The following is a 56,099-nucleotide window of genomic DNA, read 5'->3' as shown; positions in this document are numbered from 1 at the left end:
AACGTTCGATTATGGCGCAAGACCAGCCGCCCCATTATGGGTAGCCATTGCTGTCACATAATCCGTCTCGAAAAGTTTCTCACGGAAACGGTAGGCGTCAATACATCTGGGACAAGATTATCTCACCGACGTGCATGTTCATCATGCCATTAGGTGATCCAGCCTTCGGCCTGTCTCCACACGGGGAAATGTAAAATGGAAACGGCATGACATCAGGCGGCAAACCCGATCTGGCAACATGATCATAGCAAAAGACATTTAGAACGGGGTGATGCCCTTGGGCGCGGCCCGTCCAAGATGTAGGCACGACCTCTCTTCCCGTTGAAAAAACAAGAGTTGGAAAATGGCGCGACAAGGCAACGGCAAAATCGCCTCTATGGCGGTGCGCCCGTTGCTGCACGTCGCTGGCCGCCAAGTGAGGCCCGTTCTTGGGGCCGAGGTTGGCCCATGGGCGCGCCCGTATCGGAACCATCACTGGCGTCAGCGCCCGCGCAGTCCGCCGCCCCTGCCCAGCAGATTCCGCACGTCGCCGCCAGCATCGGACACCCTTCGCCAAGGCTTCGGGTGGCAAGCCACCCAGAAGCCTTCCCTCGGCGACTTGTCCTTCGTAGCTTTAGCGTAGGAGGAAGGCGTGTCGTCCGATGCTTTAGCGTAGGGAGACGTTACAATGCACTATCTCTATTTGATCCGTAGCTTGTCGTCGCCGGGGCAAACCTATGTCGGCCTCACCGACGATTTGAAACAACGCCTTATCAAACACAATGCCGGCGGGTCAGCGCATACGTCGAAATATGTTCCTTGGGAAATTGTGAGCTATCACGCCTTCGCGGAAAAACAACGCGCTGTTGATTTCGAGCCATATTTGAATCCGGTTCCGGCCAGGCATTTTCCAAAAAAAAGATTCTGGTGATTGTCTACTGCCCCGGTAAAGGCCTCAGTCCTACCCCCTCATTGGTCATCACCACGGGCCTGATATGGCCGTCCGGCTCGAAATACATCCGGTCGATCGCCAGTTCACGGTGATTGCCGTCGGCTGTATCGAGCGGACGGCGGTGATAGACGATGTACCAGTCATCCGTGCCGGGGATATTGATCACCGAATGATGCCCGGCACCGCGCGCAATGGTCGTGTCCTGCTGGAGAATTTTACCCGCGCGTTTGAATGGCCCGAAAGGGGATTTGCTCATGGCGTAGGCCACGCTGTAATCCGGCCCGGTCCATTCGCCTTCCGACCACATCAGGTAATAGATACCCTTGCGCTTGATCATGAAGGAACCCTCGACATATTCGGGATCTGGCGTGATCTCTTTATAGATATCGCCATCGGGAAACGACACGGCGCTCATCAGGTCGGGCGCCAGTTTCACCACATTGCAATGCTTCCAGCCGCCGTAATACATGTAATACTGGCCGTCATCGTCGCGGAAAACCATCTGGTCGATCGGTTGCGCGCCATTATGGATATCGCCGATCAGCGGCTTGCCGAGCGCGTCCCTGAACGGCCCTTCGGGGTGAGCGGAAACTGCCACGCCGATGCCGCCCAGTTCACCTTCATGGACATCATTAGCGCCGAAGAAAAGATAATATTTGCCGTCCTTTTCGATGACGGACGGCGCCCACAGCGCATAGGCCGCCCAGCTTACCTCTTTGACATCAAGCACATGCGGATGCTTTTCCCAGTGGACCAGATCATCTGAGGAGAAGGCATCCATAAAGGTCTGCTTCAGGAAGGGTGACCAGATATTCGGATTGGCGCGCAGTTTCTTCTGTGCCTCGCTCAATTCAGCCGGCGCGGCGGGCACCCCGTCGTCAGAGGAAAGGGTCGGATAGATCCAGTACTGATGATCAAATATGCGGATTTCCGGGTCGGCGTACCAGCCCGGCACGATCGGATTGCCGGCGCGGGCTGAAAACACCATTAGCCAGAACATCGCCACGGCCACCACACCCGACTTGCGCATTTCATTCTCCCTGTTTCAGCAACCATAGGCACGCGGCCATCCGTTGACAAGCCAACGATTTTACACCGCTTCATCCTCATTGATCCCTTATCCGCCAAGGCCCACCCTGTCGCCAATGACTTGCGCAAGGCTCCTGCTGATGTCCGAAAGACCACTTCAACACGATACCAATGCCGCCATCGCTCATGATCTCCGCTCGCCGATGAACGCCGTCATGGGTCTGGCCGACCTGCTGGCGATGAGTCGTCCGCTGACGGACAAACAGGCCGAGTTTATACGGACTCTCAAGCGCGCCACCGTGGCGCTCAACGAACAGGTCAACCGCCTGCTCGGCAGTCATGAACAGTCCGTCTCTGTGCAAGGCCCCGACAGGCCTCATCCGGCACCGTCCAAAACGACCGCCAAACCCCGCGTTCTGCTGGTCGATGATTACGCGCCCAATGTGCTGGTCGTCGCCACCTACCTCGAAAAATTCGGCTATGATTACGATATAGCCGATAACGGCATCGAAGCGGTCAGCCTGACCAAGGCCAATCGCTATGTCGCCTGCCTGATGGACGTCCAGATGCAGGACATGGATGGCATCGAAGCGACTATGGCCATCCGCGACTTCGAGACCCAGGAACGCCAGCCGCATCTGCCGATCATCGGCGTCACCGCCCATGCGCTTTCCGGAGACCGCGAACGCTGCCTCGACGCCGGCATGGACGCGTATGTCGCCAAACCATTTAATCCTTCGGACCTCGAAACCCGGCTGGCGGCCCTCATCACAGCTTAAGCGTCCTGCTGATCCTCGCGCAGGATGCCTTCCAGTTCCTCACGCGACAGCTTGGTGAAGTTGATCATTTCGGGTTCACTCTCGAAGAACTCGAATGACCGCTTCAATGTCTCGATGTCATGGTTGCGGAACTTCTTCGCCTTGCGCTCGATATCGGCCTTCGGGTAGCCGAGCGCAATCATGGCGTCGCGCGCCAGGGTCAGGGAGGAATCGAGCGTTTCGCGGTGATAGTAGTCCGCCCCCGCCCGGTCGAGATCGAAAGCATGACGCCGGTTGCGCGCCCTGGCGAAAACCTTGAGTTGCGGGAAATTCTGCTTGCTGAGCCTGACGATCTCGACGGCGCTGTCGGCGTCATCGACCGCCACCACCAGCATTCGCGCCTCTTCGGCACCGGCGCTGCGCAACAGGTCGAGCCGCGTGGCGTCACCGAAATAGGCCTTTGAGCCGAACTTGCGCAGCAGTTCGACCTGCTCCGGGCTTTTTTCCAGAACCGTCACCTGCACGCCCTGGCTGACCATGAAACGGCCGACAATCTGACCGAAACGGCCGAAGCCGGCGATGATCACCGGATTGTTTTCGTCGATCTCATCGTAATTGCGTTCCGGCAGCCGGCTCATGAACATCGGCTGGATGAACTTGCCATAGACAGCGATCAGGATGGGCGTCAGGGCGATGGACAGCGCCACCAGCAGCACCAGGAACTTCTGGATTTCCGGATCGATGATGCGCATCCCGCCGATCAGTTGCAGCAGCACGAAGGCGAATTCCCCGCCCTGGCAAAGACCGAAAGCCAGCCCCAAAGCGGGCGCCGTATCCAGCCTGAAAACACGCCCTAGTCCGAACAGAAGCAGCCCCTTCACCGCCATGACGCAGACCACCGCCGCAATCAACCCCACCGGATGCGCCCCTAAAACGGTGAAATCCATCCCCATGCCGACCGAGATGAAAAACAGGCCGAGGAGCAGCCCCTTGAAGGGCTCGATATCGGTCTCGATGGTGCGGCGGTATTCCGAATTGGCCAGAACCACCCCGGCGATAAAGGCGCCCAGCGCCGGCGATACGCCGACCAGTTCCATCAGGATGGTGACGCCGATGACCAGGGCCAGCGAGGCGGCGGTAAAGACTTCACGCAGGTTGGCGCGGGCGATGGCGCCGAAGACATAGCGCGACAGGTATTTGCCGCTGAAGATAACGCCGGCGATCACCGCCACCACCGCGACCGGTTGCAGCCAGGCCGGCCAATGGGCGATCAAGCTGGTGGTATGCTCGCCATCCACCGGCAGGACGCCGAGGTGCAGGCTCGACGCCAGCAAGGGAATGATGATCAGGATCGGGATGACGGCGATATCCTGAAACAGCAGGATGGCGAACGAGGTTTCCCCGACCACGGTATGGGTGAGGTTCTTTTCCCGCAGCATCTGCATGACCAGGGCGGTCGATGACAGGGCCAGCGCCATACCGACGGCCAGCGACGCCTGCCAGGAATGGCCGAGCAGCAGGCCCGTCACCATCAGGGCCAGGGCGGTCAGGGTCACCTGCAGGCCGCCAAGTCCGACGATCTGTCGGCGCAAACGCCACAGGATGGCCGGCTCCAGTTCCATGCCGATCAGGAACATCATCATGATGACGCCGAACTCGGCGAAGTGCATGACCTTTTCCGCCTCGCCGATCAGGCCCAGCACGAACGGCCCGATAATGACCCCGGCGATGAGATACCCAAGCACCGAACCGAGCTTGAAGCGCTGCGCCAGCGGCACGACCACGCACCCGGCCAAAAGAAAGACAAACACATTGAGTAGAAGATGTATGTCCATGCCATGCCCTCAGAATCTGCAAGAGTTACTATCTAGGCAGGCTGGCCTGTATGGCAAGGCTTAAGTCTCGCTTGACAGAGGACAGGCGCATAGGTTCAACTGAAACCATGCCTTCTGACCTTCAGCTCACGGATCATCCGCTTTTCGATTTCACCGAAGGCGCGTCGCCGCTCGTTATCGCCGCACCGCATGTCGGGACTTATATTCCGCCGGATATCGCCGCGAAACTGAACGGGACCGGCCGGGCCGTGCGCGAGACTGATTTCCACGTTCATCGCCTGTTCGATTTCGCCCGTGAGCTTGGCGCGACGACCTTGTGGGCTACCCATTCGCGCTATGTCGTCGATCTCAACCGCGATCCCGAAGGCGCCAATCTCTATCCCGGCAAGTTCGAGACCGGCCTGTGCCCGGTCAGCGATTTCGACCGGAACCCGATCTATCCGGAAGGCCATACCCCTTGCGCCGCCGAAATAGAGTTCCGTCGTGACACCTATTGGCGGCCCTATCATACGCAATTGAAAACCGCGCTTGAGGCCACGGTCGCCCGCCACGGCAAGGCTCTGTTGATCGACGCCCATTCGATTCGCGGCGTGATCCCCAGCCTGTTCGAGGGCCGCCTGCCCGATCTCAATTTCGGCGCCAATTCCGGCGTCACCCTGCATGAAAATACGCTTAGGGCCTTGCAGGATTGGCGAGCAAAAACAAGCACCTATAGCCATGTGCTCGATGGCCGCTTCAAGGGTGGCTACACCACGCGCCATTACGGCGCCCTATCTCAACAGATTCAGGCCCTTCAGATAGAGATTGTTCAGGACACTTATCTGGACTCCGCCTCCCCGCACCTGTATGACGCGCGCATAGCCGCCCCCCTGAGTCAGACCCTGCGCCCGCTTGTCGAGGCGCTTGTCGAGTCTCTGTAAAGCCAGCAGGTACAGCATGACCATTTTCCATCAGAAAACAGCCGAGCGCGGCAACATTATCGACGGCGCCGGCTATGCCAAATCCCTGCGTGACCGCCTGGCGGTGCATGTCACCAACCTGAAAGCGGCGCACGATCTGACGCCTTGCCTCGTGGTGGTCATCGTCGGTGACGATCCGGCCAGCCAGGTCTATGTCAAATCGAAGGGCGAGATGACCCAGGCGATCGGCATGGAATCGCGCACCATCCGCCTGCCCGACACCACCTCCGAAGACGAACTGCTTAAGATCATCGACGACCTGAACCGCGATTCCGTGGTCAATGGCATTCTGGTGCAACTGCCCCTGCCGAAGCAGATGTCATCGCTGAAGGTGATCGACGCCATCAGCCCGGACAAGGATGTTGACGGCTTCCATGTCATCAACGCTGGCAAGCTGGCCGTGGGCCTCGATGGCATTGTACCCTGCACGCCGCTCGGTTCGCTAATGCTGCTGAAGGACGCGGCTGCCGCCTATGGCGATACATTGGCGGGCAAGAACGCCGTCATCATCGGGCGCTCAAACATCGTCGGCAAGCCGATGGCGCAATTGCTGCTCAACCAGGACTGCACGGTCACCATCGCGCACTCGAAAACGAAGAACCTGGCCGAGGTCTGCCGCGCCGCCGATATTCTGGTCGCCGCCGTCGGCCGCCCGAAGTTCATCGCCGGCGACTGGGTGAAGGATGGGGCTTATGTAATCGACGTCGGCATCAACCGTATTGAGGTAGACGGCAAAGGCAAGCTCGTCGGTGACGTCGATTTTGACGGCGCGAAGGACCGCGCATTGGCCATCACGCCGGTGCCGAAAGGCGTCGGACCGATGACCATCGCCTGCCTGCTCAACAATACGATCAAGGCCTTCTGCCTGCAAAACCACCTGTCTGTGCCGGAAGGCGTTTAATTTAAGCAAGATACCCCACCACCACGCCCACAAGAATGGGCGCGGTCCCCCTCCCCGACAAGCGGGGAGGAGCAAGAAATAGAGCCTCCCCGCTTGTCGGGGAGGGGGACCGCACGACGCGCAAAGCGCTAGATGCGGTGGTGGGGTATCTTGCTTTCGATTGGGAGAGCAAAATGTCGTCCAAAGTCATCATCATAGGCGCCGGTCATGCCGGTGGCGCGGCGGCAGGTTTCCTGCGCCAGTATGGTTTTGAAGGCCATATCACCCTTATCGGCGCCGAGCCTTATCTGCCCTATCAGCGCCCGCCGCTGTCCAAGGCGTGGCTCAAGGGCGAGGCCTCGCTCGATGATCTCTATCTGCGCGGCGACACCTTTTATACCGATCAAAATATCGATGCCCGCGTCAACACGCAGGCCGTGTCGATTGATCGCGTCAACAAGACGGTCAATCTGCTGGGCGGCATCACCCTGCCCTACGACCACCTGATCATCGCCACCGGTTCGAAAGCTCGCCCCTTTCCAGTCCCTGGCGCCGACCGGGTGCCGCACCACCTGCTGCGCACCCTCGATGACGCCGAAGCCTTGAAAAACGCCCTGCAACCGGGGCACAGGATCGGCCTGATCGGCGCCGGCTATGTCGGGCTGGAAGTCGCGGCCTCCGCCCGCCATCTTGACTGCGAAGTCACGGTCTTCGAGCGCGAAAACCGCATCCTGGCGCGCGTCGCCTCGCAGGCCCTGTCTAACTTCTTCACCGACATGCACAAGGGGCGCGGCGTCAGCATCATCACCGAAGCCGCCATCACCGAACTGTCGCTCGGCGACGGCGACAAGAAGGTCGTTCACCTCGCCGATGGCCGTACCCACGAATTCGATCTGCTGCTGGTCGGCATCGGCGCACTCGCTAATGACGACCTGGCACAATCCGCTGGCCTGGAATGTGCAAACGGCATTATCGTCGATGAACAGGCCCGCACCAGTGATGCCAACATCTTCGCCATCGGAGACGTCACCTCGCGCACCCTGCCCATTTATGACGGCCGTTTCCGCCTCGAAAGCGTACCCAATGCACTGGAGCAGGCCAAGCAAGCCGCCGCCGCCATCACCGGCTTCAAACCGCCGGTCACGGAAACACCGTGGTTCTGGTCGGATCAGTATGAGTTCAAGCTGCAAATCGCCGGGCTGCTGCGCCCGGATTGCCGCGCCATTGTCCGTGGCGATCCGGCCTCGGGCGCATTCAGCGTCTTCCACCTCGACAGTGGCAATCGCCTGCAAACCGCCGAATGTATCAGCAAGCCGGCCGATTTCATGGCTGCCAAGCTGCTGATCGCCAAGGGCGTTGCGCTGGACGACACGTTTGCAGATCCCGAAGTTTCCCTGAAACCCTATCTCGGCAGATAATCATTTCGCATATGCGGTAAATTGCCAGATGACTTTCCGCCCCGTTTGCGCTTAGGTCGGAGGCAGAAACAACCCTCAACAAGAGGACGCTATGCCCAGTTCCCCCAAATTCTTCCCCGACGCCAAAACCGCACTTGAAGGCCTGGCCTTCGACGGCATGACCGTCATGTCCGGCGGTTTCGGCCTGTGCGGCATTCCGGAAAACCTGATCGCCGCCTTGCGCGATTCCCGCGTCACCGGCCTGACCGTCATTTCCAATAATGCCGGCGTCGATGGTTTCGGCCTCGGCCAGTTGCTGACCTCGCGGCAGATCAAGAAGATGATCTCCTCGTATGTCGGCGAAAACAAGGAGTTCGAGCGGCAATATCTCGCCGGCGAACTGGAGCTGGAATTCAATCCGCAGGGGACGCTCGCCGAACGCATCCGCGCGGGTGGGGCTGGTATTCCCGGTTTCTATACCGCCACCGGCGTCGGCACCATCGTGGCCGAAGGCAAGGAAATCAAGCGCTTTGGCGATCGTGACTATGTGCTGGAAACCGGTCTGGTTGCCGATCTCAGCATCATCAAGGCGTGGAAGGGCGACGCCCGTGGCAATCTGATCTTCCGCAAGACGGCGCGCAATTTCAACCCGATGATGGCGACGGCCGGCAAGGTCTGCATCGCCGAGGTCGAGGAAATCGTCCCGGTCGGATCGCTCGATCCGGACAAGATTCACACGCCGGGCATCTTCGTTGATCGTATTGTGCAGGCCACATTTGAAAAGCGCATCGAGCAGCGCACCTTGCGTCAGAAGGAAACCGTTTAATGCCCTGGACCAGAGACGACCTCGCCGCCCGTGCCGCTAAGGAACTGAAAGACGGTTTTTACGTCAATCTCGGCATCGGAATCCCGACCCTGGTGGCCAACCATATCCCCGCTGGCATGACCGTCACCCTGCAATCGGAAAACGGGATGCTCGGCATGGGCCCCTTCCCGACCGAGGACGAAATCGACGCCGACCTGATCAATGCCGGCAAGCAGACCATCACCGAACTGCCGGAAACGTCGTTTTTCTCGTCGGCCGACAGCTTCGCCATGATCCGCGGCGGCCATATCAACCTGACTATTCTCGGCGCGATGGAAGTGGCCGAAAACGGCGACATCGCCAACTGGATGATCCCCGGCAAGCTGGTCAAGGGCATGGGCGGCGCGATGGACCTCGTGGCCGGCGTCAAGCGCGTCGTCGTGGTCATGGATCATGCCAATAAGCACGGGGAATCCAAGGTTTTGAAGGCCTGCACCCTGCCTCTGACCGGCACGCGCGTGGTCAATCTGATCATCACCAATCTCGGCGTCTTCGAGGTCAAGCCGGATGGTTCGGGCCTCAAACTGATCGAACTGGCGCCGGACGTAACGCTGGAAGAGATCGCCGAAAAGACCGAAGCCGCTTACGAAGTGGCGCTGGCTTAAGCAAGAAGCCCCACCACCATCTGCGCTACGCTTGATGGTCCCCCTCCCCGGCATAGCCGGGGAGGTATAAGGAAATGCCTTTCTTGTACCTCCCCAACTTGTTGGGGAGGGGGGCCGACGCGCTTTAGCGCGTTGGTGGTGGGGGTTCTTACTGCCTTACAGCCCTTCAACCTTCTGGGTCGCTGACGGTTTCGCCATCTCCTGCGGTGTCGCCGTCTGGGCATAATTGGCCAGGGCCTCTTCACTGAAAGCGATCAAGCCGCTCACCACCTGGGTCGTCGCCTGATTATAGCCATCCGCCATCAGCGACATATCGCTCTTGCGCACGGCCACGTCGGCGCTGATGAACTTCTGCCCGACCACCATGCGGTCCGACAGGCGGATCAGGCGGGCATCGAGCGCAACCGAAACGGTCGGGCGGTTGCGCGTATAGTCGGTTTCGAACTTGCGCACACTGATATCGAGGCGGAAATTGGCCGCCGTCGGGCCACGCGGTTCCAGTGTCACGGTCTGGCCGCCACGGGCAAAGCCGGTCGAGATCGCGTCCTTGAACAAGCCTGCCGCGCCGGAGGTCCAGCGCGCTTCGGCGACATAGGCCACCTCGCTGCCTTCGACCGTCACAATCCGGTCGCCGGCGCTGTCCTGCGGGAAAGTCACCGTACCAAAAACAATGCCAACAGGGGTCTTACCGACCGCACCGGCGGTGCCAGCCGCCTGCGCCTTTTGCTCAACCAGTTCCGGCGTATAACCAAAGCGATAGAGTTGGGCCGGTTTGGTTTTCGGCAGCAGGGTGACGCAACCCGTCAGCGCCAATGCGGCGCCCAATACAGTCACCGTCGTCAGGGTTTTCATCAGCGCTCTCATTGGCTCACCTTTCTTTCCTTGGCGACGGGCTTGTTGATCAGGCCTTGCGGACTGGCCTGCACGGAATCAACAAGGTCTTTCACCGATTCCGAAGCGTCATTGAGGTTACGCAGGCTCTCCTGCAATTCCGGCAGGGTGGTTGAATTCAGTTGATCCGCCGGGGCCTTCATGGCGTCGGCCAGGGTGGCGACATGATCGGCGGCATCGGCCAGCTTTTTCGTGGCGGCGTTAATCTGGTCGAGTGTTTGCGGCAGGCGTTCCGACGCCACGCCATTGGTCGAATTGGCCAGCTTCGTCACCGCGTCCGCCGCTTCACCGGCGCTGACGATCGCCGCATGGGCGTCATCGATCATCTGCTCGCGGCCCTTGAGTTGGGCGGTAATGGCTTCCAGATTATTGAGGCTGTCCGAGAAGGTCTTGATGTTCTGATCCGACAGCAGCCGGTTGACGCGGTTCAGGCTTTCATAGGTGTTCTCGATCACCGATCCCGAACCGGAAAGCAGCTTCGACAGCGCGCTTTCCTCGGAATGGATCAGTGGCGGCGGCCCGTCCGGATTGTGTTTCAGCAACGGCGCATTGGCCGAACCAGGCGAAATCTGCATATAAAACAGACCGGTAATGCCCTGCGGCTCCAGTGAAGCGATGGAATCGACCCGCACCGGCGTGCCTTCGTCGAGTTGCACCGTGGCGATGACCTGGTGTGTATTGGCGTTGCCGAGGCGCAGGCCCGTTACTTCACCGACCTTGATGCCGTTGAAGTGCACTTCCGCGCCCTTGGTCAGGCCATCGACCGGCGTGTTGAACTCGACCTCATAGGTGCCGAAATTCTTGTTGAAATCGAACTGGATGAACCAGAAGGCGAAGACGAGCAGCACAAGTGCGAGCGCAAATGTGGCGAGGCCGACCAGAGCATAATGGGCTTGACGTTCCATAAGTTGTTCCTAATCCTTCACCCGTCCGCGCGGACCGTGGAAATATTCGTGTATCCACGGATGCTTGGATTTTTCCAGCACCTCGACTGGCCCCTTTTCCACCACATGACGATCCGCCAGCACGGCGATTTCATCACAGATGGCGTAGAGACTATCAAGATCGTGCGTAATCATAAAGACCGTAAGATCAAGGCTGCCCGCCAGTTCACGGATCAGCGTATCGAAGGCCGCCGCGCCGATGGGGTCGAGGCCCGCGGTTGGCTCATCGAGAAACAGCAGTTGCGCATCGAGCGCCAGCGCCCGCGCCAGGGCCGTGCGCTTGATCATGCCGCCGGAAAGCTCGGAAGGCGCCAGATCGGCGGCGGTCAAAGGCAGGCCGGCCATCGACATCTTGAGCAGGGCCACGGCGCGCGCCTCGCGGCGGCTCAGGCGGGTGAACTCCATCATCGGCGCCATGATGTTTTCCGCCACGGTCAGGGTGGAAAAGAGTGCGCCACTCTGAAACAGCACGCCGGTCTTGGCCTGAATCTGCCGGGTGGTGTTTTCATCACCTTCATAGAGGCGGTGGCCGAAAATGTGGATATCACCCGAAGTCGGCTTTTGCAGACCGAGGATCGAGCGCAGCAGCACCGTCTTGCCGGAGCCGGAGCCGCCAACAATGCCCAGTATCTCGCCGCGCTTGACGGTCAGGTCGAGGTTTTCATGGACGACATTGCTGCCGAAACTGTTGTTCAGTCCGGTGATCACGATCGGATCGGGATTTTCATCGGCCAGCGGGGCAAGGACTTTTCTCTTCATCAGAATACGAATCCGTTGAAGAGGACAGCGAAAATAGCGTCGATCATGAAGATCAGGAAGATCGACTGCACCACGGCGGTCGTCACCTGGCGACCGAGGCTGATCACGTCATCCTTGACGGTCATGCCAAGACGGCAGCCGACAATGGCGATCGTCACGGCGAAAACGGGGGTGCGGATCATGCCGACGAACAGGTTGACCGTCGGTACATAGTCATAGAGCCGTTGCACGAAGAAGGCCGGACCGAGGCCGAGCGCGCCCCAGATGGCCAGCGCCCCCCCGGCCATGCCGGCCAGTATGCCGATAAAGGTGATCAGCGGCGTCATGATGACCAGCGCCACGACGCGCGGCACCACCAGGGCTTCATAAGGATCGATCCCCATGACACGCATGGCGTCGATTTCCTGGTTCATCTTCATCGAACCGATTTCGGCGGCGAAGGACGAGGCGCTGCGGCCCGCCAGCAGCACCGCCGCGATGACCGGGCCGAATTCACGCATGACGCCGATACAGACGAGATCGACGGAAAACACCGCCCCGCCATATTGCTGGAGCGACAGCACCATCAAAAACGCCAGCACGGCGCCGACGAACATATTGGTGACAACGACGATCGGCAGCGATTCCAGTCCGGCGCGCTGCATGATATTGAAAAGCGCGGCAAAACGTATGCGTGACGGCCGCACGATCGACAGCATGATCAAGGTCATGACATGACCCATGAAAACCGATTGATCAATGAATCCGCGCCAGAAGGTCGACATGATCCGGCCGAGATGCACCAGCACGTAATAGACCGGATGCAGCCAGAACTTGCGAACTTCCGGGTGTTCCCGCGTATAGGTATCCATGGTCGGGCGATTGGCCCCGACCAGCGCGTACAGACGCGTATAGGCTTCGTTGCCGGGGAAAATCTCACCGTCGAGTTTGTCATCCAGCCCGTAATGCAGGGCGAAGGCGCCGGCGCTGTCCAGCACCTCCAGGCCGTCGGTCGTCACTCGCACCTTGTCATAACGCTTCAAGGCCGACTGCATCCGTCCGGCAATGCCTTCAAGCCGCGTGATGATCCAGTGACCGCTCAGATTCAGCACGGCTACATCGACGCCCCCCTTTGCGGGCGGCGTGACGGTAAACTCAGCCTTGATTGATTTAGGGGACGCCCTGTTCATTCTTTGGTATGGATGGCTTCAATCTGGTCGCGTGAATACCGGATCATACATGCCGCATATTGATAAAATGGCAAGAGTGAACGCGAAAAAACCGTACAGCCCTGTTCACATTTATGCCGATTGTGTTTCGCTTTGTGGCAGACGCACGCGATAAACGCCTTTGAAACCTTCCGGTTCGATCGGCTTGCCCTTACGCAGAACCTCCAGCCTGCCCTGCCGCGCCAGGCCGATGATCACGCCCCGCACTTTCGGCAATTCCCGCCGCCAGTTCGTCGCGTCTATTGCCTTGGCCACGTCATTGGGGCTAAGGGAGTCACCTTTTCGCACCTGCGATAAGAGATCGAACAAGGTCTCTTCTATGGTTTGAGACATGAGAATTCCTCCGGAGTACGATAATGAGCGCCGACGCCAGCCCGTATAAAAAAATAACCGAAGGCGAGTTTGCCGGTTGGGTGATAGCGCCCGAAAGCGACACCTTCAACGGCCTGGTCGGGCCCTATTACTACCAGTCGGACGATCCCGCCAACGTCAAAGTGGCGTTCAAGGCGGAAAAGCGACATCTCAATGGCGGCGGCACTGTGCATGGCGGCTGCCTGCTGACCCTGGCTGACACATCATTGTTCGTCTTCGCCCTGCCCCATCTGGCTAATGGCGGCACCGTGACCCTGCAACTCGACTCACAATTCCTCAGCCCCGGCCGTGAGGGCGACATCATCGTGGCGACCGGCGAGATCACCCGCGTCGGCAAGTCGGTGATCTTCGGTCGCGGGCAACTGACCTGCGGCGACCGCATCCTGCTGAGCTATTCCGGCATCATGGCGCGTCTGGCCGCCAAACCGTCGGGCGACGCTTAAAGCCCGTAAACCGCGTTCGGCAAGGCGCCCACCACTGCCGCCGACAGACAGGTGGCCAGAAAAGCCGCCGCCAGCCCCTTCCAGATCAGGCTGATGATTTCCGGCCGGCGTTCCGGCATCAGCGCCCCAAAACCGGCGACGGTAATGCCGACCGAGCCGATATTGGCGAAGCCGCAGGTGGCGTAGGTCAGAAGGATACGCGTGCGCGGCGTCATGTCGGCCAGCGGAATCGCCGCCAGCTTGAGAAAGGCGACAAACTCGGTCAGCACCATCTTGATACCGAGGATTTCGCCGCCCTTCGCCGCCTCGTCCCACGGCACGCCGATCAGCCAGGCCAACGGCGTGAAAATGACGCCCAGTATGCGCTCGACCGTCACCGGCTGTCCGCCAATCGGCGGAACCACGGTCAAAATAGCATTGGCCAGCGCCGCCAGCGCCACCATAACCACCAGGATGGCGGCGATATTGATGGCGACCGTCATACCGTCAACCGTCCCTTTGGAAACGGCGTCGATGGCGGAATCGTATTTCAGCGCGCTGCCGTAATCGAGCTTTTCAACCTTATGATTCATCAGGTCTGGCACGATGATCCGCGCCAGCAAAACACCGGCCGGCGCCGAGACCACAGCCGCCGCCAGGATATGCCCGGCCGCATCCGGCAGGACGTGTTGCAGGATCAGGACATAGGCCACCATGGTCGAGCCGGCCACATTGGCCATGCCGACCACGACCAGCACGAACAGTTCGGAGCGGGTCAGCTTGTCGAGATAGGCCTTGATGATGATCAGGCTCTCGACATTACCGACGAATATGCCTGAAGCCACACCCAGCGAAGTGGCACCGCCGAGGCCAATCGTCTTTTCAAAGACATAACCGAAGGCGCGGATGATGACCTTGAGCACGCCGATATGCCACAACAGCGCCGACAGGGCCGAAATGACGAGGATCAGCGGCAAAACCTTGAGCGCAAACACAAAGAGCGCGCCGGAATTGGTCACCTGATAGGGCTGATCGCCGCCGCCCATATAGCCGAAAACGAATTGCATCCCCTGGTCGGTGGCGGTCGAAAGCGCGCTCATGCCGTTGGCGACGCCGCCCAGCAGAACATGCGATTGCGGAATGGCGAACAGGGCCAGGATCAGGACCACCTGGATGGCGATGGCGCCGATTGTCAACCGGATCGGAAACTTGCGGCGATTTTCCGACAGCCCCCAGCAAAACAGAATGATGACCGCAATGCCAAACAGGCTTTGCACGTTTTCCAGACCGTAATGAAAGGGCAAGACCGTCTCCATATGCGTATAAAGCTTCCGCATATAGCGATGAATTCAACAAGATTTGTGACAGTCTCATTTATCGCCGTCTTTACAAACTTCAACGAATAGTGATCAGTCAGGAAGAACAAAGCCGTTTAGAGTCTTCCGCGCACTCTGACAGAAAGATATGCCGATATGAGCCTGGCCGCAGGGCAAACCACGCCCCAGAACGACGCGACCACCCGCCACCTGCTGGTGGTCGATGACGATGACCGCATCCGCACCCTGCTGAAGGAGTTCCTGACCCGTCAGGGGTTCCGCGTCACCGCCGCCGCCCATGCCGACGCCGCCAAGCGGATGCTGCAACTGCTCGATTTCGACCTCTTGATCCTCGACGTCATGATGCCGGGCGAGGACGGATTCTCGCTGTCGAAATGGGTGCGCGTCAATTCCAACGTGCCGATTCTGATCCTCACCGCGCGCGGTTTGCCCGACGACCGCATCATGGGCCTCAGCATCGGCGCCGACGATTATCTTTCCAAGCCGTTCGAGCCGCAGGAACTTCTGCTGCGCATCGAGGCCATCCTGCGCCGCACCGGGGTCAAGCCCGCCCTGCCGAAATCGATCAGTATGGGGCCGTTCAGCTTCGACCTGGAGCGTTCCGAGCTGAGCAAGAACGGCACCCTGGTCCGCCTGACCGAGGCTGAGTCGCAACTGCTGAAATATCTGGCCGAACGCGCCAATGTGCCGGTCGATCGCATGGACCTGGCCAAGGACAGCGTCGACACTACCGGCCGCGCCGTCGATGTGCAGGTCACCCGCCTGCGTCGCAAGATTGAACAGGATCCGAAGAACCCGCGCTATCTGCAAACCGTGCGGGGCAAGGGCTATATGCTGGCCCCGGACTAGACTATGGCTTCCGGTACCCGGCGCAAGCTGCCGAAGATCAAGTTCTGGCCCACCGTCCTGAAGCGCAACTTCCCGCGCACCCTGATGGCGCGTGTCCTGCTGATCATCGTCCTGCCCATCGCCATCATGCAGATCGCCGTCACCTGGGTGTTTTTCGACAAGCACTGGGAGACCGTTACCGCCAAGCTCTCCGAAGGCCTGGCCGGCGATATCGCCTGGGCCGTGCGCGCCTATGAGGAACACCCGACCGAGGCCAATCTCGACCATATCAGCGATCAGGCCGAAAAAAGTATGCAGTTGTCGATCAGCCTGAGAAAAGGCGACAAGCTGCCGCTTAACCGCAGGGAATCGATCTTCCTGGCGCTCAATCGCACCATTGATCAGGCCCTTGGCGATCAGTTGGAAGAGGTCTACTGGTTCGACACCACCAAATATCCCGGCTTCGTCGATATCCGCGTCCAGGTCGATCAGGGCGTTTTGCGCTTTATCGCCCCGAAAGACCGCGCCTTCGCCACCACCGGATATATCTTCATCTTCTGGATGCTGGGCGCCACCCTCATCCTGACGACCATCGCCATGCTGTTCATCCGCAATCAGGTGCGCGCCATCGAGCGCCTGTCGCAAGCCGCCGAGCGCTTCGGCCGCGGCGAGGAGGATGTCGGCTTCAAGCCCTATGGCGCCACCGAAGTGCGGGCCGCCGCCGAGGCCTTCCTCAAGATGAAGGCGCGCATCCAGCGCCAGATCGAGCAACGCACCACCCTGCTCGCCTCGGTCAGTCACGACCTGCGCACGCCGCTGACCCGCCTCAAGCTCGAACTGGCGATGGGCGAGCAGGACGAGGCCAATACGCGCATGAAGCAGGACGTCTCCGAGATGGCCTATATGATCGACGAATACCTGGCCTTCGCCCGTGGCGAAATGGCCGAAAATACCGACAGCGTATCGGTCCGCGCCCTGATGGATACGGTCACCGACAGCATCGCCCGCGCCGGCCACAAACTTCAGACCGAACGATTGAGTGAAGACCTGCGCGTCAATATCCGCGAAATGGCGGTCCAGCGCGCCCTGACCAACCTGGTCATGAACGGCTTCCATTACGGCAAGCATGTCCGGTTTCATGCCGAACTGAGCAGCGGTGAAAAGCAGACCTTAAGCCTGATTATCGATGACGACGGTCCTGGTATCGCGCCGGAAAAGCGCGAGGAAGCGTTCAAACCGTTTTCCCGGCTGGATGATTCACGCAACCAGAATATCAAGGGCGTGGGATTGGGACTGGCCATCGCCCGCGACATTGTGCGCAGTCACGGCGGCGAACTGACGCTCGACACCAGCCCGCAGGCCGGCCTGCGCGCCGTGATCAGCCTGCCGGTGTCGCAAAGTTAAGTTCTCCCCCTCCAAGAGGGGCAGATCATTTAAACCGCGACTTCCACCAGTTCCCGCGCCACGGCCTCGGCGATCTTGATGCCGTCAATGGCCGCCGACAGGATGCCACCGGCATAGCCTGCGCCTTCACCAGCAGGATAAAGCCCTTGCGTATTCAGACTCTGCATATCCTTGCCACGCGTGATGCGCACCGGCGAGGATGTGCGCGTTTCCACGCCGGTCATCATCGCATCCGGGTGGTCATAGCGCGCGATCTGGCGCCCGAAGATGGGCAGGGCCTCGCGCATGGCGGCGATAGCGAAATCCGGCAGACATACGCTAAGGTCGGTCAGATGAACACCCGGCTTGTAGGACGGCAAAACTTCGCCAAACTCTGTAGACGCCTGCCCTTTTAGGAAATCACCGACCTTTTGCCCTGGCGCCTGGTAGTTCGAGCCGCCGGCGACAAAGGCCAAAGATTCCAGTTTGCGCTGCAATTCCACTCCCGCCAGCGGATGGCCGGGATAGTCGCGCTCTGGGTCAATGCCGACGACAAAACCGGCATTGGCGTTGAATTCCTTGCGCGAATACTGGCTCATCCCGTTGGTGACCACGCGCCCCGGCTCCGACGCCGCCGCCACGACACGACCACCGGGGCACATGCAGAAACTATAGACCGTGCGGCCATTCTCACAGTGATGCGACAGGGTATAGGCCGCCGCCCCCAGATCCGGATGGCCAGCGCAGGCGCCGAACCGCGCCTGATCGACCCATGACTGCGGATGCTCGATCCGCACGCCGATGGAAAACGGCTTGGCCTCGATAAAGACGCCACGATCATACAACATCTGAAAGGTATCGCGGGCGCTATGGCCCACCGCCAGCACGACCTGATCGGCTTCAAGATAGTCACCCGTACGCAGGTGAAGGCCGCGCACGCTGCGCGTACCATCCGGCGCTATGTGGATATCGATATCAGTAACGCGCGTCTGCCAGCGGTATTCGCCGCCCAGCGCCTCGATCGTCCGGCGCATGTGCTCGACCATGGTCACCAGCCGGAAGGTGCCTATATGCGGATGGGCCTCGGTCAGGATTTCCGCCGGTGCACCGGCCTTGACGAATTCTGTCAGCACCTTTCGGCTTAGGTGACGTGGGTCCTTGATCTGGCTGTAGAGCTTGCCATCGGAAAAAGTGCCAGCGCCGCCCTCGCCGAACTGGACGTTGGATTCCGGATCAAGTTCGCCACGGCGCCAAAGCCCCCAGGTATCCTTGGTGCGTTCGCGCACCACCTTGCCACGATCGAGAATGATCGGCTTGAGGCCTATCTGCGCCAAAATCAGTGCGGCGAACAGGCCGCAAGGCCCGGCACCGATCACCACCGGCCGGTGCTTGCCGCTATTGACCGGCGCCGTGCCGATAAAGCAATATTCGGTGTCGGGCGTTGGCCGTACGCTTTGATTACCCGCCATCCGGGCCAGAACACCGGCCTCGTCTTTCAGCGTCACATCCACCGAATAGATCAGCAAAATCGCCGACTTGCGCCGCGCATCATTGGCCCGACGCGCGATCTCGAACGATATCAGGTCTTCCGGCGCAATGCCCAGTCGCGCGCAGATCGCTTCCGGCAAGGCTTCGGGTGCGTGGTCGAGCGGCAGTTTCAATTCGGTGATACGGAGCATGGCCGTGCTTTACCGGCAATGCTCCCTTCGCGCAACACGCACAAAAAAAACGCCCCGCACGAATGCGGGGCGTCGAGTTGAGCACAGAGGGAAAGGTTTAGAACTTCGCCGAGACACCAACGCGCCAGGTGCGGCCATAGGCTTCGTTCTCGACCAGTTGGCTCTTATTGCCGACATAACGCTGCCAGTCGGCCTCGGTCAGGTTCTTGCCTTCGACATAAAGCTGCCAGTTCGGCGTGACGGCATAACCGATCTTGAGATCGACCTTGCCATTGGCGGCGGTGTAGATGTCGGTGTCCTTGCTCTCGCCCAGGGTATCGAGATACTCAGAACGGTAGGTATAGGCGACGCGGGCCGACCAGTTGGCCTTTTCATAGGTCAGTTCGGCGGTGCCGGTCAGGTCCGAGGTATAGATCAGCGCCACCTTGTCGGAACGGCCAGGCGCACCGTCGGTGCTCGACTCCTGCGTCGTCACGTTGAACGAGGTGCCGAGGCCATCGAAAGGCGCCGGCAGGCTGTCGAACTGCATGATGAAGTTGAACTCGACGCCCGAAACCTTGGCCGACTTCAGGTTCTGCGACTGTGTGATCTTGGCGCCGTTATAAAGCGTGCCGTTGATCGTTTCGTTGTCGGCTTCGCGTTCGGTGACGAAAATCGGATTGTCGATCGACTTGTAGAAAGCGGCGACCGAGATCATGCCCCTCTTGCCAAAATAGTGCTCATAGCCGGCATCGAGATTGACCGAGGTCAGCGGATCGAGGTCCGGATTGCCGATTTCCAGTTCGATATCGCTGGCGTCATAATTTACGGCAACGCGCGGGGCGAGATCGACATAGTTCGGACGACCGATCGAGGTGGTGGCGGCGAAACGGACCAGCGAATTGTTGTTGAAGTCATAGCGGCCGACCAGCGACGGGAACAGGTCGGTATAGGACTTCTTGCCGAAGCTGTTGAAGACGCCGGCGGCTTCCAGTTGCGCTTCGGTGGTGATAGATTCCGAATCGTAGGCGATCGCTTTGTATTCGGCGTCGGTCTGCTCAACGCGCAGACCGGGGATCAGGGTCAGGTTGCCGGTGTGGATGGTGGCCTGAACATAGGCTGCCGCCACCTTTTCACGGACATCGTAATCACCGCCCAGTTCATCGGCAATACTTTCGCCGACATTCAGCTCCATCAGGCCGTTGGCTTCGGCATAATCGAGAGACTTGAGGAAATCGACCGTCGGGCCGAACTTTCGTCCATAGAGGCTGCCGGCATCATAGGATTCAAAATCGCTCAGCTTCATGTCGCTGAGATCATAGTAACGATAATCGACCGCGCTGCGCTTGTGACGCTCGGAATACTTGGCGCCCATCTTGAAGGTGGTGTCGCCACCAAAGGCCGAGGTCGGCAGGGTGTAATCGGCCGACGCCTGGGTCAGGGTTTCGCGGGCATGATCGGCTTCCAGTTCAGCCGATTTGGCCGTGTATTTGGAAGCGTCATAGGCCACGTCGTTCGGATTGATCGTAAACAGCAGATCAGACAGATCATAGGTGCCCGATACGACATTTTTCTTGGTCGCGTAGGCGAAGTTATAGCGGGGATCGTCATCCTTGATGGCCGTCGAACGGGTGGCGTCAACCTTTAGCTTGCCGGCGCCGACGGTGAATTCCCCCCCCAGATTGACAGTGGCGATATGCTCGTCTTCAAAGCGGTACTTGGCGTTGCGGTTGGCGGCCTTTCCAGCCGCGAATGTGCCATCGTCATTGAGCGCGTCTTCCAGATTAACGCGGAATTCCTGGCGCTGCTCCATGTCGGTGAAGTGCGAGAACAGGGTGCGGGCATAGAGATGCACGTCATCATTCGGCTTGTAATCGAAGTTCAGCGCCGCGCCCTGGCGATTGCGGATGACGTAATAGTCGCGCAGGCGCCAGTCATCCGGCTTGCCGTCTTCCCAGTTATCCGAGCCTTGCAGATTGTCGGAGGCCTGCGGACGGCGCGAGGCGTTGAGCGCGGCGACGATGCCGAACTCATTATTGGCGCCGAAGCGCGTACCGGCGGCCACATCGGTGTCGTAAGACGTCTTGTCGTTCAGCTCGATATAGCCGGCGCTATAACGCGCGCTAAGGAACGGCTTCTTGCGGTCGAAGGCCGACAGCGTCTTGATATTGACCGCGCCGGCGATGGCGTTGGCGTCATATTCAGCGGTCTGGTTCTTGATAACTTCGACGCTGCCGATCAGGCCCGTCGGCACGGTGTCGAGCTTGATCGAACGGGTGTCCGTTTCCGGTGCGGCGGCATCCTGACCGTTGATGCGTACGGCGGCCAGAGACGGATCGAGACCACGGATGACAACGTAACGGCCTTCGCCCTGATCGTCGGCCACAGCCACGCCCGGCGCGCGCGACACCACTTCGCCAACATTCTGATCTGGCAACTTGCCGGCGTCATTGGCAGTGATGACTTCGCGGGTGACGTTGGAGTTGTGCTTCTGGTCCATCGACTGGCGCTCGGCGGCGCGCGTGCCGAAGACGACAACTTCAATCGGCGCTTCAGCGGCAGCAACGGCGTCCTGCGCCGCGGCGATCGTCGGTGCAATAGTCATGACCAGAGGCGCCACGGCGGCATTCATAAGTAAATATTTCACAGTTCTCATTTTAAGCCCCACATTAGGAAAAATTTACAGTGCAAATGCCATAAATTTTGGTATTACCCGGATTGGCTAGCTAATAGGGATTAGAAATGATGGATTTTCGTAAGTTTTATTACAGAAATATGACAAGCTGCTTAGTAGTTATAAGTGTTGCTTACTTGTCAGCCTGCGCGCCTATACATAAAGAGTTGATTTCAGATTCCACACTTGTGGCGCATGGCACCGGCACGCCCGTTCTGGCAGCGGCCGAAACAGAGGCCGTGGCCACCAGGGCGCTCGACAGCGCCGACGATCCGGAAATCTGGGTCGATTCAAAGGATTCCAGCCGCGCCCTGATCTACGCCACCGACAAAAAGGCCGGCCTCTATGTCTATGACCTGACCGGCAAACAGGTGCAGTTCCTGCCCGTCGGCCCCATGAACAACGTCGATCTGAGAAGCGGCTTGGCCATCGCAGGCTTACCGGAAACGGTCATCGCGGCGTCGGATCGGGTCAAGGGCGGGGCGGCCCTGTTCACACTCGATCCCGTGACCTTGCAGACCTCATTCTGGGGCTTTGCGCCCATGCCGACCAGCGAGGCCTACGGCTTCTGCATGGGCGTCACCAAATCGAATCAACTGACCTTTGTCATGGTCGGCAAGAATGGCGACGTAACGCAATCGGTCATCACCAGCGAAAACAGCCAGCCAAAGGCCAATATCGTCCGCCAGTTCGCGGTCGGCACCCAGTCGGAAGGCTGCGTCGTTGATGACGCCACCGGCCGCCTCTATATCGCCGAGGAAAACGTCGCCCTGTGGCAATACGGCCTCGATCCGGCCAGCGGCACGGCGCGCACAGCGGTCGATACCCTGCCCTCGCAAAAACTGGTGGCCGATATCGAAGGCCTGACCTTGCTGCGCGAAGGGCCGCAAACCTTCCTGATCGCTTCAAGCCAGGGTGATTCTGCTTTCGCCGTCTGGCGCATCGAGGGCGAAACGCCGGTTTATCTGGGGCGTTTCTCGGTCTATGCGGGTAATGGCATCGACGCGGTGACCGGCACGGACGGCGTGGCGGCCCTGGGTGGACAGGTCGGCCCTTACGGCAAGGGTGTCGTGGTGATGCAGGACGATTCAGATACCGACGGCGAGACGCCGGCAACGGCCCGCCAGCGGCAAAATTTCAAGATCGTCGATTGGAACGAGATCCGCAAGTCACTGGCGATTCCGTAAGCCCTTTCAGGCCATTAGTTCGATGGCTTCCACGCCGGCGCCGATCCACGATTCATCGTCATAGGCGTTGACGTAGATATAAGTGGCGCCGGCCAGCAGGGTGCGGAAAATCGCTTCGTCACTCAGACCGGAAGCCAGTTTGGCCGAGGCGATAAAGATCAGCTTGAGATAGGAAACTCCGGCGATCAGTTCATCAATATGGGCCGGGGCATAGGTGCGGCCGTCGTAGACCTTGAAGATATGATCGTCGAAAACGCCCAGCCGTGAATTGGGGCCTGAGAAAATATCGAAACCGATATCACCCGGCCGGCTCCACGGATCATAATAGACGACATGGCCGTCGCGCCCATTGAGCCGGTCGGCGATGTCGAGCGCCAGTTCATCACGGGCTGACACCTGATCGATCGGCACGCTGAAATTCGGACTGATCAGATCTTCCTCGGTAATCGCCGCCTCCGCGAACGTCCAGGCGCGGCTGAGGACCAGCCGGCGGATCACCGAACCGAAGACACCGGACGGCTCCGCCAGCGCATTGGAGGTATCGCGCGCGCCCTTCGTGCCGATCACGGTATCCAGCAAAAATGCTTTTCCGAAATCAGGCAGGAAGCGCAGCGACATGCCTACCCCAGTTCTTTTGAACGCTTGTGGGCGGCGTCAACCGACGCCAGGATCAGTTCGTCCAGCCCTGCGCCCGGCTTGCACAGAATATTGAGCGCCGCCTCCGTGGTGCCGCCGGGAGAGGCGACTTTCTTGATCAGGCTCTCCGGGTCTTCGCCGGTTTCATCGAGCAGGCGCGCCGCCGAAATCAGGGTGCCGCGCGCCAGGTCGCGGGCGTGGCTCGATGACAAGCCATTGGCTTTGCCCGCCTTTTCCAGAGCGCGCACGAAGGCGTAGACATAGGCGGGACCGGAACCCGAAACGGCGGTCGCCGAATTGATCTGGTCCTCGTCGGTCAGTTCGACCGTCTGGGCCATCGGGGCGAACAGGCCGCGCGCCGCATCCATGCCCGCTGCTGTATCGGCATAGAGGCTGGCCACGCCCTTGCCGGTCGCCACGCCGGTGGTCGGCATGACGCGCGCCACCGCATGGCCAGCAAAGGCCTGCTTGAGCTGGGTGGTCGTCACGCCCGCCATGACCGAGACGAAAACCACGTCCTTGTTTATATTCGGCTTGAGGATCTGCGCCACCGCGTACCAGCCCTGCGGTTTGACGGCCAGGATGATGGTCTTTGCGGTGTGCCAGGTTTCCGGCAGCGGATTGAGCTGCGCGCCATCGGCGGCATAGGCCTGCGCCTCATCGCCGGGTTTAAGGTCGAGGATCATCACTTCGGAGGGCGCGACATGGCCCTGAACACGGAACCCCTTGAGGATCGAGGAGCCGAGCGCGCCGGCGCCCACGAGAAGGATCGGTTTAGCGAGACTCATTTTTGGATACCCTCAGACTGATGCGTCTGTTCTAATTAAACTTCACGGCTCATTGGCACAAGCGGCCACCGGGCCGCCTATCGATGAATTCAGGCCTCGCCCTTGGTCTCGAACAGACAGGCGGCGAAAGCGTCGGACGCCGTGTTGACGCCCTTGAACCAGAAATCGAAAGCGGGGAAGAAACGATCGACCGCCTCGGCGGCGCTGTTGATCATATGGGCGCTGGCCACCACCGAGGCGCGCTCCAGCGGATTGAGCGCCACCGTATGGCGGAAAATAACGTCATAGACGCCTTGCCCGTCCACCGCTTCCGGATCGCGGAAAACCTCGAAATGACCGAACCAGACGTGCGAATTGACCAGGCAAAGCAGTTCATAAAGCCCGCCGAGCCGGCTTTCAGGCAGCGGCACGCCTACGCCGCTCTCGACATCGAGCGAGCAGCACAGTTGCAGACATTCGCCTTCCGGCCGCCACGAAAACCACATTTCATAGGTCCGCCAGTCACCGGCGAGCGCGAAACCGAGATCGCCCTCCGGCGTGCGCTCGAATTCCAGCCCTTCCTCGGTCAGGATGGACTCCACCATGTCGAGCGGGTCGAACGCGGCATCACTGTCGAGGGTTTGCGGGGTATTCATGTAAACTCGTTCTATCTAAAAAATTCAGTCTTGCGGTACTTCGGTATCCGGCTTCACGCCCTTGCCCTTGGGCTTTACCGACAGGGCCGCCACGGCGGCGCGCAGTTCGGCCACTTCCGCCTTCAGCGCATCCAGTTCATCACGACGCACCAGATCCATGTCGGCGACGAAGCGATCTCCCTGCGCCCGGAAGGCCGCCTTGGCCTCTTCGCCGGCCGCCTGCGCCAGCGACATGGCGCCCGTCGTCATCTTGGCCAGCTCATCGAGGAAGGGATTTTGGCTTTGCATCGCAGGCGCTCCGTTAAAGATAAGATGTTGTCTATATAGGCGCTTATCTCATTTCGGACAAACTTTTCATGATTCTGGCGATGCCGCCTCTCTTTTGTGGCGACGAGTCACAACGAAGTTGGTAAACAGCCATCACAATGCCGCTCAGGCCCCGCGAGGCTCCTCGCAACAGCTCGGGCGCACACTTGTGCTTGCCGAATCCGGCGGCTTCGGAAACTAAAACCTGGAGACGACATGCCCCTGAACCTGCCGGACATCAACCCCATCCTAGTCCAGATTGGTCCATTGGCTATCCGCTGGTACGCGCTCGCCTATATCGCCGGCATTGTGTGCGGCTGGCTCTATATCGCGGCGCTGGTCAAGAAAGAAGCGTTGTGGGCGCCGCGCCGTCCGCCGGTCAACAGCGCGCAACTCGACGACCTGATCCTGTGGATCACGCTTGGCATCATCATCGGCGGCCGTATCGGCTACATCCTGTTTTATGACGCCTCGATCATCTGGAAAGACCCGCTCGAGGTCTTCATGATCCAGAACGGCGGCATGTCCTTCCACGGCGGCTTCATCGGGGTCACCGTGGCCTCGATCATCTACTGCCGCGCACAGAAATTCAGCCTGTCACGGGCGCTCAATCTCGGCGACCTGATGGCCTGCGCCGCGCCGATCGGGCTGTTTTTCGGTCGCATCGCCAACTTCATCAATGGCGAACTGTGGGGCCGCGTCACCCATGTGCCCTGGGGCATGGTGTTCTGTAACCAGTATATTGAAGCCCAGTACAATGGCGACTGCCCTGCCAAATATGCTCCCCGCCATCCCAGCCAGCTTTATGAAGCGCTCGGCGAAGGCGTGTTGCTGTTCATCCTATTGTGGGTGCTGGCGAATGTTTATCGCAAGTTTAACCGCCCCGGCCTGATCATGGGCGCCTTCATCGCCGGCTACGGCATCATCCGCATCCTGGTGGAAAATGTCCGTGAGCCTGACGCGCAGATGCTGCCCTTCTTCAAGAATGTCATCACTATGGGGCAATCGCTGTCGCTACTCATGCTGGCTGTCGGCGCTTTCCTGATCTGGCGCGCCCTGAAAACGCCCGTGCCGGAACCCGAAGTCGAACCGGAAGTCCCTGTAGAAACTGCCGAACTGGACGGTTGATGTCCCTGAAAGACCGCCTGATCGAACAGATCACGCTCGAAGGCCCGATGCCGCTGGACGCCTATATGGCCCGCTGCCTGCTCGATCCGATCGACGGCTACTACACGAAAAACGCCGCCCTCGGCGCCGATGGTGATTTCATCACCGCCCCGCTGATCTCGCAGATGTTCGGTGAGATGATCGGCGTCTGGGTGGCGCAGACCTGGCTGTCGATGGGATCGCCCTCGCCTGTCCGGCTGGTCGAGATCGGCGGCGGCGACGGCACCCTGATGAGCGATATCCTGCGCGTGGCTGAGCGCGTCCCTGGCCTGTGTAAGGCTGTTCAGGTCACGATGGTGGAAATCTCCCCGCCTCTGCGCGCCTTGCAGGCCGAGCAGGTGCCGGACGCTGTCTTTGTGCCTTCGCTCGACGGCGTGGCCGAAGATATGCCGGTGATCGTCGTCGCCAATGAACTGCTCGATTGCCTGCCCGCGCGGCAGTTCATCCGCACCGAAACCGGCTGGTTCGAGCGCTGCGTCGGCTTGCAGGCGGGCGCGCTGGCCTTTGGTCTTATTCCGGCGGGTGAAGATTTCATCCCGCCGTTCGAGACCGCCATCGGCGACCTGGTTGAAATCTCACCCGCCCAGACCCGCCTGGCCGAAAACCTGGCGCTCCTCATCAAAAACGCCACCGGCGCCGCCTTGCTGATTGACTATGGCCGCGACACGCCCGAAACCGGGGACACCCTGCAAGCCCTGTATCGTCACCAGAAGCGCGCCCCACTCGAAGCCCCCGGCGCACACGACCTGACCGTCTGGGCTGATTTCCCGGCGGTCGCGGCCGTGGCGGCCAAAACTGGCGTCACCGTCAGCCCGATCACCGCCCAGCGCGATTTTCTCGCCCGCCTCGGTATCGAAACCCGCCACGCGGCGCTCAGTGAACGCAATCGTGATCAGGCCGAAAAACTCCAGCGTCAGTATGACCGGCTGATGTCCCCAGACCAGATGGGGGCGCTGTTCAAGGTGCTGGGCATGGCCTATCCGGCCAGCGTTAACCTCTTCGCGCTTGAAGCCGGCGGGGCAGGCCTGTAGACTAAAACAGGCGCAAAAAGAGCCTCTTACCGCCGGCGGACACAAAACCGCCGCAGCCGTCCGCCTTTATGGCGACACTAAACTCAGACATTCCCGGAGCTTACGTCGCGGTCTTAAAGCTTTGCGATCATGGTTCTTTTTACAGTAACAGGTTTCCCTATATGTCCCTCCTGCCCTCGCGTATCCTGCACCCGCTCCTTGACCTCGCCCAGATCCAGCACGGCTTCTTTACTCGCCACGGTGGCGTATCGCAGGATATCTATGGCAGCCTGAATCTCGGCCTCGGCTCGAAGGACGACCAGGACGCCGTAATGGAAAACCGCAAGCGCGTGGCGGCCTCGTTCGGACGCCCGGAAAATTACTTGCTCAGTCTCTATCAGGTCCATTCCAATATCGCGCTCAAGGTCAATGAACCCTTCACCGGCGAACGCCCGCAAGCCGACGGTCTGGTCACGGCGCGCGCCGGGGTGATCCTGTCGGCGCTGTCAGCCGATTGCGCCCCCATCCTCTTCTGCGACCCGCAAAGCCGCGTGGTCGCTTCCTGTCATGCCGGCTGGAAGGGGGCTTTGAATGGCGTCATCGAATCCACGCTCAAGGCCATGACCCAGCAGGGCGCCAAGGTGGAACGCGTCCGCGCCGTGATCGGCCCGTGTATCCAGCAGGCGTCTTACGAAGTCGGCGCCGATTACGAAGCCACCTTCGCCCAGGAAGACCCGGAATCGCGGCCATTTTTCATTCAGGCCGACGATCTTGACAAGCGCATGTTTGATCTGCCCGGCTATTGCCAGATGCGCCTGAAGCGCGCCGGAATCGCCGAAAGCGCCTCGACGGGCCACGACACCTGCGCCGACAGCGCCCAGTTCTTCTCGAACCGTCGCGCCGTCAAGACCGGCGAAGCTGACTATGGCCGCCTGATCTCCTGCATCATGATCAGGGCATAACTCTTGATCTCCCCCTGTTACAGTAGGGGCCATCGCATATGGTTGGCAATGTATTGATTAGATTCGCAAAATAGATCTTTGCAATTTTCGGCGATCTTTCTCAGAGACCTCCCCCTGATTTCAGGGGGTGGTGGCGCTTGCGCCGGAGGGGGGGGGTAATTTCTGGCGATTCAGCAGGCGAAAACGTCGGATTTAACCCCACCCGCCCCTATTCGGGGGCCCCCTCCTCTGAAATCAGGGGAGGTTCAGGTATAGCGACAATTCATATACGATAGCACTGCTCCAAGAGGGGGAGATTTTATTGCGCGCCTATTTTTAACTATTTACGACGTTTAGGTCTTGAACCGCGGCTTTCACCTGCTAAAAGCCGCTTCATATGACCAATTCGCCCAAAGCAGCTACGGGAAAACCCACCATGAAATTGCTCTCCGCCAACTCCAACCGGACCCTGGCCCAGAATATCGGTGATTATCTCGACATGCCGCTGTGCAAGGCGCGCGTCCAGCGCTTCGCCGACAACGAAATCTTCGTCACCATCGATGAAAACGTTCGCGGCGAGGACGTCTTTATCATCCAGTCGACCAGCTTCCCGGCCAACGACAACCTGATGGAACTGCTGATCTGCATCGACGCCCTGACCCGTGCCTCGGCCAAGCGCATCACCGCTGTCATCCCCTATTTCGGTTACGCCCGCCAGGATCGCAAGACCGGCGGCCGCACCCCGATCTCGGCCAAGCTGGTCGCCAACCTGATCACCCGCGCCGGCGCGCATCGCGTGCTCACTATGGACCTGCACGCCGGGCAGATTCAGGGCTTCTTCGATATCCCGACCGACAATCTGGTCGCCATCCCCTTCATGGCGAAGGATATCGCCGCCAACTACAAGACCCCTAATGACCTGATGATCGTGTCGCCCGATGTCGGCGGCGTGGTCCGCGCTCGCGCCCTGGCTGATCGTCTCGGCGGCGACCTGGCCATCGTTGATAAGCGCCGTGCGCGCGCCGGTGAATCCGAGGTCATGAACATCATCGGCGATGTGTCCGGCCGTCGCTGTATCCTGTTCGATGATATCGTCGATTCCGGCGGCACCCTGGTGAACGCCGCCAAGGCCCTGATCGAGCAGGGCGCCACCGAGGTTTCGGCCTATATCAGCCACGGCGTCCTTTCGGGCGAAGCCATGAACCGTGTCGATAAGTCGGTACTCAAGGAACTGGTCATCACGGATTCGATCGAGGCCACCGAGACGATCCGCAAGCATCCCAAGGTCCGCATCGTCGGCATCGCGCCGCTGATCGGCGAGGCTATTCGCCGTATCGCCAACGAAGAATCCGTGTCGAAACTGTTCGACTAGGCCTGGAATCACGGAAAACTTTTCGTGAAATGTCAGGCGTGAATTACCGCACAATTAACCGGACAGTCCATTGTTTTTATTAAACAATGGCCTGTTTGATTCACGCGCCCGTTAACCCTTTAAGTTGCGTGGCGTCATAATTTCGGCGTTTTTGCTGTTGAACACTGCGCCATACGCGTTAAGCCTTTCTGAGGAGGCTCAAACGCCTTCGCCACATAATATAAATCGTTATCCGCAGACTGGCATTTTCCGGCTGCGGACACCTTGGAATCAAAGGGAAACTTGCGTATGAAGCTGGCACTAACCAAGGGCTTATGCACCAGCCTGATCGCCCTTAGCTTTGCCATGACATTGGCGGGCTGCGCTACCGATGCGCCGCCACCTCCGCCCCCGCCGCCGCCCGCCCCCGCCGGTCCGCCGGTCGCCCTGGCCAGCGAAATTTCCGACGTCGCCGCCGTCTATCAGGACTATATCGAGAAGGCCGCCGCCATGAGGGGGCAATACGCCGATGGCGCCGCCATCCAGGCGCAGCTTGCCTCGGCCGAAGCCTTTGAACCCAATCAACTGGCCCACGGCGCCGTCGCCTATGCCGCCATCGTCGCCATGCAGGAGCCCGCGTTCCGCTCTATATTGCGCACCTATGCCGCCAATGATGCGACCCGCGCCGATATCAAGGCGCACCTGACCGCCGATCCGGCTTACGCCGCCGTCATTCCCGGCGCTGACGCCGCCGCCCGTCGTGTGATTTTAGCGCTGAGCAGCGACGGTCAATCCGTCTACAAAGCCGGCGCCGGCGTGAAGCAGGCCGCCTACGATATCCAGCACCAGAAGTGGTCTAGGGAGTTCGTCGCCGACCGTGACGGCCGCCTGGCGCTCGCCAAGGCGAACTCGATCACCCTGGCCAGCGTCCAGTCGGATGACAGCGCCAAATTGCTGGCCTCGGCCTTGTCCGGCGATGGCCTGGTCACCAGCGCTGATACCGGTCAATCGACGGGGCAAACTCTTGTTCAGGCGGGCCTGCCGGTGCAGGCTGTGCAACAGACGCCGGTTACAGGTGGTAACCCCGCGTTGATCCCCGATGCCGGAACGGCTCCAGTGCCTGCTGCCGCCAGCGCTTCCACAGCCAGTGTATCGGTCTTCGACCGTCCGGACCTGTTCAACCAGCCCTACACCCAGGCCGTCAACCGCGCCCTGACCATCGCTGCCCTCGCCCTGCTGGGTGAAGGCGGGGAAACCAACCTGCCGACCCTGACCAGCCTGCTCGATGATGGCGACGGCCAGCGCTGCTTGCAGATGAGCAAGCTCAATCTCTATCAGTGCCTGGCAGTCGCCAAGCCGCACTATGAGGATGTCTTCTGCGTCGGTCAGCACATCCTGATGGACACCGGCCAATGCATTGGCAAGATGTCGAGCAATGCGCTCAGCTTCGCGCCGGTCACGCGTGTCGGCTTCAAGGCGGACGGCAGTTCGGCCTATGCTGATCCGAAACCTTATCTCAAGCCAGCGCCGGTGAAGAAAGCGTCCGCCAAGAAAAAGACAGCGGCTAAAAAGAAGAAGTAAGGCGGCCTCTGAGGAATGCAGGGCATGAGGCTGAAACTGGCCTCATGCCCTGTTCTTTATTAACCCCAAAGTCATATTTGCCGCTCGTCGGGTTGCGTCCTGCGGGATTGTCGTGTATCGAGACCGCCTCCAGAAATTCGGACCGCCGGGCCAATTGTGGTACCGGCGTATTTCTAATGAGGTTTATGGCTATGGCCGATATCATTCTTGACGTTGAAGTACGTGAGCGCACCGGCAGCGGTGGCGCGCGTGAAACCCGTAATGCCGGCAAGGTGCCGGGCATTCTCTACGGTGGTGCACTGGCCCCCGTGCCGATCGCCGTCAACCTGAACGCCTTCCGCAAGGCGCTGGCGACCGGCAAGCTCAACGGTCACCTGGTGACCTTGAAGTATGGCAAGGAAACCCAGAAGGTCATCGCCAAGTCGATCGACTTCCACCCGGTCACCGATGTGCCGCTGCACTTCGACCTGTACCGTGTCGATGAACACGCCCAGATCAAGATCTCGGTTCCGGTGCACTTCAAGAACCACGAACTGTCGCCCGGCCTGAAGAAGGGCGCCGCGCTCAACGTCTCGATCCATGAGCTGGAAATCCTCGTTCCAGCCGACCACATTCCGGAAGACATCATTGTCGACCTGACCGGCCTCGAAATCGGCCAGAGCGTCCACGTCTCCGACCTGAAGCTACCTTCGGACGTCAAGGCGCATGTCGCCGGAACGGATGTCGTCGCCTCGATCACTGCGTCGGGCGCGTCAAAGAGCGAAGAAGCCGAAGCGGCCGACACGGCTGAAGCCTAATGGGGTTTGGGGCCTGCGGCCCCAAGTCCTTTCCCCTTCCAATAAAAAAGGCTCGTCCTCTGGATGGGTCTTTTTTATTGGATAGAAGAGAAGATATGGGGTCCCAAGAAACGTTCTCTGGCCCCAAACCCCATTAGTTTAGGAGTGCGCGGTGTATCTGATCGTTGGCCTTGGTAATCCCGGTACGCAATACGCGAAGAACCGCCACAATATCGGCTTCATGGTCATCGACGAACTGATCCGTGGCCCCGCCTTCGGCCCGGAGAAAAAAGCCTTCGACGGCATCACCTCCGACGGCCAGATTGAGACCGCCAAAGGTATTGAAAAGGTGCTGGCGCTAAAGCCGCAGACCTTCATGAACCTCTCCGGCCAGAGTGTGCAGAAAGCCATGCAGTTCTACAAGATCAAACCCGAACGCGTCATCGTCTTCCACGACGAGCTGGACCTCGCGCCTGGCCGCCTGCGCATGAAGCTGGGCGGCGGTCATGCGGGTCATAACGGCCTGCGCTCGATCATGGCCAATATCGGCCCGAACTTCATGCGCGGTCGCATGGGGATTGGCCATCCCGGCGTCAAGGAGATGGTTCTGGGCTGGGTGCTGTCGGACTTCGCCAAGGCGGATCAGCCCTGGCTGAACGCCCTGAATGACGCCTGCGTCCGCGCCCTGCCTTTGCTATTGGCTGGCACACCCGATGCCGCCGAACGCTACCAGAACGAGGTCATGCGCCTGGCGCCCGCCCCCAAGCTCGACACAAGGCAACTGAACGCGCCTAAAGACAATTGATGATCTGCTAATCGTTTAAATCAAAAAAGTCCCTGGATTATTAGAATCCAGGGACGCTCATTTATTCGTCTACTTCTTCACAATCATTAGGATTAGTACAGTGGGGTGAGCAACTTGTGTATTTAATTGTATGGTAATCAGTCACAGCACCATATGTCTGGTAGTTGCCGCTGCAAGCTAAAAAGCTCCCACCAACTATCCCAACTACACCACCAGATGCCGCTGCTGCTGCCGACGAATAATATGTAATCTTACGACTCTGTGCCGGCACGGCAGCAGCGTCGGAAACAATTGATAACCCGATCATGGACACAGCCACAGCCAATGCCGCTGTTTTGAACAGTTTCATAACATCCTCCAATTATTTGAAATGAACGTGAAACACAGTGTCCCGGGACTATATCTGGATACCATATTTCTGCACAAATAAAATACTTAAAGTTGAATTCACCAAACATAAAAACAACCATCAGATTATAAAAGATATTCTCTCGGATACCGTCCCGCAATTAAATCATCGGCGATCAGTCGCCCCTCTGGCCCCACCACCCAAAATGCTTTAGGGAGACACCAACTCCGTTTTACTCGAAAAGCTTGATTTCCATGGCCCTTAAAGTCGCTATCGTCGGTCTGCCCAATGTCGGCAAATCCACCCTGTTCAACGCCCTGACCCAGACCGCTTCGGCGCAGGCCGCCAACTACCCCTTCTGCACCATCGAGCCGAATACCGGTGACGTGGCCGTGCCTGAACCGCGCCTCGAAGTCCTGGCGAAGATCGTCGGCTCGAAGGAAATCCTCCCGGCCCGCATCAATTTCGTCGATATCGCCGGCCTGGTGCGCGGCGCGTCGAAAGGCGAAGGTCTCGGCAACCAGTTCCTCGCGAATATCCGCGACTGTGACGCCATCGCCTTCGTGGCGCGCTGTTTTGTCGATACCGACATCACCCACGTTGAAGGCCGCATCGATCCGCTGTCGGACCTCGAAATCATCGAGACCGAGCTAATGCTGGCCGATCTGGAATCGCTGGAAAAGCGCCTGCCGAATCTGGAAAAGCGCGCCAAGACCGGCGGCGACAAGGAAGCCGGCGTCACCGTCTCGCTAATCAATGCCGCGCTCGAAGAACTGCGCGCCGGCAAACCCGCCCGTCTCGCCTATGAAAAAGGTAAAGTTTCCAAGGAAGACACCAAGGCCTGGGAGATGCTGCAATTGCTGACGTCCAAGCCGGCCCTTTACGTCTGCAACGTTGAAGAAAGCGCCGCCGACAAGGGCAACGACCTATCCGATGCCGTCGCCACCCGCGCCAAGGCCGACCACGCCAACAGCGTCGTCATCTCGGCGCAGATCGAGTCGGAAATCGCCCTGCTAGATGCCGATGAGCGCCAGGAATTTCTTGAAACGCTGGGACTTGAAGAACCGGGTCTCAATCGCCTGATCCGTGAGGCCTACAAGCTGCTGGGCCTCGCCTCTTATTTCACGGTTGGCCCCAAGGAAGCCCGCGCGTGGACGATCCATGTCGGTGACACAGCCCCGCAGGCCGCCGGCGTCATCCACACCGACTTCGAGAAGGGCTTCATCCGCGCCGAAACCATGGCCTATGAGGATTTTGTCAAGTTCAATGGTGAAGCCGGCTGTAAGGAACACGGCAAGTTCCGTCAGGAAGGCAAGGAATATCTGGTCAAGGACGGCGATATCCTGAACTTCCGGTTTAATGTTTGAGTCGCGTAAGGGCGGCCATGATTGATCCATGATTGATAAAGCAGATATATGGCCGCTTCTTCTGAAGGCAACTCCCTCGTTTCAAAGCGAGTTTGACCAACAAGCCCCCGGTGATGCTGGTCTGGATTACATCATAGCGGCCAACTACGCGCGTCACCTTTTGACAATTTGCTTGTCCGATGAAACGAAAGTTTTCTCGGCGATAAGTCATGTCATTGAACGAATGATATCTCAAGGCGACACATATGTGAGCGAGTTTGCCGTAGTCGGACTTTTGGAAGATATCCTGTTTACTTGGCAAGGCGCAGACCGCGATCAGGAAAACTTCGCTCAGTATCTTTCCCCGCTAAGCTTGGCCTATTGGAAAAGCATTGCAAAATTTTGGAGCGGAGAAATTGCATATATTGGCGCCGATATCAGCCGTGACGATCTGACTTAATGCCCCCTCCGTCAGCGACACCAGCCCTTCGGGCTTCGCGCTGCCACCTCCCCCGCTTCGCAAGGGAGGAGAATAAATAAGAAAGCCCGCCGGATCATCTCCGGCGGGCTTTCTTGTTCTTGGTGCCGCGAGGTGCGGGGCCGGCATGATGCGGCGAAACGAAGTTCGGCGAAGCCAAAATGATTAGCTGTCGAGAACCGGCGCGGAGCGTACCTTAGTACGTGAGCACCGGCTCGCAGACAGATGATTATTTGCAGACCATCAGGGCGTTCCCACCTTAGTGTTTGCCGCGCCAGACCTGACGGTAAGCCCCATACGTAATGCCCGCCATCAACAGCAGGAACAGAATGACCGACACGCCCATCTGCTTGCGCTCGGTGGCGTGCGGATCGCCGGCCCATTCGAGGAAGGCCGCAACGTCCTGGGCTTCCTGCTTCACGGTCGCCTTGGTGCCATCGTCATAGGTCACCTTGTCAGCGGCCAGAGGCGGCGGCATGGCCAGCACGCCGCCAAGCGGCACCTTATGCGGATCGCCCTTCCACGAAGTGGCCAGCGCCCCATGCACATACGGGTTGTAGTGCTGGGTATCGGCGACCGTCAAACCTTCCGGCGCCGGCTGAAAGCCTGCCAGCATCGAGGCGACATAGTTGGCGCCGCCTTCACGTGCCTTGGTAATGACCGACAAATCAGGCGGGATAGCGCCGCTGTTCGAGGCCTTGGCGGCTTCGTCGTTCTTGAAGGGCGACGGGAAGCGGTCCGAGGTCGTGCCCTTGCGGGTGATCTCATCACCGGTATCGGGATCAATTTCGGCAATATCGTATTCCGACGCGATCTGCTTCACGATCGGATTTTCGTTCGGGTTCTTGTACTTCGGATCATAGAAGGGCCCGCCCTTCTGACCGAGGTTACGGAACGACATCAGGTGCATACCGTGGCAGGCCGCACAGACCTCGCGGTAAACCTTGTAGCCGCGTTGCAACTGCGCCTGATCGAACGAACCGAACGGTCCCTCGAAGGTGAAGTGATGGTCTTCCGGTTCCTTGAAGCCTTCGCTGGCAACGGCATGGACGCTGTTAGCCAGGGTGAAGACAACGGCCAGACCGGCCATCAGCTTAAGGGTTTTCGTCATAAAAGAAGACATGTGACTTTAGCCCTTCTTCTTGTTGTGTTCGGCCAGGACCGCTTCGGAGATCGAAGCCGGCACGGGCAGCGGATCTTCCTTCAAACCAACCCATGGCATGATGAGCAGGAAGAAAGCGAAATAATAGGCGGTCATCATCAGCGACAGGATGGCTACCGACAGACCGATCGGATTGCCATGGCTGTCTTCCCCAATTGAGAAGACCATTTGCGTCGGCAATTGCCCGCCGCACCAGCCCAGACCGAGGCAGGTAATTACGAACAGGACGAAGAACCAGCGCATCACCGGGCGATAGCGCATCGACTTGACCTTGGAGGTATCGAGCCACGGCAGGGCGAAGATCAGGGCGATGGCGCCGAACATCAGTATCACGCCAATCAGCTTGGCCGGGATCGGGCCGAGATCGAAGGTCCAGGCGCGCAGGATAGCGTAGAAGGGCAGCATGTACCATTCGGGCACGATATGCGCCGGCGTTTGCAACGGGTTGGCCTTGATATAGTTGTCGGCGTGCCCCATGGCGTCCGGCGCAAAGAAGACGAACGCGGCGAACACGATCAGGAAGAAGATCATGGCCAGGCCATCCTTGACCGTCGCGTAAGGCGTGAACGGCAGGGTGTCTTCCTTGGACTTGATCTCGACGCCGGTCGGGTTGTTCTGGCCGACGACGTGCAGCGCCCAGATGTGCAGGATAACCACACCCGCGATCACGAACGGCAACAGGTAGTGCAGCGAGAAGAAGCGGTTCAGGGTCGGGTTATCGACCGCGAAGCCGCCCTGCAACCAGGTCAGGATCGACGGCCCGACGACCGGAATGGCGCCGATCAGGTTGGTAATGACGACCGCGCCGTAATAGGACATCTGGCCCCAGGGCAGGACGTAGCCCATGAAGGCGGTAGCGATCATCAGGAAATAAATGATGCAGCCGAGCAGCCACAGCACTTCCCGGGGCGCCTTGTACGAGCCGTAATAGAGGCCGCGGAACATGTGGATATAGACGGCGAAGAAGAACATCGACGCGCCGTTGGCGTGGACATAACGCATCAGCCAGCCGTAGTTGACATCGCGCATGATGCGTTCAACCGAGTCAAACGCCAGGTCGGCATTGGCGGTGTAGTGCATGGCGAGAATGACGCCCGTAAGTATCTGCACACCGAGGCACAGGCTGAGAATCCCGCCGAAGGTCCACCAGTAGTTCAGATTCTTCGGGGTCGGGTAGTCAACGAAGCTGTCATGGGCCAGGCGGACGATCGGCAGGCGCGCGTCCAGCCATTTTTCAATGCCGGTTTTCGGCTCGTAGGTCGAGGAATGGTCGCTCATGCTTAGCCCACCTTGATCTTGGTGTCGGACAGGAAGGTGTATTCCGGAACTTCGAGGTTCTTCGGCGCCGGGCCGCCACGAATACGGCCGGACGTATCGTATTCCGAGCCGTGGCACGGACAGAACCAGCCGCCGTAATCACCGGTGCCGAAGTTAGGCACGCAACCGAGGTGGGTACAGACGCCGATCAGCACGAGATACTGCTCGTGTCCGGCCTTGACGCGCTCCGCATCGGTTTGCGGGTCGCGCAGGGTCTTGATATCTACCGCATTGGCTTCGGCGATTTCCTTCTTGGTGCGGTAGCGGACGAAGAGCGGCTTGCCGCGCCATTTGACGACCGCCTGCATACCGATTTCCACCTTGGAGAGGTCGTACTCGATCGACGCCAGGGCCAGGGTGTCAGCGGCCGGATTCATCTGGCCGATCAGCGGCACCAGCGTCATAGCGGCCGCACCGGCCGCACCGGCGCCGGCCGCAATGTAGATAAAGTCGCGACGATTCGGATCTTGCCCGACGTCTGCTACAGGTTCGCTCACCTTGCCACCTCTTCGTTTCTCAAGCCTGGGCCAGTGCTTTACGCGCCATGCCCGGCTCCCTCAAAAATTCTTAATCACTCATGACTGATTCCATTAACAAAGACACGCTTCGTAACAGGCACACGTCGAGAATCCGGCACGTATATTCATACCAATTGCGTCTATAACCACAATTCCGTGACGGATACAAACCGCCAAAACACTTTTCTTGTCTAATTTTCGCCTTGGTCAGGATGCTTTTCCGCCAAATTGTTGCGAATGGCTGGCAGTCAGGCGTTTTGATCTGGACATTCACCCCTTGAAACGCTGAAAACGTTCGCACTCCCGCTTCTTTCTTCACAAGGGCAGACCTTCATGCGCCTGGCGCTTTACCAGCCGGACATCCCGCAAAACCTTGGCGCCGCCATCCGTTTGAGCGCCGCCTTCGAGATCGATCTCGACGTGATCGAACCATGCGGCTTCCCGCTCGGCGACAAGGCCATCAAGCGCGCCGCGATGGATTACGGCCGCTGCGCCAAAGTGTCGCACCACATGTCGTGGGACGCTTATCTCGCCTTCTTGCAGGCGGAAATACCGGCGGCGCGGCTGGTGCTCTTCACCACCAAATCCGCCGAACCGGTCTATGGATTCGCTTTCCGAGCAGACGATATCCTGTTGATGGGCCGCGAAAGCGCCGGTGTCCCCGATGAGGTTCACGCCCGCGCCGATGCCCGCCTGTTCATTCCGATCAGCGCCGAGGCCCGTTCGATCAATGTCATCAACGCCGCTTCGATGGCGCTTGGCGAGGCCTTGCGGCAGACAAACGGGTTTCCGGCCCGCTGACTGCGACAATCGCGCGCCTTTGCTTAGTGAAGCTTCCCGGTCTATAGGCTGAAAGCAAGATACCCCACCACCGCATCTAGCCAGCAAGCTGGCGTCGTGCGGTCCCCCTCCCCAGTAAAACTGGGGAGGGGGACCGCACGAGTGAGCGAAGCGAGTGAGATGTGGTGGTGGGGTTTCTTGCTTAATTTAACGAGTGCCGAAACATGTCCCTACCCGCCGCCCTTCTCACCGAACGCCAAACTCAGGCCTCGGCATGGTTCCGCTCCCTGCGCGATTCGATCTGCGCCGCTTTCGAGCAACTGGAGGACGAAGCCCCCGCCTCACTCTACGGACCGAACGCCGGACGTTTCGAGCGCACCCCGTGGGACCGCCCGCAAGGGGGTGGCGGCGAAATGTCGATCATGAAGGGCCGGCTGTTCGAGAAGGTCGGCGTGCATATCTCGACCGTCCACGGCAGTTTCTCGCCGGAATTCGCCAAGTCGATCCCCGGCGCCGATGTCGATCCGCGCTTCCACGCCACCGGCATTTCACTGATCGCCCACATGACCAATCCGCATGTGCCGGCTGTGCATATGAATACCCGCTTTATCACCACGACCCAAAGCTGGTTCGGCGGCGGGGCCGACCTGACACCGCTGATGGCCGCTGACCGCCATGCCGACGCACCAGACGCCATCGCCTTCCACAAGGCCCTCCGCGAGGTATGCGATGTCGCCGATCCGGCCTATTACGAAAAGTTCCGCGCGTGGTGCGAGGAATACTTCTTCCTCCCCCACCGCAACGAACCGCGCGGCGTCGGCGGCATCTTCTACGATCATCTGAACAGCGGCGATCATGGCGCCGATTTCGCCTTCACTCAGGATGTCGGCTGGGCCTTCCTTGCAGTTTATCCTGAAATCGTACGCGGGCGTTTCAATCAATCGTGGACGGAAGACGACCGCGAGGCGCAACTGATCCAGCGCGGCCGCTATGTCGAGTTCAACCTCCTGTATGACCGCGGCACGATTTTTGGTTTAAAAACAGGTGGTTATGCGCCATCGATCATGTCATCCATGCCGCCCATCGTGAAGTGGCCGTAGGCCATTTTACGACAAACCGCAAAGTGCGGTGAAGTGACCTTGAGCCTCTTGACGATATAGTTAGAACTGTAACATTCTTGCCAGATGACCATGTCTTCGTCGCGCCTCCGCACTGTTGCGGGCTTCGTCATCCTGTTCTTGCTGTATCAGTCGTCAGAAGCCATCGGGGCACGACTGCTCCATAACAATGTCCTTGCCGCCAGCCTGATGGCCGCTGCCTTTATCGCCGCCTGGCCAGTCGGAAGAGGGCTTGGTTACAAAGGCTTCGACGCCTATGCCCTCAGTCTGAAATGGCCTGCCCTGCGTCTCTTGACCGGCGGGCTTTTGCTGATGGGGGCGGTCCGCCTGGCGGCTGTCTTTTGGGGCCTCAATAGCGGCGTGTACGCAATCGGCACCCCAGCGCCCGCTCACGTCCTGGCCCTGCCGTTGGTGTTACTGGGGGCGGCGCTCACCACCTTCATACCGTCAGTTGCCGAGGATATCCTGACTCGCGGTTTCTGGCTTGAGGCCGCGCGGATCAGGTGGGCCGGCTGGAGCTTTATTCTGGCCACCAGTCTGATCTATGTCCTCAATCACGTTTTCCATCTCGCTGACCCGCTGGAATGGATACGCCTGTTCTGCTTTGGCCTTGCCTATGCGACTGCGGCATGGAAATGGCGCAGTCTATGGGCAGCGGTCGGCCTGCATTGGGGCTGGAACCTGAGCAACGCCTTGCTCGATATCTTTATCACCCTGAACAATACGGGGCCCGCCGTATGGTTGTCGGCGGGGGCACACCTCGTGACGGCGGCCATCATATGGCTTTGGCCAAAGCCAAACGACACGATTTAACCGGTCCAGCGCATCTTCATATAGAGGCCGCCAACTTCCAGTTCATCAAGCATCTGCTCGATGCGCTTGTGGCGCGTGCCCTCCCGCCTGGCCTGAGCGATCCAGCCGAGATAGTCATTTTGCTGATAAGGCGGCCGCGCTTCGTATCTGTCGTACAGACCGCGATCCTTCAGCAGTTTGCGGATATCCTCCGGCATGGGATGGATTTCGCGGGTGAGCATTAAGCGCCCAGAAACTTCGAGATCGCGCCCAGCACATCATGGCGCTGGCTCGGCTTCTTCAGGGTCGTCAAGGCCTGATCGACCAGCGCCGGATCAATGCGAATGCCCCGGCGGCTGATCAGCAGGTCGCTGGCGAAGTCCTCGCAGAATTCCGGATGGCACTGGAACGAAAGCCCCTTGCGGTCGGTATAGTAGAGCGCGCCGTGCGGCGTGAACTCCGAACCGGCCAGCACGATAGCCTTTTCCGGCTTGGTCACCACCTGATCCTGGTGGGTGACGGCGCAGGCGATTTTAATACCCTCGGCAGCGCCTGCCAGTTCCTGCCACAAATCATGCGCCTGCACCTCATATTCATGCAGGCCGATTCCCCAGCCCTTGTGCGATTTCTCGACATGACCGCCCCAGGCCTGCGCCATGATCTGGTGACCGAAGCAGATACCGACAACGGGGATTTCCACATTGAGCGCGCGCAGCCAGTCCATAAGGGCAATGATCCACGGATCGGATTCATAGACACCCGCCGGCGACCCGGTAATCACCACGCCTTTGAGGCGTTCATCATGATCCGGAAGTTCGCCTTGCAACGTCTTGAAAATCTTGAAAGATCGCCCTTTGCTGGCCAAAAGCCTGGCGAACATATCGGCATAAGTGCCATAGGTGGCGTCCAGTCCCGCCGGTGGAATACCGGTTTCCAGAATGGCGATAAAGTCTTCGTTACGCATACGCATGATCCCCGAATGTGAATCAAGATTTGGCCTCTTTCGCAACTGCGTCAAGAGCCGCCTCAATCACGCTTTGTGAAAAATCATGATTAAGCCATTCGGTTTCTATTGTCTTAAGAGCTTCCCCCACCGCCGGCCCGGCGGGGATGCCGCGCGCAATCAGGTCGGCGCCTTTCACGGGAAACACGGGCTTTTCAAGGCCTTCGAGCATGTGAAGCACATAGGCAACGGCCGAAGCATCTTTCTTCTGGTGCGCCGCCGCCAGGAAGACGGCATCCTCCGTGGCCTGACGACCATGCAGGTACATCAGCCGCGCAAACGGTGCATTTTCAGCCAGCCCGTCCAGCGAACGTCCGGCATCGCGCAGACGGTTATAGATTCGCTGCGACCATTTCAGCCGCGTCTGACACATATGGAGCGCGGCGGCCGACAACCCAACCCCGCTGTCGATCAGGGCGATTAGACGGATTTCAGGCTCTTCGGTAAGCGCGATCACCGCCGCCAGTTCCGGCAGGGTGTCGCCGGTCGCCTGCCAGCCCGGCACGACATGCGGCATGATCCCATTCACCTGCATAGCGGTAAAAGCCGCCAGCGGTTCGGCCAGGGTCAGGGTTTTCAGAATTTCCTGCTGGATACGTTCGCCGGAAAGCCCGTCGATACCGTCTTTCAGCGCCACACAAGCGGCCAGTGACCCGGCATCGAATTCCCGCGCATAGCCTGCCGTAAAACGGAAAAAACGCAGGATACGCAGATAATCCTCACGGATGCGCTGCTCCGCCTCACCGATAAAACGCACCCGGCCGGCTTTCGCGTCGGCGATCCCCTCGCCGGTCGGATCGTAAACTGCGCCGTCGATATCGGCATAAAGCGCATTGAGATAAAAATCCCGGCGCAGAGCATCCTTTGCCCAGTCGGTCGTATATTTCACCACCGCGCGGCGGCCATCCGTCTCGACATCTTCGCGCAAGGACGTAATTTCATAGGGGTTCCCCTCGATCACTGCCGTAACGGTGCCGAAGGCCTTGCCGGTCGGCACGCTACGGATACCCGCCGCTTCCAGCGCCCCCTCCGTCTCATCCGGCGTTAGTTGCGTGGAAAGATCGAGATCGCTGACCGGCTTTCCCATCAGCAGGTTGCGCACACACCCACCGACAAAGCGCACACATCCCTGCCCCCCCTTGGCTTCAAGCGCGGAAAAGACGGCGCGCGTGGCGGCGGATTGCATATCTTCGGAGAGTGGAATCGTTGTCATGCCACAGCCTAGACTGTCAGGCTGCCCGGATCAAATGACCTGGGCGTTTTCCGGGCAGACCTTCCCGGCGAAAGCGATATCCGGCTGGCTGTAGCGGATCAGCAGGCGGTTCGGATCGACCGGCCCCGGCAGGGTGATGTTCTGCGCCTTGTCGAAGCCAAACGGCTTGAAATAGCTTTGCGACCCAACCAGCAATACGGCGCGCAGGCCCTTACCGAAAGCTGCCTCAACGCAGGCGCTGATCAAGGCCTTGCCGATGCCCAGTCCACGATGGGCGTCATCAACAACGATAGGCCCCAGGAAGGCCAGTGGTTCATACGTATTGGCGTTGAAATTATGCACAAAGATAGGCCACATCCGCACGCTGCCGATCACCGTCTCGCCCCGCATGGCGACAAAACTGAGATCGGGAATGACGTGCGAATTCTCACGCAGACGCTCGGCGGTCTTGACGAAACGGCCCGGCCCGAAGGCATGGTCGGTCAGTTCCAGGATACGGTGTTCGAGATCCGGCGTCTCAAGACAAATCGTAAAATCCAAAGCCAATGCGTCCAGAGCCAAGTGCCCGATCCCGTTTTACAATAGATACGGCGTCATTACTGGCGGCCAAATAAGACCTGCGAATGACAACGTCAATCAAATACACCGCAATTATTGCATCTGTTTATTTCGACAGGAAGGCCATAAAGGCCGCCTGTGCTTCCGCACTGACCAGTTGCCGGCGAAAAATGGCGCCCTCGGCCCGGATCACCTGCCACAGTTTTTCCGGATCACGCATGAAGGCCTTGGTATGGCGCAGGCTGGACGGTGACAGTCTCAACAGCTTGTGCGCCATAGCCTGAACAGCCTCGTCCAGTCCCTCCCGCGTCACGACACTATTGATCAGGCCAAGTTGCCGGGCGTCTTCTGCACCGACAATTTCACCGAGCGCCATCCAGGCAAAGGCACGCTGATAACCGATGCGTTCCGGCAGCAGCAGGGTCGATCCGGCTTCCGGCACCAGGCCCAGTTTCAGGAACGGCAGGCTTAGGCGGAGATCATCGGCCGCCACAACCAGATCGCAATGCAGCAGCAGGGTAACGCCGACCCCGACTGCCTGCCCCTGCACGGCGGCGATCAGTGGTTTGTCGAAAAAGGTGATCGCCTTCAAAAAGCGGAAGACCGGCATATCATCGTGATCGACGCTGTCATCCTGAAACAGCGGCAGGTCCTGCGCGAAATCGGCAATATCATTGCCGGCGCAGAAATCAGCCCCCTCCGCCGATATCACCACAACCCGCACAGCCTCATCGGCGGAGGCCTGAGTCAAACCCTCGGTCAGGGCGGTATACATCGCCTTGGTCAGGGCATTTTTCTTGGCGGGCCGGTTGAGCCTGAGCACAAGCACGCCGTTATCGCTATGGCTGAGGACATCGCTCATTTTTTGGCTCCCTGTTACGCGCCAAGCTGTAGCTCAGGTTTACGCAAACGGCAACTATTCCGCAGAAGTTATCCGCCCCCTCCAAATCTCTTCGTGAGATTTGGCAAGCACGACCGTGCGCCGCCACCGTTGCGGCGAGCCTTGCGGCGTTTGAGGCACAAAGTGCCTTGCATTCGCCACAAGCGGTAAATAAACTTATTGAAAATTAATGCGTGGCGGGGCAAACCGCGACGGTCATTTCACAGGTCTGGACCAGCGGAGAGTCGCCCCAATGAAAATATCCCTTGATTTCAAAAAGATGGCGCAAAGGGTACAAACCCTTGCCATCGTTCTCGGTCTGGCGGCGCTCGCCAGCGCCGGCAGCCAACCGGCCTATGCCGCTGATAAAAAGGCGCAGGCCGCGCCCGCCGGCGAATTCAAGATCGATCCGGCCGTCCAGGCCAAGAGTCTGACCGACATTCCACCTATCATCGCGCTCGCCAAGGTCGATTGCGATCCCGTGGACGCCTATCTGCTTGGCCCTACGGAATTCGACAAGGCAGACGGCACGAAGGCCAAGGGGCAGCTTTACGAAGTCGCCTGTAAGGCCGGTCCCGGCTTTATCGTCACCAGCGTTTCCCCCACCGAAGTCGGCCAGGCCTTCACCTGTTCGCTGGCCGCCAAGCTGGCCATCAAAAACCCCGGCTCCATCGAATGCGTCCTGCCGGAAAACAAGCCGCACTATGCCTGGCTCACCCCCGTCGTCCAGCCCTACCTGCCCGGCTGCCAGATCAGCAATGCCCGCGTGATCGGCTCGACCTCGGCCGAGCCTTTGATCGACCGCTATGAGGTTGGTTGCGGCGCGCAGGCCGGCGGCATCATCGATTATGCCCAACTGAGCGCCAAGGCCCCGACCGAATTCAAAAGCTGCCTCGTGGTTGAGGGCACCAGTTCCGCCTGTGAATTCACCACCAAGGAGCAGATGACGGCCGTTCTGAAGCCGATCGCCGCCGCCGCTGACAAGGACTGCCAGGTCAACAATGCCCGCTTTGTTGGCGTCAACAAGGAAAACGACGGCATGTTCTATGAATTCGGCTGCGCCAACAAGCCCGGCTTCATTGCCCTGACCAAGATGGACAGCACCTTCGAGCGCAATATCCCCTGCGCCAGCGCCGCCGGTCTGGGCGGCTGCCAGTTCACCGACGCCGGCGTGGCGGCGGCCGACGCCAAGGGCACCTATTCGGCGATGCTGGCCAAGGGCGGCTTCCCCTGCACGGTTGATGATTACAATGTCGTCGGCACACAGGAGCAGACCAAGCGCGACTACATCGAATTCAAGTGCAAGGAACAGCCCTGGGGCCTGATCGGCTTCGTGCCGCAACCGGGCAGCACCGCGACCCTGCGCGTGAACGATTGCTTCATCGATCAGACCAACCGCAAGAGCTGCACCTTCACCACGGAAGCCACCCTGCGCGCCCAGCTCGACAAGCTGATCAAGATCGCTCAGCCGGGCAAGGGCTGCGATATCAGTGACGTGCGTTACATCGGTGAATCCGACGGCATCGAAGGCGCCGTCATCGTCGAGATCGCTTGCGCCAACAAGCGTGGCTACATCGGCATCCTCGCCGCCAACCGCAACAGCTTTGCCGATACGGTGCCGTGCAAGATCGCCAAATCGCATGGTGATCCGGTTCAGTGTCAAATCGCCGGAAACGGCACCTACGCCTCTGCCGATTAAGAGGCTCACAACCGGATCAAGGTCCGCGGGGTTTTTGCCTCGCGGGCCTTTTTCATGCCGGTTTGCTGCGGTATGAGATTTGTGGCGGCGCAATGGAGACAATGATGAAGCTATGGATTGGCGCAGCCTTTGCGGCGCTTGCGGCCTTGAGCGGCTGCGAGAAGATAGGTGACCTGCTGGCCAAGCCGGAAAAAGGTCCGGCCTATGCCATTCCCGCGCCTTCCGCCAGGGGAGAGGTCCAGCTCTTCCCCGCCACCGCCGCCAAGGCGCTGAGGCCTTCCGTGCAGGTCCGGCCGGGCGATTGCGATAAGGAAACCTGCGAAATTCTGGTTAAAAAACACTGGAAGCCCCTGCTGAAACAGGATGCTGCCGGCATGGCCTATCTGTCGGTGATGATGCCGACCGGTTCTGCCTATAGTCCGGACCTGTGGCGGCCTGTGGGCGCTTCCGGCCGCTATGTACTGGTCAGTCCGGCCGGTTTCGACGGCATCCAGCGCGGCCAGTTCGACGGCCTGCGCATCGGTGTGCAGGACTCCACCTTCGCCACCTATTTCACCGCCTATTCCGTAGAAAATTCGGCTGCGCTCAGGGCGCATCTGTGCACCCGCGACCGGGCGGTCGATTCCGGCGATCCGCTCAAGGCTAACTGCGCGCAAAAGGTCGGCAATGACCGTTACGTTCTGCCGGTCAATGGCGAAGTGGTGATCGCCGGCGACAAGGCCTGGCTACTGCAACGTCGCCCGGATGGCTCGGCCAATCTGGTTGATCTGTTCGCCCTGCCGCGCGGGCCGGTCGCCTGCCTGCCGGGGCTGATCATCGATACCGAAGGTAAATGGATGGGCGCACCGGATATCGCTCTGTCGCCAGACCTGTTCGTTTCGCGCTCACGGCCTTCGCCGAAATATGAGGCGCACAAGACGAAGTTATTGAAGGCCTGTTCAGCATGATTTTGAAGTAAAAACCCCACCGCGCCATTCTTCATAGCGTGGTGTGTGGTTTTCGCTTCTACAGGCTTTCCATGAAGCGGCATGCCTCACCCTGGCTTGGCCTGACGATCTCATCATCGCGCATGACCACCTTGCCGCGCACGATGGTCGCCTTGGGCCAGCCGGTGACTTCCATGCCGTCAAACGGCGTCCAGCCGCTGCGCGTCCGCATGTCGGCATGGCGCAGAACGCGCTTATGGTTGAGATCGACCAGGGTCACGTCGCCATCATAACCTTCAGCCATGCGCCCCTTGCCTGCCACGCCGAAGACACGTTGCGCCCCGGCCGAGGTCAGATCAACCAGCCGCTCCAGCGACAGACGGCCATTGGCGACATGGGTCAGCATGACCGGCAACAGGGTCTGCACGCCCGGCATCCCCGAAGGCGATTGCGGATAGGGCTTGGCCTTTTCCTCCAGCGTATGCGGCGCATGGTCCGACCCCAGCACATCGGCGATGCCGCCGGTGATGCCGTGCCACAGGCCATCGACATGATACTGGTCACGGATCGGCGGATTCATCTGCGCCAGGCCTTTCAGGCGTTCATAGGCTTCCGGCGCCACCAGGGTCAGGTGTTGCGGCGTGATCTCGACCGTGGCGATGTCCTTGTGGCCGACCAGGAACTCGATTTCCTCCCGCGTCGTGACGTGCAGAACGTGGATGCGCTTGCCGGCTTCGCGTGCCAGGCGGACAAGGCGCTGGGTCGATTGAATGGCCGTCTGGGCGTCACGGACGAAATCATGGCTGGTCCAGTCATTCTCACGCGCCAGCGGCCGGCGTTCGGCCAGGCGGTACTCATCCTCCGAGTGGAAGGTGGCGCGGCGGTTGACATTGGCCAGCACCTTGGCCACGCCCTCGTCATCGGCGATCAGCAAAGTACCTGTGGAAGCCCCCATGAAGACTTTGACGCCGCAGCAGCCTTTCAGGCGTTCCAGTTCGCCCAGTTCATGGACATTTTCATGCGTCCCGCCAACGTAGAAGGCGTGGTCGCAGTGCATCCGGTGATGGGCGCGGGCCAGCTTGTCGGCGAAGGCTTCGGGGTTGGTGGTGGTCGGGTTGGTGTTCGGCATCTCGAAGACCGCGACCACGCCGCCCATGACGGCGGCCTGCGAACCAGTTTCCAGGTCTTCCTTCCATTCCAGCCCCGGCTCGCGGAAATGGACCTGGGTATCGATCACGCCCGGCATGGCCAGCAGCCCCGTGGCGTCGAAAATCTCGCCAGCCGAGACCTGCGACAGGTCGCCAAACGCCGCGAACTTGCCGCCGGTGATGCCGATATCGCCCTTGCCCCGTCCGGCATGATTGATGATGTCGGCGTTGCGGATAATGAGGTCGAAGTTGCGGGGCATGGCGGGGGTCCTAACTGTCAAATCAGTGGCCGGACACTAGACCTCGCCCCAGCTTACCGCAAGGGTGCGCATTGTCTTGTGACGCGAAAACCTACCTGTCAGCCATATCCTTTTCGATCACCGCCGCCACGCGATCTATGGTCAGGTCGAGCATATGGCAGACATTCTGTTTGAGCTTGGGATCGACCGCCTGAATTTCGCCCAGGCTGCGCGGTCCGCGAATGGTCATCGCATTGCCGCTGATCGGCGCGTCCGCCTCATCCGAAGGCCCGAACAGGCCGAAAGCAGCGGTTCCGGACGCCGCCGCGATATGCAGCCACAGTTCGTCATTGCCGACAAACAGCACGGCCTGCCTCAAGGCGGCATAGGCATTGAGCACGGTGACATGGCCACCAATCTCCATTACCTGGGCGCGCGGCGTCGCCATGCGCAGAGCCTGCAAGGTGTCGCGGTCCGCTTCCGCGCCGATGATCAACAGCCGGTGATTGGCGAAGGGGCCGTCCTCGCGCATCAGCCGCGTCGCCAGCACGGCGAAGCGTTCCGTCGGCCAGCGCCGGCCGATCCAGCCGGCGCCCGGCGCCATGACGATCAGCGGCGCGGTTTCGCGGCCATTGTCAATCAGGGTGCGCACCTGCGCCTCACGGCGCGGCGACACCCGCAGACGCGGCGTGATTTCAAGCGGATCGAGCCTGAGTTTGGCGGCGATCTGTTCCAGCACGCCGGCGGTATCATTCGGATTGAGGGTGAAGCGCGTCTTCGCCTTCATCATGCGCGAAATCAGGGTCGGGCCGATATCAACGCACAGGCCCCATTTGCGCCGGCTCAACTCACTCAATCCGTGAAGGGATTTCAATTTAAATAAGGCGCCCTCGAAGGCTTGTAACTCGTCGATCAAGTCGTCATCTTGGAACAGCGCCGCCGAGGCCTGCGTCGTCGCCAGCGTAATCCGGGCGTGGGGTATTTCCGACTTCAGGCGCGCGATCACACCGCTTAAGGACAGGGCCTTGGCGGGTTCACACAGGGCCAGCAAAAGAATCGGAAATTCACCTGTCATGCACCACACCTAGTTCCTGAAACGATCATAACAATGACCATTGCATCCATTACCCACCTGCCTCAACGCGCCCTCATCGCCGTTTCCGGCCCGGACTGGGCAAGCTTCCTGAAAGGGCTTTGCACCGCCCATATCGACGTGATCGTCGAGGAAACGGCAAGGGGCGCGTTTCATAAACCGCACTACGGGGCTTTTTTACGGCCCCAGGGTAAAATGATCTGTGATGTGCTGCTCCATGCCGTCTCTGCTGACGAAATCTGGCTGGATGTGCCGCTATCCGAGCGCGATGAACTGCTGGCCAAACTCAACATGTACAAACTGCGCGCCAAGGTGACGATCGCGGCGCTCAGCCATCCGGTTTACGTGGCCTTCGGCGGCGACCTGCCCAGCGGCTTTATGGCCGACCCGCGCGGATCAATCATTGATGCCGCGTTTGGTTTCGCCTATGCGCCACAGAGCGAAACGGCCACCGCCGATGACTGGCGCGCCTTCCGCTTCGCGCATGGCCTTGCCGAGGCAGGCTCGGATTTCGGCAAGGACGACCTCTACGCCATCGACGCCAATCTCGACCTGCTGGCCGCTATTGACTTCCACAAGGGCTGTTATGTCGGCCAGGAACTGACTTCGCGCATGAAACGGCGCGGCCAGATCAAGAACCGTATCCTCGGTTTCCGCCACGAAGGCGAAGCGCCGATGGCCGGTGCGGAAATACTCAATATTGACAAACGCGCTGGCGAAGTGCTGGCCGCCACGCAAGGCTGCGGGCTGGCCCTGATGCGTATCGACCGGCGTGAGGGCAATCTGATCGCCGATGACAAGCCCCTCACCCTGATTGTCCCCAACTGGATCGCGCCTGCCCTGCCCGAAATCACTGCCGAATAAAGGACCGCCCCATGTGCGACAAAGCGCGCTGCCCCTGGCCCAAAACCGATCCGCTCTACTGCGCCTATCATGACGAGGAATGGGGCGTGCCGGAATACGACCCGCGCGCCCTATGGGAAAAACTGGTGCTCGATGGCTTCCAGGCCGGCCTGTCGTGGATCACCATCCTGCGCAAACGCGACGCCTTCCGCGCCGCCTTCGCCGGTTTCGATCCGGAAAAGGTGGCGCGCTTTGGCGACGCGGATATCGAACGCCTGATGAATGACGCCGGCATTGTCCGTTCGCGCGCCAAGATTGTTTCTGCCATCGAAAGCGCCCGCATTACCCTCGACCTGCGCGAAAAAGGCACCCATTTCACCGACTTCATCTGGGCCATCCAGGACGGCAAACCGGTGACCAACCACTACCAGTGGGGCGAAATCCCCACCGAAACCAAAACCTCACAGGAACTGGCCAAGCTGCTGAAAAGCAAGGGATACAAGTTCTGCGGCCCGGTGATCGTCTACGCCTTCATGCAGGCCGTCGGCATGGTCAATGATCATACGGTTGATTGTTTCCGTCACGCCGAGATTGCGGATACTTTGAAAACACGCTAATTCTGAAGGCCACACCATATCGGGGGATACCATGGAACTGATGTTTCAACCGCTCAAGCGCTACGTCGATTTCAACGGCCGGTCGCGCCGCACCGAATACTGGCTGTGGTTCCTGTTTCAGATAATCGCCAGCATTGTTTTCGGCGTCCTTAAATCCATCATCGGCAATACGGCGGAAATCCTCAATTTTATCTTCTCGCTGGCCATCCTGCTTCCCACCATCGCCGTCGGGGTCCGGCGCTTTCACGATATCAACCGTACCGGCTGGTGGATATTGTTCCCCTTCGCCGTTTTTGTGGTGGCGATGGTCGTCTTCTTCTCGATCAATGGCGCCAGTTTCATCAACAACATGAAATCCTTCGCGGATATCGGCCCCAACCCGACGCCTGATCAGGCCATGGCCATGCTGACCGCGCTGGCGCCGATGGCCTGGGTATTCCTGGTGTGGTTCGCCGCCGGAGTTGTCACCTTCGTTTTCCAGGTCACCGACGGTACGCCCGGCCCGAATCGTTTCGGACCCGACCCGAAAGGCCGTGGCGGCGACAGCAGCGTTTTCTAGATGTTTTAAAACCGGCTGAATCGTAGTAAGCGCACTTCATGGCCGATCTCAGTTTTGAATCCACCCTCATGGGGCGCATCTGCGGCGTCGATGAAGCCGGGCGCGGCCCCTGCGCCGGCCCCCTGTGCGTGGCCGCCGTCATCCTCGATCCGGCGTGCATCCCCGAAGGCATCGATGATTCCAAGGCCCTGACCGAAAAGCGCCGCTTTGAACTGGAACCGCTGATCAAGGACGCCGCCATTTGCTGGTCGGTAATCACCATGACGGTCGAGGAAATCGATTGCCTGAATATCCTGGCGGCCACGATGGAAGGCATGAAGCGGGCGGTGGAGGCCCTCACCCCGTGCGCCGACCACGCCCTGATCGATGGCAACCGCTGCCCGAAGATAGCCATTCCTTCCACCGCCGTCGTCGGCGGCGACGCCAAATCGCTGTCCATCGCCGCCGCTTCCATCCTGGCCAAGACCGCCCGCGACCGCATCATGATCGAGATGGATATCGTTTATCCGGTCTATGGCTTCAAAAAGCACAAGGGTTATCAGGCCGAAACCCATCTGGAAGCCCTGCGCACGCACGGCCCCTCGCCGATCCACCGCACAAGCTGGGCGACCATTCGCGAACTGAATTTCACCGCGCCGGTTTAAGCAGAACAAAACGGAATCAAAACTGCGCCCTTTTCGACTCACCCTCAGAAAAGTGAATCCGTCGATTTGACAACATGGTTAATTTAACCGCCCATTAACCGCGAAACGATTCTAGTCATTGGATTCAGGGACTTAATCGCCCTCCCGTGTCAGAAGGATCTTCGTCTTGCGCAAATCGACCGCCCTCCCCGTCCCGTCCATTTCGCAAGCGAACCTCAAGCTCGATACCATCCACCTCGGCGAGTGCATCGAGGTGCTGAAAACCCTGCCCGACGCCTCGGTCGATCTGGTCTTCGCAGACCCGCCCTACAATCTTCAGCTCGGCGGCGACCTGCTGCGCCCCGATAATTCCAAAGTCGATGCCGTCGATGACGACTGGGACCAGTTCGCCAGCTTCGAGGCCTATGACAAGTTCACGCGCGAATGGATGCGTGAATGTCGCCGCGTCCTGAAAGACGACGGCGCCATCTGGGTCATCGGCTCCTATCACAACATCTTCCGGCTGGGCGTCGCCATGCAGGACATGGGCTTCTGGGTGATGAACGATGTCATCTGGCGCAAGGCCAACCCCATGCCCAACTTCAAGGGCACCCGCTTCACCAATGCTCACGAAACCCTGATCTGGGCCACAAAGGCCAAGGGCCAGAAGCGGTACACCTTCAATTACGACGCCCTCAAGGCCTTCAACGAAGACACCCAGATGCGTTCCGACTGGTCGATTCCGCTGTGTACCGGCGATGAGCGCCTGAAGGACGAAAACGGCAACAAGGCCCATCCGACGCAAAAGCCGGAAAGCCTGCTCTATCGCGTCCTGCTGGCCTGCACCAAGCCCAGCCATGTCGTGCTCGATCCCTTCTTTGGCACAGGCACCACCGGCGCCGCCGCCAAACGCCTGGGCCGTCACTATATCGGCATCGAGCGCGAAGAGATGTACCGCAAGGTCGCCAGCGAACGCATCGCCCGCGTCCTCCCCGCCACAGCCGAAGACCTGGCCGTCATGGGTTCCAAGAAATCCGAGCCGCGCGTCCCCTTCGGCGCCGTGGTCGAGGCCGGCCTGCTCAATCCCGGCGACATCCTCTATACGCCCAAGGGCGACCGTACCGCCCGCGTCCGTGCTGATGGCTCCCTGGTCTATGGCGAACTCAGCGGCTCGATCCACAAGATGGGCGCGATGATGGAACAGGCCCCGGCCTGCAACGGCTGGACCTACTGGCGCTTCAAGACCGACGCCGGTCTCAAGCCGATCGACGATCTGCGTTCAAAAATCCGCGCCGACATGAACTAGGGTTGCCGCGGCGAAAGTATAGCTTTCGCAAGGCAAGAGCCCCTAGAACCGTAAGTTTGACAGCGCGGGCGGCAACGTCCGCGCTTTTCTTTGCAATAAATTCTGCGTGACAAGACGAGGCTTGCTGCCTACCTTGACGGTAACGGGGGGCTATCATGTCGAAATCCATTAAATATCAGGCTGCCGGCCTGGCGGCGATCCTGCTGGTGTCAGCGCCGGCCGTTCACGCCATGTCGAAATCGTCAACCACCAGGCTTGAGGCCTTGCAGGCTACCAAGCTGGCGCGCCTGCGCGTTCTACTCCAGCAGGGCATCGCCAAACTTCAAAACAAGGACTACGAAGGCGCTGAAGTGGAGTTCGGCTTTATCATCGCCGATGCCGATTATCCCTCGCTGTCGGCCGAGCAGAAATATTTGCTCTACTCTTTGCTCGCTAAAGCCCAGTCCGAGCGCGGCACATATGACAAAGCCTATGCCAATCTGATGCTGGCGGCCGATGCGGCGCCGGACGCCCGCAGTAATTTCTACTGGTATCTGCTGTGGGACGTCAGCACCCGGTTGAAGAAATACGGTGACGCAATAGACGCCATGACGGCGCTGACCATCGCCGACCCGCAGAATACAAGCTACTATTACCTGCCCTATGTCGCCCAGACGGTGCGCAATGCCCAAACCTTGCCAGATGGCCAGCAACGGCGTGAAAAGGCGCTCATGGCCCTTTGGAAGGCCGGATACAAACCTACGGGCTTTTACTCTGCCGAAGTCCTGTGGTTCAGCCTGTTCGAGATCGAGGTCGCTAACGGCAATACAGAACAGGCAAAGGAAATCGCCAAAACATTCGCCTTGCCAAACACCTATATCAGTTTGCGCGTCGATAAGCGTTACCGCCCTTATACAGAAACCGATCCGGCGCATTTTAATCTGAAAGCCCTGACAGACAAACACATCGCCAATAACCGCGCCAAGCTCCTGACGCATCCGCGCCAGGCCGAAGGCGTCGTTTATCTGATGCTGAATCTGATCGACGCCAACCGCCTGACCGAAGCCCTGGCGCTGGGCGATGAGGCCATTGCCCGCGCCGCCAAGGCGCCTGCCGGAAAGCCTGCCTTCGATGATATGGACGACCAGTGGCACTGGCTGCTGAACACACGAACGCGTGTACTGGAAAAGCTGGGACGAGATGCCGAAAGCGAAGCCTCGCAGATCAAGTCTCGCGATGAAGCCTTGGCCAAGAAGCAGGATACGGTTAGCCAGAGGATCAATCTTGGCGACTTTTACTATGAGCATGACCGTCCGCAGGAAGCGCTCGCCCAGGTCAGCGACATGGCCGAAGGCAGTTCAAGTCCCTATGGGCTTATGGCCGCCGAAGAGGTCCGTACCTGCGCCTATACGCAATTGAACGATCAGGCCAAACTGGCCAAATCACTCGACTATATCCGTGCACACGCGGCGGATGGTTATGGCCCGACGCGATCAGCCCTGCTTTGCGCCAATGATCTGGACGGACTGGCCGCCATCACCATTGCTCGCCTCGATGATCCCCTGCTGCGCAATGATACGCTTCGTCTCTGGCAAACTTATCGCCCGGAAGCCTATCCGACGGCTGTCAGAACACAGATGCGCCAGAGAGCCGCCGCTTTCGTGGCGCGAGAAGATGTAAAAGCGGCCCTGCTGCGCTACGGCTACATCGACACCTATGACATATTCAGTCCATACAATTAAAGTCTTAGCGCCTTGGCGAAAACGGTCGGAAGGGCCTTTTCACTGACAGATAAAAGCTGGAAGTTATTGTTGTGACGCAGAAAATCGCGCAACGCTTCATCCGATAATTGCACCTGCCAGACATCTTGCATCAGGGCGAAATGGGTGAAAATATGCTCATAGTTGCCGATCATCTCAAACGGCGCTGAAACCGGCGGCATCACCTCCTCCGTCCGATAAGGTTCTGACCGCCACTCCGTATGCGGCAAGCCCAGCATGCCGCCCAGCAAGCCCTTATCGGCACGGCGTTCCACCACCACGCCATTGCCTGACAGGATAACGAACACCACGCCATAGCGGCGCGGTTTCGGCGCCTTGGCCAGCTTGACCGGAAAGCGCTCCTGCTCGCCGCGCGCTCTCGCCACACAAGCTTCCGCCAAAGGGCATTCACCACACACCGGCGATTTCGGCCGGCAGATCAAGGTCGCCATGTCCATCAGGGCCTGCGGCCAGTCACCGGCGCGCTCGGCTGAAACCCATTGCGCCGCCGCCGCGCGGATCTGCGGCCGGCCGGCCGGCATCGGCGTCTCTATGGCGTAGAGCCGTGTCATGATGCGCTCGATATTGCCGTCCACCACATTGGCCGCGTGACCGAAGGCAATCGCCGCCACCGCCGCCGAGGTATAGGGGCCAAAGCCTGGCAGTTTCAGCAGTTCCGCCTCATCGGCCGGAAACACGCCGTCATAATCGTGCACTACCGTCCGGGCACATTCCAGCAGCTTGCGGGCGCGGGCGTAATAGCCAAGCCCCGCCCATTCCGCCATCACCCGGCCATCCTCGGCGGCGGCCAGATCGCGCACCGTCGGCCACAGTCTAAGAAACGTCTCATAGTAAGGCGCGGCGTGCGGCACCGT

At 59.6% G+C, this 56,099-nt stretch carries 57 protein-coding genes (1 of these 57 running past the window's edge); 31 read left to right on the top strand and 26 right to left on the bottom strand.

The window, feature by feature from the left end; all coding sequences use genetic code 11:
* Positions 1-667 precede the first annotated feature (667 nt).
* Positions 668-910 (top strand): GIY-YIG nuclease family protein, encoded by a 243-nt coding sequence (locus VL130_RS18445; RefSeq protein WP_325365297.1) that lies wholly within the window; start codon positions 668-670, stop codon positions 908-910.
* A gap of 4 nt (positions 911-914) precedes the next feature.
* Here the strand turns inward: VL130_RS18445 and VL130_RS18440 are convergent, their stop codons facing one another.
* Positions 915-1,961: a glycoside hydrolase family 43 protein gene (locus VL130_RS18440; protein ID WP_325365295.1), complete on the bottom strand. Its 1,047-nt coding sequence runs from the start codon at positions 1,959-1,961 to the stop codon at positions 915-917.
* Positions 1,962-2,100: 139 nt separating this feature from the next.
* On the opposite strand from VL130_RS18440, the gene VL130_RS18435 reads away from it, so the two are divergent.
* The gene (locus tag VL130_RS18435) at positions 2,101-2,739 is read left to right on the top strand and encodes a response regulator (protein ID WP_325365293.1); all 639 of its coding nucleotides are present in this window, start codon (positions 2,101-2,103) and stop codon (positions 2,737-2,739) included.
* Here the strand turns inward: VL130_RS18435 and VL130_RS18430 are convergent.
* Positions 2,736-4,553: a monovalent cation:proton antiporter-2 (CPA2) family protein gene (locus VL130_RS18430; RefSeq protein ID WP_325365291.1), complete on the bottom strand. Its 1,818-nt coding sequence runs from the start codon at positions 4,551-4,553 to the stop codon at positions 2,736-2,738. The two genes, VL130_RS18435 and VL130_RS18430, sit on opposite strands and share 4 nt — an antisense overlap.
* A 107-nt stretch (positions 4,554-4,660) precedes the next feature.
* Here VL130_RS18430 and hutG point away from each other — a divergent pair, with 107 nt between their 5' ends.
* The 5 genes from hutG (at position 4,661) to VL130_RS18405 (ending at position 9,259) form a co-directional block, all read left to right on the top strand.
* Complete coding sequence (gene hutG, locus VL130_RS18425) at positions 4,661-5,473, top strand: N-formylglutamate deformylase (RefSeq protein WP_325365289.1); 813 nt, start codon at positions 4,661-4,663, stop codon at positions 5,471-5,473.
* A gap of 16 nt (positions 5,474-5,489) precedes the next feature.
* Positions 5,490-6,413 carry a bifunctional methylenetetrahydrofolate dehydrogenase/methenyltetrahydrofolate cyclohydrolase FolD gene (locus VL130_RS18420; RefSeq protein ID WP_325365287.1) on the top strand — a complete coding sequence of 308 codons (924 nt, stop codon included), beginning with the start codon at positions 5,490-5,492 and terminating at the stop codon, positions 6,411-6,413.
* Positions 6,414-6,586: 173 nt separating this feature from the next.
* Positions 6,587-7,810 (top strand): NAD(P)/FAD-dependent oxidoreductase, encoded by a 1,224-nt coding sequence (locus tag VL130_RS18415; RefSeq protein ID WP_325365285.1) that lies wholly within the window; start codon positions 6,587-6,589, stop codon positions 7,808-7,810.
* A gap of 91 nt (positions 7,811-7,901) precedes the next feature.
* Positions 7,902-8,615 (top strand): CoA transferase subunit A, encoded by a 714-nt coding sequence (locus tag VL130_RS18410; RefSeq protein WP_325365283.1) that lies wholly within the window; start codon positions 7,902-7,904, stop codon positions 8,613-8,615.
* Positions 8,615-9,259: a 3-oxoacid CoA-transferase subunit B gene (locus VL130_RS18405; RefSeq protein WP_325365281.1), complete on the top strand. Its 645-nt coding sequence runs from the start codon at positions 8,615-8,617 to the stop codon at positions 9,257-9,259. The genes VL130_RS18410 and VL130_RS18405 overlap by 1 nt, the downstream gene beginning before the upstream one ends.
* A 156-nt stretch (positions 9,260-9,415) precedes the next feature.
* On the opposite strand, the gene VL130_RS18400 is transcribed toward VL130_RS18405, so the two are convergent.
* The 5 genes from VL130_RS18400 to VL130_RS18380 all read right to left on the bottom strand — a co-directional run bounded on the left by VL130_RS18400 (position 9,416) and on the right by VL130_RS18380 (position 13,394).
* A complete protein-coding gene (locus VL130_RS18400; protein WP_325365279.1) occupies positions 9,416-10,111 on the bottom strand; it encodes an ABC-type transport auxiliary lipoprotein family protein in 696 nt (231 codons plus the stop codon).
* 8 nt (positions 10,112-10,119) lie between these two features.
* On the bottom strand, positions 10,120-11,055 hold the full coding sequence (locus tag VL130_RS18395; protein WP_325365277.1) for an MlaD family protein: 936 nt from the start codon (positions 11,053-11,055) through the stop codon (positions 10,120-10,122).
* 9 nt (positions 11,056-11,064) lie between these two features.
* A complete protein-coding gene (locus VL130_RS18390) occupies positions 11,065-11,853 on the bottom strand; it encodes an ABC transporter ATP-binding protein (protein WP_325365276.1) in 789 nt (262 codons plus the stop codon).
* The gene (locus VL130_RS18385; protein WP_325365274.1) at positions 11,853-13,022 is read right to left on the bottom strand and encodes an ABC transporter permease; all 1,170 of its coding nucleotides are present in this window, start codon (positions 13,020-13,022) and stop codon (positions 11,853-11,855) included. The genes VL130_RS18390 and VL130_RS18385 overlap by 1 nt, the downstream gene beginning before the upstream one ends.
* Positions 13,023-13,133: 111 nt before the next feature.
* The gene (locus VL130_RS18380; RefSeq protein WP_325365272.1) at positions 13,134-13,394 is read right to left on the bottom strand and encodes a DUF3253 domain-containing protein; all 261 of its coding nucleotides are present in this window, start codon (positions 13,392-13,394) and stop codon (positions 13,134-13,136) included.
* A 23-nt stretch (positions 13,395-13,417) separates the two neighbouring features.
* Between VL130_RS18380 and VL130_RS18375 the strand changes: the two genes are divergently transcribed.
* Complete coding sequence (locus VL130_RS18375) at positions 13,418-13,876, top strand: PaaI family thioesterase (protein WP_325365270.1); 459 nt, start codon at positions 13,418-13,420, stop codon at positions 13,874-13,876.
* Here VL130_RS18375 and VL130_RS18370 read toward each other — a convergent pair.
* Positions 13,873-15,171 (bottom strand): NupC/NupG family nucleoside CNT transporter, encoded by a 1,299-nt coding sequence (locus tag VL130_RS18370; RefSeq protein WP_414636333.1) that lies wholly within the window; start codon positions 15,169-15,171, stop codon positions 13,873-13,875. The genes VL130_RS18375 and VL130_RS18370 overlap by 4 nt on opposite strands.
* A 156-nt stretch (positions 15,172-15,327) precedes the next feature.
* On the opposite strand from VL130_RS18370, the gene VL130_RS18365 reads away from it, so the two are divergent.
* Entirely contained in the window at positions 15,328-16,041 is a 714-nt protein-coding gene (locus VL130_RS18365) for a response regulator (protein WP_325365266.1), read from the top strand.
* A gap of 3 nt (positions 16,042-16,044) precedes the next feature.
* Entirely contained in the window at positions 16,045-17,424 is a 1,380-nt protein-coding gene (locus tag VL130_RS18360; protein WP_325365264.1) for an ATP-binding protein, read from the top strand.
* A 29-nt stretch (positions 17,425-17,453) separates the two neighbouring features.
* Here VL130_RS18360 and VL130_RS18355 read toward each other — a convergent pair whose 3' ends face one another.
* Together VL130_RS18355 and VL130_RS18350 are read right to left on the bottom strand one after the other, a co-directional pair.
* Positions 17,454-19,082 carry an NAD(P)/FAD-dependent oxidoreductase gene (locus VL130_RS18355; RefSeq protein WP_325365262.1) on the bottom strand — a complete coding sequence of 543 codons (1,629 nt, stop codon included), beginning with the start codon at positions 19,080-19,082 and terminating at the stop codon, positions 17,454-17,456.
* A gap of 97 nt (positions 19,083-19,179) precedes the next feature.
* A complete protein-coding gene (locus VL130_RS18350; RefSeq protein ID WP_325365260.1) occupies positions 19,180-21,708 on the bottom strand; it encodes a TonB-dependent receptor in 2,529 nt (842 codons plus the stop codon).
* A 194-nt stretch (positions 21,709-21,902) separates the two neighbouring features.
* On the opposite strand from VL130_RS18350, the gene VL130_RS18345 reads away from it, so the two are divergent.
* Complete coding sequence (locus tag VL130_RS18345) at positions 21,903-22,922, top strand: phytase (RefSeq protein ID WP_325365258.1); 1,020 nt, start codon at positions 21,903-21,905, stop codon at positions 22,920-22,922.
* Between the two features lie 6 nt (positions 22,923-22,928).
* Here the strand turns inward: VL130_RS18345 and VL130_RS18340 are convergent, their stop codons facing one another.
* The 4 genes from VL130_RS18340 to VL130_RS18325 all read right to left on the bottom strand — a co-directional run bounded on the left by VL130_RS18340 (position 22,929) and on the right by VL130_RS18325 (position 25,269).
* Positions 22,929-23,540, bottom strand: a complete 612-nt coding sequence (locus VL130_RS18340) for a hypothetical protein (protein ID WP_325365256.1) — start codon at positions 23,538-23,540, stop codon at positions 22,929-22,931.
* Between the two features lie 2 nt (positions 23,541-23,542).
* Positions 23,543-24,346: a pyrroline-5-carboxylate reductase gene (gene proC, locus VL130_RS18335; RefSeq protein ID WP_325365254.1), complete on the bottom strand. Its 804-nt coding sequence runs from the start codon at positions 24,344-24,346 to the stop codon at positions 23,543-23,545.
* Positions 24,347-24,435: 89 nt separating this feature from the next.
* The gene (locus VL130_RS18330) at positions 24,436-24,981 is read right to left on the bottom strand and encodes a YbjN domain-containing protein (protein ID WP_325365252.1); all 546 of its coding nucleotides are present in this window, start codon (positions 24,979-24,981) and stop codon (positions 24,436-24,438) included.
* Between the two features lie 24 nt (positions 24,982-25,005).
* The gene (locus tag VL130_RS18325; RefSeq protein ID WP_303829204.1) at positions 25,006-25,269 is read right to left on the bottom strand and encodes an accessory factor UbiK family protein; all 264 of its coding nucleotides are present in this window, start codon (positions 25,267-25,269) and stop codon (positions 25,006-25,008) included.
* Between the two features lie 240 nt (positions 25,270-25,509).
* Between VL130_RS18325 and lgt the strand changes: the two genes are divergently transcribed.
* The 7 genes from lgt (at position 25,510) to pth (ending at position 32,918) form a co-directional block, all read left to right on the top strand.
* Entirely contained in the window at positions 25,510-26,415 is a 906-nt protein-coding gene (gene lgt / locus VL130_RS18320; RefSeq protein ID WP_325365654.1) for a prolipoprotein diacylglyceryl transferase, read from the top strand.
* Positions 26,415-27,485: a class I SAM-dependent methyltransferase gene (locus VL130_RS18315; protein WP_325365248.1), complete on the top strand. Its 1,071-nt coding sequence runs from the start codon at positions 26,415-26,417 to the stop codon at positions 27,483-27,485. The genes lgt and VL130_RS18315 overlap by 1 nt, the downstream gene beginning before the upstream one ends.
* Before the next feature lie 161 nt (positions 27,486-27,646).
* Entirely contained in the window at positions 27,647-28,426 is a 780-nt protein-coding gene (gene pgeF / locus VL130_RS18310) for a peptidoglycan editing factor PgeF (protein WP_325365246.1), read from the top strand.
* Positions 28,427-28,841: 415 nt separating this feature from the next.
* Positions 28,842-29,777, top strand: a complete 936-nt coding sequence (locus VL130_RS18305; protein ID WP_325365244.1) for a ribose-phosphate pyrophosphokinase — start codon at positions 28,842-28,844, stop codon at positions 29,775-29,777.
* Positions 29,778-30,065: 288 nt separating this feature from the next.
* On the top strand, positions 30,066-31,337 hold the full coding sequence (locus VL130_RS18300; protein ID WP_325365242.1) for a hypothetical protein: 1,272 nt from the start codon (positions 30,066-30,068) through the stop codon (positions 31,335-31,337).
* A gap of 191 nt (positions 31,338-31,528) precedes the next feature.
* Positions 31,529-32,134 carry a 50S ribosomal protein L25/general stress protein Ctc gene (locus VL130_RS18295; protein ID WP_325365240.1) on the top strand — a complete coding sequence of 202 codons (606 nt, stop codon included), beginning with the start codon at positions 31,529-31,531 and terminating at the stop codon, positions 32,132-32,134.
* A gap of 151 nt (positions 32,135-32,285) precedes the next feature.
* Positions 32,286-32,918, top strand: a complete 633-nt coding sequence (pth, locus tag VL130_RS18290; RefSeq protein ID WP_325365238.1) for an aminoacyl-tRNA hydrolase — start codon at positions 32,286-32,288, stop codon at positions 32,916-32,918.
* A gap of 61 nt (positions 32,919-32,979) precedes the next feature.
* Here the strand turns inward: pth and VL130_RS18285 are convergent, their stop codons facing one another.
* Entirely contained in the window at positions 32,980-33,267 is a 288-nt protein-coding gene (locus tag VL130_RS18285) for a hypothetical protein (RefSeq protein WP_325365236.1), read from the bottom strand.
* 254 nt (positions 33,268-33,521) lie between these two features.
* On the opposite strand from VL130_RS18285, the gene ychF reads away from it, so the two are divergent.
* Positions 33,522-34,634 (top strand): redox-regulated ATPase YchF, encoded by a 1,113-nt coding sequence (gene ychF, locus VL130_RS18280; protein WP_325365234.1) that lies wholly within the window; start codon positions 33,522-33,524, stop codon positions 34,632-34,634.
* A 28-nt stretch (positions 34,635-34,662) separates the two neighbouring features.
* Positions 34,663-35,073, top strand: coding sequence for a DUF7674 family protein (locus tag VL130_RS18275; RefSeq protein WP_325365232.1), 411 nt, complete (start codon positions 34,663-34,665; stop codon positions 35,071-35,073).
* A gap of 277 nt (positions 35,074-35,350) precedes the next feature.
* On the opposite strand, the gene VL130_RS18270 is transcribed toward VL130_RS18275, so the two are convergent.
* The 3 genes from VL130_RS18270 to petA are packed head-to-tail and all read right to left on the bottom strand — an operon-like array spanning position 35,351 to position 38,067.
* Entirely contained in the window at positions 35,351-36,202 is an 852-nt protein-coding gene (locus VL130_RS18270) for a cytochrome c1 (RefSeq protein ID WP_325365230.1), read from the bottom strand.
* 18 nt (positions 36,203-36,220) lie between these two features.
* Positions 36,221-37,531, bottom strand: coding sequence for a cytochrome b (locus VL130_RS18265; protein ID WP_325365228.1), 1,311 nt, complete (start codon positions 37,529-37,531; stop codon positions 36,221-36,223).
* 2 nt (positions 37,532-37,533) lie between these two features.
* The gene (gene petA, locus VL130_RS18260; protein ID WP_325365226.1) at positions 37,534-38,067 is read right to left on the bottom strand and encodes a ubiquinol-cytochrome c reductase iron-sulfur subunit; all 534 of its coding nucleotides are present in this window, start codon (positions 38,065-38,067) and stop codon (positions 37,534-37,536) included.
* 354 nt (positions 38,068-38,421) lie between these two features.
* Here petA and VL130_RS18255 point away from each other — a divergent pair, with 354 nt between their 5' ends.
* The 3 genes from VL130_RS18255 (at position 38,422) to VL130_RS18245 (ending at position 40,799) form a co-directional block, all read left to right on the top strand.
* Entirely contained in the window at positions 38,422-38,889 is a 468-nt protein-coding gene (locus tag VL130_RS18255; RefSeq protein WP_325365224.1) for a tRNA (cytidine(34)-2'-O)-methyltransferase, read from the top strand.
* Positions 38,890-39,092: 203 nt separating this feature from the next.
* Positions 39,093-39,968 (top strand): oxygen-dependent coproporphyrinogen oxidase, encoded by an 876-nt coding sequence (gene hemF / locus VL130_RS18250; protein ID WP_325365222.1) that lies wholly within the window; start codon positions 39,093-39,095, stop codon positions 39,966-39,968.
* 90 nt (positions 39,969-40,058) lie between these two features.
* A complete protein-coding gene (locus VL130_RS18245; RefSeq protein ID WP_325365220.1) occupies positions 40,059-40,799 on the top strand; it encodes a CPBP family intramembrane glutamic endopeptidase in 741 nt (246 codons plus the stop codon).
* Here the strand turns inward: VL130_RS18245 and VL130_RS18240 are convergent.
* The 5 genes from VL130_RS18240 to VL130_RS18220 all read right to left on the bottom strand — a co-directional run bounded on the left by VL130_RS18240 (position 40,796) and on the right by VL130_RS18220 (position 44,414).
* The gene (locus tag VL130_RS18240) at positions 40,796-41,020 is read right to left on the bottom strand and encodes a YdeI/OmpD-associated family protein (protein WP_325365218.1); all 225 of its coding nucleotides are present in this window, start codon (positions 41,018-41,020) and stop codon (positions 40,796-40,798) included. The two genes, VL130_RS18245 and VL130_RS18240, sit on opposite strands and share 4 nt — an antisense overlap.
* A complete protein-coding gene (locus tag VL130_RS18235) occupies positions 41,020-41,748 on the bottom strand; it encodes a glutamine amidotransferase-related protein (protein WP_325365216.1) in 729 nt (242 codons plus the stop codon). The genes VL130_RS18240 and VL130_RS18235 overlap by 1 nt, the downstream gene beginning before the upstream one ends.
* Before the next feature lie 16 nt (positions 41,749-41,764).
* Positions 41,765-42,994 carry a CCA tRNA nucleotidyltransferase gene (locus tag VL130_RS18230; protein ID WP_325365214.1) on the bottom strand — a complete coding sequence of 410 codons (1,230 nt, stop codon included), beginning with the start codon at positions 42,992-42,994 and terminating at the stop codon, positions 41,765-41,767.
* A gap of 30 nt (positions 42,995-43,024) precedes the next feature.
* Positions 43,025-43,555 carry an N-acetyltransferase gene (locus VL130_RS18225; RefSeq protein ID WP_325365212.1) on the bottom strand — a complete coding sequence of 177 codons (531 nt, stop codon included), beginning with the start codon at positions 43,553-43,555 and terminating at the stop codon, positions 43,025-43,027.
* 103 nt (positions 43,556-43,658) lie between these two features.
* Positions 43,659-44,414 (bottom strand): enoyl-CoA hydratase, encoded by a 756-nt coding sequence (locus VL130_RS18220; protein WP_325365210.1) that lies wholly within the window; start codon positions 44,412-44,414, stop codon positions 43,659-43,661.
* A 271-nt stretch (positions 44,415-44,685) separates the two neighbouring features.
* Here VL130_RS18220 and VL130_RS18215 point away from each other — a divergent pair, with 271 nt between their 5' ends.
* Positions 44,686-46,131, top strand: a complete 1,446-nt coding sequence (locus VL130_RS18215) for a hypothetical protein (RefSeq protein WP_325365208.1) — start codon at positions 44,686-44,688, stop codon at positions 46,129-46,131.
* A 104-nt stretch (positions 46,132-46,235) separates the two neighbouring features.
* Positions 46,236-47,078 (top strand): hypothetical protein, encoded by an 843-nt coding sequence (locus VL130_RS18210; RefSeq protein WP_325365206.1) that lies wholly within the window; start codon positions 46,236-46,238, stop codon positions 47,076-47,078.
* 58 nt (positions 47,079-47,136) lie between these two features.
* Here VL130_RS18210 and VL130_RS18205 read toward each other — a convergent pair whose 3' ends face one another.
* Positions 47,137-48,465, bottom strand: a complete 1,329-nt coding sequence (locus VL130_RS18205; RefSeq protein WP_325365204.1) for a dihydroorotase — start codon at positions 48,463-48,465, stop codon at positions 47,137-47,139.
* Between the two features lie 91 nt (positions 48,466-48,556).
* The gene (locus VL130_RS18200) at positions 48,557-49,519 is read right to left on the bottom strand and encodes a glycosyltransferase family 9 protein (protein WP_325365202.1); all 963 of its coding nucleotides are present in this window, start codon (positions 49,517-49,519) and stop codon (positions 48,557-48,559) included.
* Positions 49,520-49,552: 33 nt separating this feature from the next.
* Between VL130_RS18200 and VL130_RS18195 the strand changes: the two genes are divergently transcribed.
* From VL130_RS18195 to VL130_RS18170, 6 genes are all read left to right on the top strand, one after another.
* Positions 49,553-50,401 carry a folate-binding protein gene (locus VL130_RS18195; protein ID WP_325365200.1) on the top strand — a complete coding sequence of 283 codons (849 nt, stop codon included), beginning with the start codon at positions 49,553-49,555 and terminating at the stop codon, positions 50,399-50,401.
* Between the two features lie 11 nt (positions 50,402-50,412).
* Positions 50,413-50,997 carry a DNA-3-methyladenine glycosylase I gene (locus VL130_RS18190; protein ID WP_325365198.1) on the top strand — a complete coding sequence of 195 codons (585 nt, stop codon included), beginning with the start codon at positions 50,413-50,415 and terminating at the stop codon, positions 50,995-50,997.
* Positions 50,998-51,028: 31 nt separating this feature from the next.
* Positions 51,029-51,556 carry a DUF805 domain-containing protein gene (locus VL130_RS18185; protein WP_325365196.1) on the top strand — a complete coding sequence of 176 codons (528 nt, stop codon included), beginning with the start codon at positions 51,029-51,031 and terminating at the stop codon, positions 51,554-51,556.
* Between the two features lie 38 nt (positions 51,557-51,594).
* Positions 51,595-52,200 carry a ribonuclease HII gene (locus VL130_RS18180; RefSeq protein ID WP_325365194.1) on the top strand — a complete coding sequence of 202 codons (606 nt, stop codon included), beginning with the start codon at positions 51,595-51,597 and terminating at the stop codon, positions 52,198-52,200.
* A 166-nt stretch (positions 52,201-52,366) separates the two neighbouring features.
* Complete coding sequence (locus tag VL130_RS18175; RefSeq protein ID WP_325365192.1) at positions 52,367-53,485, top strand: site-specific DNA-methyltransferase; 1,119 nt, start codon at positions 52,367-52,369, stop codon at positions 53,483-53,485.
* Positions 53,486-53,640: 155 nt separating this feature from the next.
* Entirely contained in the window at positions 53,641-55,206 is a 1,566-nt protein-coding gene (locus VL130_RS18170; RefSeq protein ID WP_325365190.1) for a hypothetical protein, read from the top strand.
* Here the strand turns inward: VL130_RS18170 and VL130_RS18165 are convergent.
* Positions 55,203-56,099, bottom strand: partial view of an A/G-specific adenine glycosylase gene (locus tag VL130_RS18165; RefSeq protein ID WP_325365188.1) — the 3' portion only. Its footprint extends 156 nt past the window's final position; 897 of the gene's 1,053 nt are visible here — the last part of the coding sequence; the start codon falls outside the window, past its right edge — the gene reads right to left on this strand; it ends in the stop codon at positions 55,203-55,205. The two genes, VL130_RS18170 and VL130_RS18165, sit on opposite strands and share 4 nt — an antisense overlap.

This window comes from Asticcacaulis sp. (genome assembly GCF_035497195.1).
Lineage (GTDB): Bacteria > Pseudomonadota > Alphaproteobacteria > Caulobacterales > Caulobacteraceae > Asticcacaulis.
Note: the sequence above shows the minus strand (reverse complement) of the source record. Positions and strands in the feature narration are given on the sequence as shown.

Bases quoted from the DNA above. Each gene is read 5' to 3' on its own strand.
- VL130_RS18445 (WP_325365297.1), top strand. From the start codon at position 668: ATGCACTATCTCTATTTGATCCGTAGCTTGTCGTCGCCGGGGCAAACC.
- VL130_RS18440 (WP_325365295.1), bottom strand. From the start codon at position 1,961: ATGCGCAAGTCGGGTGTGGTGGCCGTGGCGATGTTCTGGCTAATGGTG.
- VL130_RS18435 (WP_325365293.1), top strand. From the start codon at position 2,101: ATGTCCGAAAGACCACTTCAACACGATACCAATGCCGCCATCGCTCAT.
- VL130_RS18430 (WP_325365291.1), bottom strand. From the start codon at position 4,553: ATGGACATACATCTTCTACTCAATGTGTTTGTCTTTCTTTTGGCCGGG.
- hutG (WP_325365289.1), top strand. From the start codon at position 4,661: ATGCCTTCTGACCTTCAGCTCACGGATCATCCGCTTTTCGATTTCACC.
- VL130_RS18420 (WP_325365287.1), top strand. From the start codon at position 5,490: ATGACCATTTTCCATCAGAAAACAGCCGAGCGCGGCAACATTATCGAC.
- VL130_RS18415 (WP_325365285.1), top strand. From the start codon at position 6,587: ATGTCGTCCAAAGTCATCATCATAGGCGCCGGTCATGCCGGTGGCGCG.
- VL130_RS18410 (WP_325365283.1), top strand. From the start codon at position 7,902: ATGCCCAGTTCCCCCAAATTCTTCCCCGACGCCAAAACCGCACTTGAA.
- VL130_RS18405 (WP_325365281.1), top strand. From the start codon at position 8,615: ATGCCCTGGACCAGAGACGACCTCGCCGCCCGTGCCGCTAAGGAACTG.
- VL130_RS18400 (WP_325365279.1), bottom strand. From the start codon at position 10,111: ATGAAAACCCTGACGACGGTGACTGTATTGGGCGCCGCATTGGCGCTG.
- VL130_RS18395 (WP_325365277.1), bottom strand. From the start codon at position 11,055: ATGGAACGTCAAGCCCATTATGCTCTGGTCGGCCTCGCCACATTTGCG.
- VL130_RS18390 (WP_325365276.1), bottom strand. From the start codon at position 11,853: ATGAAGAGAAAAGTCCTTGCCCCGCTGGCCGATGAAAATCCCGATCCG.
- VL130_RS18385 (WP_325365274.1), bottom strand. From the start codon at position 13,022: ATGAACAGGGCGTCCCCTAAATCAATCAAGGCTGAGTTTACCGTCACG.
- VL130_RS18380 (WP_325365272.1), bottom strand. From the start codon at position 13,394: ATGTCTCAAACCATAGAAGAGACCTTGTTCGATCTCTTATCGCAGGTG.
- VL130_RS18375 (WP_325365270.1), top strand. From the start codon at position 13,418: ATGAGCGCCGACGCCAGCCCGTATAAAAAAATAACCGAAGGCGAGTTT.
- VL130_RS18370 (WP_414636333.1), bottom strand. From the start codon at position 15,171: ATGGAGACGGTCTTGCCCTTTCATTACGGTCTGGAAAACGTGCAAAGC.
- VL130_RS18365 (WP_325365266.1), top strand. From the start codon at position 15,328: ATGAGCCTGGCCGCAGGGCAAACCACGCCCCAGAACGACGCGACCACC.
- VL130_RS18360 (WP_325365264.1), top strand. From the start codon at position 16,045: ATGGCTTCCGGTACCCGGCGCAAGCTGCCGAAGATCAAGTTCTGGCCC.
- VL130_RS18355 (WP_325365262.1), bottom strand. From the start codon at position 19,082: ATGCTCCGTATCACCGAATTGAAACTGCCGCTCGACCACGCACCCGAA.
- VL130_RS18340 (WP_325365256.1), bottom strand. From the start codon at position 23,540: ATGTCGCTGCGCTTCCTGCCTGATTTCGGAAAAGCATTTTTGCTGGAT.
- proC (WP_325365254.1), bottom strand. From the start codon at position 24,346: ATGAGTCTCGCTAAACCGATCCTTCTCGTGGGCGCCGGCGCGCTCGGC.
- VL130_RS18330 (WP_325365252.1), bottom strand. From the start codon at position 24,981: ATGAATACCCCGCAAACCCTCGACAGTGATGCCGCGTTCGACCCGCTC.
- VL130_RS18325 (WP_303829204.1), bottom strand. From the start codon at position 25,269: ATGCAAAGCCAAAATCCCTTCCTCGATGAGCTGGCCAAGATGACGACG.
- VL130_RS18315 (WP_325365248.1), top strand. From the start codon at position 26,415: ATGTCCCTGAAAGACCGCCTGATCGAACAGATCACGCTCGAAGGCCCG.
- pgeF (WP_325365246.1), top strand. From the start codon at position 27,647: ATGTCCCTCCTGCCCTCGCGTATCCTGCACCCGCTCCTTGACCTCGCC.
- VL130_RS18305 (WP_325365244.1), top strand. From the start codon at position 28,842: ATGAAATTGCTCTCCGCCAACTCCAACCGGACCCTGGCCCAGAATATC.
- VL130_RS18300 (WP_325365242.1), top strand. From the start codon at position 30,066: ATGAAGCTGGCACTAACCAAGGGCTTATGCACCAGCCTGATCGCCCTT.
- VL130_RS18295 (WP_325365240.1), top strand. From the start codon at position 31,529: ATGGCCGATATCATTCTTGACGTTGAAGTACGTGAGCGCACCGGCAGC.
- VL130_RS18285 (WP_325365236.1), bottom strand. From the start codon at position 33,267: ATGAAACTGTTCAAAACAGCGGCATTGGCTGTGGCTGTGTCCATGATC.
- ychF (WP_325365234.1), top strand. From the start codon at position 33,522: ATGGCCCTTAAAGTCGCTATCGTCGGTCTGCCCAATGTCGGCAAATCC.
- VL130_RS18275 (WP_325365232.1), top strand. From the start codon at position 34,663: ATGATTGATAAAGCAGATATATGGCCGCTTCTTCTGAAGGCAACTCCC.
- VL130_RS18270 (WP_325365230.1), bottom strand. From the start codon at position 36,202: ATGACGAAAACCCTTAAGCTGATGGCCGGTCTGGCCGTTGTCTTCACC.
- VL130_RS18265 (WP_325365228.1), bottom strand. From the start codon at position 37,531: ATGAGCGACCATTCCTCGACCTACGAGCCGAAAACCGGCATTGAAAAA.
- VL130_RS18255 (WP_325365224.1), top strand. From the start codon at position 38,422: ATGCGCCTGGCGCTTTACCAGCCGGACATCCCGCAAAACCTTGGCGCC.
- hemF (WP_325365222.1), top strand. From the start codon at position 39,093: ATGTCCCTACCCGCCGCCCTTCTCACCGAACGCCAAACTCAGGCCTCG.
- VL130_RS18245 (WP_325365220.1), top strand. From the start codon at position 40,059: ATGTCTTCGTCGCGCCTCCGCACTGTTGCGGGCTTCGTCATCCTGTTC.
- VL130_RS18240 (WP_325365218.1), bottom strand. From the start codon at position 41,020: ATGCTCACCCGCGAAATCCATCCCATGCCGGAGGATATCCGCAAACTG.
- VL130_RS18235 (WP_325365216.1), bottom strand. From the start codon at position 41,748: ATGCGTATGCGTAACGAAGACTTTATCGCCATTCTGGAAACCGGTATT.
- VL130_RS18230 (WP_325365214.1), bottom strand. From the start codon at position 42,994: ATGACAACGATTCCACTCTCCGAAGATATGCAATCCGCCGCCACGCGC.
- VL130_RS18220 (WP_325365210.1), bottom strand. From the start codon at position 44,414: ATGAGCGATGTCCTCAGCCATAGCGATAACGGCGTGCTTGTGCTCAGG.
- VL130_RS18215 (WP_325365208.1), top strand. From the start codon at position 44,686: ATGAAAATATCCCTTGATTTCAAAAAGATGGCGCAAAGGGTACAAACC.
- VL130_RS18210 (WP_325365206.1), top strand. From the start codon at position 46,236: ATGAAGCTATGGATTGGCGCAGCCTTTGCGGCGCTTGCGGCCTTGAGC.
- VL130_RS18205 (WP_325365204.1), bottom strand. From the start codon at position 48,465: ATGCCCCGCAACTTCGACCTCATTATCCGCAACGCCGACATCATCAAT.
- VL130_RS18200 (WP_325365202.1), bottom strand. From the start codon at position 49,519: ATGACAGGTGAATTTCCGATTCTTTTGCTGGCCCTGTGTGAACCCGCC.
- VL130_RS18195 (WP_325365200.1), top strand. From the start codon at position 49,553: ATGACCATTGCATCCATTACCCACCTGCCTCAACGCGCCCTCATCGCC.
- VL130_RS18190 (WP_325365198.1), top strand. From the start codon at position 50,413: ATGTGCGACAAAGCGCGCTGCCCCTGGCCCAAAACCGATCCGCTCTAC.
- VL130_RS18185 (WP_325365196.1), top strand. From the start codon at position 51,029: ATGGAACTGATGTTTCAACCGCTCAAGCGCTACGTCGATTTCAACGGC.
- VL130_RS18180 (WP_325365194.1), top strand. From the start codon at position 51,595: ATGGCCGATCTCAGTTTTGAATCCACCCTCATGGGGCGCATCTGCGGC.
- VL130_RS18170 (WP_325365190.1), top strand. From the start codon at position 53,641: ATGTCGAAATCCATTAAATATCAGGCTGCCGGCCTGGCGGCGATCCTG.